The organism is Flavobacterium difficile, assembly GCF_011392115.1.
Lineage (GTDB): Bacteria > Bacteroidota > Bacteroidia > Flavobacteriales > Flavobacteriaceae > Flavobacterium > Flavobacterium difficile.
In genome coordinates this window covers 1-57,671 of sequence record NZ_JAAJBT010000004.1, presented here as the reverse complement: position 1 = coordinate 57,671, position 57,671 = coordinate 1, and the positions used below count along the sequence as shown (strand labels likewise).

At 29.4% G+C, this 57,671-nt stretch carries 56 protein-coding genes, 2 tRNA genes and 2 pseudogenes (1 of these 60 running past the window's edge); 25 read left to right on the top strand and 35 right to left on the bottom strand.

All coding sequences use genetic code 11. The features are described 5' to 3' along the window. The 8 genes from G4D72_RS07875 to pdxH form a co-directional block, all read left to right on the top strand. On the top strand, positions 1 to 390 hold the 3' portion of the coding sequence (locus G4D72_RS07875; RefSeq protein WP_166077121.1) for a KdsC family phosphatase. 138 nt of this gene lie to the left of the window's left edge; the window shows 390 of its 528 coding nt (coding positions 139-528); its start codon lies beyond the left edge, outside the window; it ends in the stop codon at positions 388 to 390. A gap of 19 nt (positions 391 to 409) precedes the next feature. After that, positions 410 to 1,324, top strand: a complete 915-nt coding sequence (locus tag G4D72_RS07870; protein ID WP_166077120.1) for a geranylgeranylglycerol-phosphate geranylgeranyltransferase — start codon at positions 410 to 412, stop codon at positions 1,322 to 1,324. Position 1,325: 1 nt separating this feature from the next. Beyond that, complete coding sequence (locus G4D72_RS07865; protein ID WP_166077119.1) at positions 1,326 to 1,907, top strand: Maf-like protein; 582 nt, start codon at positions 1,326 to 1,328, stop codon at positions 1,905 to 1,907. A gap of 228 nt (positions 1,908 to 2,135) precedes the next feature. After that, positions 2,136 to 2,678, top strand: a complete 543-nt coding sequence (gene pyrR, locus G4D72_RS07860) for a bifunctional pyr operon transcriptional regulator/uracil phosphoribosyltransferase PyrR (protein WP_166077118.1) — start codon at positions 2,136 to 2,138, stop codon at positions 2,676 to 2,678. A 90-nt stretch (positions 2,679 to 2,768) separates the two neighbouring features. Then, complete coding sequence (locus G4D72_RS07855; RefSeq protein ID WP_166077117.1) at positions 2,769 to 3,698, top strand: aspartate carbamoyltransferase catalytic subunit; 930 nt, start codon at positions 2,769 to 2,771, stop codon at positions 3,696 to 3,698. A 96-nt stretch (positions 3,699 to 3,794) separates the two neighbouring features. After that, on the top strand, positions 3,795 to 4,127 hold the full coding sequence (locus tag G4D72_RS07850) for a ribonuclease Z (RefSeq protein WP_166077116.1): 333 nt from the start codon (positions 3,795 to 3,797) through the stop codon (positions 4,125 to 4,127). A gap of 590 nt (positions 4,128 to 4,717) precedes the next feature. Then, a complete protein-coding gene (locus G4D72_RS07845) occupies positions 4,718 to 5,623 on the top strand; it encodes a ribonuclease Z (protein WP_166077114.1) in 906 nt (301 codons plus the stop codon). A 79-nt stretch (positions 5,624 to 5,702) separates the two neighbouring features. Beyond that, complete coding sequence (pdxH, locus tag G4D72_RS07840) at positions 5,703 to 6,344, top strand: pyridoxamine 5'-phosphate oxidase (RefSeq protein WP_166077113.1); 642 nt, start codon at positions 5,703 to 5,705, stop codon at positions 6,342 to 6,344. Between the two features lie 303 nt (positions 6,345 to 6,647). On the opposite strand, the gene rsmD is transcribed toward pdxH, so the two are convergent. Both rsmD and G4D72_RS07830 read right to left on the bottom strand, forming a co-directional pair. Beyond that, positions 6,648 to 7,247 carry a 16S rRNA (guanine(966)-N(2))-methyltransferase RsmD gene (gene rsmD, locus G4D72_RS07835; RefSeq protein ID WP_166077111.1) on the bottom strand — a complete coding sequence of 200 codons (600 nt, stop codon included), beginning with the start codon at positions 7,245 to 7,247 and terminating at the stop codon, positions 6,648 to 6,650. Then, positions 7,244 to 8,047 carry a DUF3822 family protein gene (locus G4D72_RS07830; protein ID WP_207784883.1) on the bottom strand — a complete coding sequence of 268 codons (804 nt, stop codon included), beginning with the start codon at positions 8,045 to 8,047 and terminating at the stop codon, positions 7,244 to 7,246. Before G4D72_RS07830 ends, rsmD begins: the two co-directional genes overlap by 4 nt. A gap of 107 nt (positions 8,048 to 8,154) precedes the next feature. Between G4D72_RS07830 and G4D72_RS07825 the strand changes: the two genes are divergently transcribed. Then, positions 8,155 to 9,573 carry an ATP-dependent DNA helicase gene (locus G4D72_RS07825; RefSeq protein WP_166077110.1) on the top strand — a complete coding sequence of 473 codons (1,419 nt, stop codon included), beginning with the start codon at positions 8,155 to 8,157 and terminating at the stop codon, positions 9,571 to 9,573. A 93-nt stretch (positions 9,574 to 9,666) separates the two neighbouring features. Continuing rightward, complete coding sequence (kdsB, locus tag G4D72_RS07820; RefSeq protein WP_166077109.1) at positions 9,667 to 10,392, top strand: 3-deoxy-manno-octulosonate cytidylyltransferase; 726 nt, start codon at positions 9,667 to 9,669, stop codon at positions 10,390 to 10,392. Positions 10,393 to 10,503: 111 nt separating this feature from the next. On the opposite strand, the gene G4D72_RS07815 is transcribed toward kdsB, so the two are convergent. The 7 genes and pseudogenes from G4D72_RS07815 to G4D72_RS07785 form a co-directional block, all read right to left on the bottom strand. Continuing rightward, positions 10,504 to 10,785: a YHS domain-containing protein gene (locus G4D72_RS07815; protein ID WP_166077108.1), complete on the bottom strand. Its 282-nt coding sequence runs from the start codon at positions 10,783 to 10,785 to the stop codon at positions 10,504 to 10,506. Between the two features lie 336 nt (positions 10,786 to 11,121). Then, a pseudogene (locus G4D72_RS13420) lies at positions 11,122 to 11,787 on the bottom strand (superoxide dismutase); the annotation flags it as partial. A 79-nt stretch (positions 11,788 to 11,866) separates the two neighbouring features. Next, positions 11,867 to 12,430, bottom strand: coding sequence for a DUF6642 family protein (locus G4D72_RS07805; RefSeq protein WP_166077106.1), 564 nt, complete (start codon positions 12,428 to 12,430; stop codon positions 11,867 to 11,869). A 3-nt stretch (positions 12,431 to 12,433) separates the two neighbouring features. Next, positions 12,434 to 13,399 (bottom strand): YitT family protein, encoded by a 966-nt coding sequence (locus tag G4D72_RS07800; protein WP_166077105.1) that lies wholly within the window; start codon positions 13,397 to 13,399, stop codon positions 12,434 to 12,436. Between the two features lie 21 nt (positions 13,400 to 13,420). Next, positions 13,421 to 13,873: a hypothetical protein gene (locus G4D72_RS07795; RefSeq protein ID WP_166077104.1), complete on the bottom strand. Its 453-nt coding sequence runs from the start codon at positions 13,871 to 13,873 to the stop codon at positions 13,421 to 13,423. 87 nt (positions 13,874 to 13,960) lie between these two features. After that, positions 13,961 to 14,329, bottom strand: a complete 369-nt coding sequence (locus G4D72_RS07790) for a hypothetical protein (protein WP_166077103.1) — start codon at positions 14,327 to 14,329, stop codon at positions 13,961 to 13,963. A gap of 82 nt (positions 14,330 to 14,411) precedes the next feature. Next, positions 14,412 to 15,074: a spermidine synthase gene (locus tag G4D72_RS07785; RefSeq protein WP_166077102.1), complete on the bottom strand. Its 663-nt coding sequence runs from the start codon at positions 15,072 to 15,074 to the stop codon at positions 14,412 to 14,414. Between the two features lie 53 nt (positions 15,075 to 15,127). Here G4D72_RS07785 and G4D72_RS07780 point away from each other — a divergent pair, with 53 nt between their 5' ends. Both G4D72_RS07780 and G4D72_RS07775 read left to right on the top strand, forming a co-directional pair. Next, positions 15,128 to 15,676 carry a 1-acyl-sn-glycerol-3-phosphate acyltransferase gene (locus G4D72_RS07780; RefSeq protein ID WP_166077101.1) on the top strand — a complete coding sequence of 183 codons (549 nt, stop codon included), beginning with the start codon at positions 15,128 to 15,130 and terminating at the stop codon, positions 15,674 to 15,676. A gap of 119 nt (positions 15,677 to 15,795) precedes the next feature. Beyond that, complete coding sequence (locus tag G4D72_RS07775) at positions 15,796 to 16,809, top strand: lactonase family protein (RefSeq protein WP_166077100.1); 1,014 nt, start codon at positions 15,796 to 15,798, stop codon at positions 16,807 to 16,809. A gap of 36 nt (positions 16,810 to 16,845) precedes the next feature. Here G4D72_RS07775 and G4D72_RS07770 read toward each other — a convergent pair whose 3' ends face one another. Next, positions 16,846 to 17,346 (bottom strand): helix-turn-helix domain-containing protein, encoded by a 501-nt coding sequence (locus G4D72_RS07770; RefSeq protein ID WP_166077099.1) that lies wholly within the window; start codon positions 17,344 to 17,346, stop codon positions 16,846 to 16,848. A gap of 276 nt (positions 17,347 to 17,622) precedes the next feature. Here G4D72_RS07770 and G4D72_RS07765 point away from each other — a divergent pair, with 276 nt between their 5' ends. From G4D72_RS07765 to G4D72_RS07755, 3 genes are read left to right on the top strand one after another with little or no spacing between them, the layout of a single operon-like run. Then, a complete protein-coding gene (locus G4D72_RS07765) occupies positions 17,623 to 18,741 on the top strand; it encodes a M14 family metallopeptidase (RefSeq protein WP_166077098.1) in 1,119 nt (372 codons plus the stop codon). 21 nt (positions 18,742 to 18,762) lie between these two features. Next, positions 18,763 to 19,242, top strand: a complete 480-nt coding sequence (locus tag G4D72_RS07760; RefSeq protein ID WP_166077097.1) for an Lrp/AsnC family transcriptional regulator — start codon at positions 18,763 to 18,765, stop codon at positions 19,240 to 19,242. Between the two features lie 49 nt (positions 19,243 to 19,291). Beyond that, complete coding sequence (locus tag G4D72_RS07755; protein ID WP_166077096.1) at positions 19,292 to 19,804, top strand: DinB family protein; 513 nt, start codon at positions 19,292 to 19,294, stop codon at positions 19,802 to 19,804. Positions 19,805 to 19,845: 41 nt separating this feature from the next. Here G4D72_RS07755 and G4D72_RS07750 read toward each other — a convergent pair whose 3' ends face one another. The 4 genes from G4D72_RS07750 to aroB form a co-directional block, all read right to left on the bottom strand. Beyond that, positions 19,846 to 20,235, bottom strand: coding sequence for a DNA primase (locus G4D72_RS07750; RefSeq protein WP_166077095.1), 390 nt, complete (start codon positions 20,233 to 20,235; stop codon positions 19,846 to 19,848). Between the two features lie 86 nt (positions 20,236 to 20,321). Beyond that, the gene (locus G4D72_RS07745) at positions 20,322 to 21,296 is read right to left on the bottom strand and encodes a deoxyhypusine synthase family protein (RefSeq protein WP_166077094.1); all 975 of its coding nucleotides are present in this window, start codon (positions 21,294 to 21,296) and stop codon (positions 20,322 to 20,324) included. A 5-nt stretch (positions 21,297 to 21,301) separates the two neighbouring features. Next, complete coding sequence (locus G4D72_RS07740; protein ID WP_166077092.1) at positions 21,302 to 22,714, bottom strand: type III PLP-dependent enzyme domain-containing protein; 1,413 nt, start codon at positions 22,712 to 22,714, stop codon at positions 21,302 to 21,304. 95 nt (positions 22,715 to 22,809) lie between these two features. Then, positions 22,810 to 23,880, bottom strand: coding sequence for a 3-dehydroquinate synthase (gene aroB, locus G4D72_RS07735; RefSeq protein WP_166077091.1), 1,071 nt, complete (start codon positions 23,878 to 23,880; stop codon positions 22,810 to 22,812). Between the two features lie 99 nt (positions 23,881 to 23,979). Between aroB and G4D72_RS07730 the strand changes: the two genes are divergently transcribed. Together G4D72_RS07730 and G4D72_RS07725 are read left to right on the top strand one after the other, a co-directional pair. Then, on the top strand, positions 23,980 to 25,149 hold the full coding sequence (locus G4D72_RS07730) for a proline dehydrogenase family protein (RefSeq protein ID WP_166077090.1): 1,170 nt from the start codon (positions 23,980 to 23,982) through the stop codon (positions 25,147 to 25,149). Between the two features lie 151 nt (positions 25,150 to 25,300). Continuing rightward, positions 25,301 to 26,893, top strand: coding sequence for a T9SS-dependent choice-of-anchor J family protein (locus G4D72_RS07725; protein ID WP_166077089.1), 1,593 nt, complete (start codon positions 25,301 to 25,303; stop codon positions 26,891 to 26,893). A gap of 49 nt (positions 26,894 to 26,942) precedes the next feature. Here the strand turns inward: G4D72_RS07725 and G4D72_RS07720 are convergent, their stop codons facing one another. Both G4D72_RS07720 and G4D72_RS07715 read right to left on the bottom strand, forming a co-directional pair. Further along, positions 26,943 to 27,362 (bottom strand): thiol-disulfide oxidoreductase DCC family protein, encoded by a 420-nt coding sequence (locus G4D72_RS07720; RefSeq protein WP_207784882.1) that lies wholly within the window; start codon positions 27,360 to 27,362, stop codon positions 26,943 to 26,945. Beyond that, complete coding sequence (locus tag G4D72_RS07715) at positions 27,363 to 27,758, bottom strand: glyoxalase (RefSeq protein WP_166077087.1); 396 nt, start codon at positions 27,756 to 27,758, stop codon at positions 27,363 to 27,365. It lies immediately after the preceding gene. Positions 27,759 to 27,789: 31 nt separating this feature from the next. Here G4D72_RS07715 and G4D72_RS07710 point away from each other — a divergent pair, with 31 nt between their 5' ends. Then, positions 27,790 to 28,194: an NUDIX domain-containing protein gene (locus G4D72_RS07710; RefSeq protein ID WP_166077085.1), complete on the top strand. Its 405-nt coding sequence runs from the start codon at positions 27,790 to 27,792 to the stop codon at positions 28,192 to 28,194. 11 nt (positions 28,195 to 28,205) lie between these two features. On the opposite strand, the gene G4D72_RS07705 is transcribed toward G4D72_RS07710, so the two are convergent. Together G4D72_RS07705 and G4D72_RS07700 are read right to left on the bottom strand one after the other, a co-directional pair. Further along, positions 28,206 to 29,465, bottom strand: coding sequence for a mechanosensitive ion channel family protein (locus G4D72_RS07705; RefSeq protein ID WP_166077084.1), 1,260 nt, complete (start codon positions 29,463 to 29,465; stop codon positions 28,206 to 28,208). Positions 29,466 to 29,512: 47 nt separating this feature from the next. Next, the gene (locus G4D72_RS07700; protein ID WP_166077083.1) at positions 29,513 to 29,791 is read right to left on the bottom strand and encodes a DUF3817 domain-containing protein; all 279 of its coding nucleotides are present in this window, start codon (positions 29,789 to 29,791) and stop codon (positions 29,513 to 29,515) included. A 183-nt stretch (positions 29,792 to 29,974) separates the two neighbouring features. On the opposite strand from G4D72_RS07700, the gene G4D72_RS07695 reads away from it, so the two are divergent. The 4 genes from G4D72_RS07695 (at position 29,975) to G4D72_RS07680 (ending at position 37,895) form a co-directional block, all read left to right on the top strand. Then, complete coding sequence (locus G4D72_RS07695) at positions 29,975 to 31,888, top strand: DUF294 nucleotidyltransferase-like domain-containing protein (protein WP_166077082.1); 1,914 nt, start codon at positions 29,975 to 29,977, stop codon at positions 31,886 to 31,888. Positions 31,889 to 31,896: 8 nt separating this feature from the next. Further along, positions 31,897 to 32,484, top strand: a complete 588-nt coding sequence (locus G4D72_RS07690) for an exonuclease domain-containing protein (protein ID WP_166077081.1) — start codon at positions 31,897 to 31,899, stop codon at positions 32,482 to 32,484. A 70-nt stretch (positions 32,485 to 32,554) separates the two neighbouring features. Further along, positions 32,555 to 34,897, top strand: coding sequence for a hybrid sensor histidine kinase/response regulator (locus G4D72_RS07685; RefSeq protein WP_166077080.1), 2,343 nt, complete (start codon positions 32,555 to 32,557; stop codon positions 34,895 to 34,897). Between the two features lie 700 nt (positions 34,898 to 35,597). Then, complete coding sequence (locus tag G4D72_RS07680; protein ID WP_166077079.1) at positions 35,598 to 37,895, top strand: hybrid sensor histidine kinase/response regulator; 2,298 nt, start codon at positions 35,598 to 35,600, stop codon at positions 37,893 to 37,895. A gap of 168 nt (positions 37,896 to 38,063) precedes the next feature. Here G4D72_RS07680 and G4D72_RS07675 read toward each other — a convergent pair whose 3' ends face one another. From G4D72_RS07675 to G4D72_RS07595, 17 genes and pseudogenes are all read right to left on the bottom strand, one after another. Beyond that, positions 38,064 to 38,441, bottom strand: a complete 378-nt coding sequence (locus tag G4D72_RS07675; protein ID WP_166077078.1) for a DoxX family membrane protein — start codon at positions 38,439 to 38,441, stop codon at positions 38,064 to 38,066. A gap of 7 nt (positions 38,442 to 38,448) precedes the next feature. Further along, positions 38,449 to 39,345 (bottom strand): hypothetical protein, encoded by an 897-nt coding sequence (locus G4D72_RS07670; protein ID WP_166077077.1) that lies wholly within the window; start codon positions 39,343 to 39,345, stop codon positions 38,449 to 38,451. Between the two features lie 5 nt (positions 39,346 to 39,350). Continuing rightward, on the bottom strand, positions 39,351 to 39,761 hold the full coding sequence (locus G4D72_RS07665; protein ID WP_166077076.1) for a DM13 domain-containing protein: 411 nt from the start codon (positions 39,759 to 39,761) through the stop codon (positions 39,351 to 39,353). Between the two features lie 73 nt (positions 39,762 to 39,834). Continuing rightward, positions 39,835 to 40,476, bottom strand: a complete 642-nt coding sequence (locus G4D72_RS07660; RefSeq protein ID WP_166077075.1) for a hypothetical protein — start codon at positions 40,474 to 40,476, stop codon at positions 39,835 to 39,837. 2 nt (positions 40,477 to 40,478) lie between these two features. Further along, positions 40,479 to 41,513 (bottom strand): ATP-grasp domain-containing protein, encoded by a 1,035-nt coding sequence (locus G4D72_RS07655; RefSeq protein ID WP_166077074.1) that lies wholly within the window; start codon positions 41,511 to 41,513, stop codon positions 40,479 to 40,481. Continuing rightward, positions 41,514 to 42,215 (bottom strand): NRDE family protein, encoded by a 702-nt coding sequence (locus G4D72_RS07650; RefSeq protein WP_166077073.1) that lies wholly within the window; start codon positions 42,213 to 42,215, stop codon positions 41,514 to 41,516. Further along, on the bottom strand, positions 42,203 to 42,691 hold the full coding sequence (locus tag G4D72_RS07645) for a DinB family protein (RefSeq protein WP_166077072.1): 489 nt from the start codon (positions 42,689 to 42,691) through the stop codon (positions 42,203 to 42,205). The genes G4D72_RS07650 and G4D72_RS07645 overlap by 13 nt, the downstream gene beginning before the upstream one ends. 78 nt (positions 42,692 to 42,769) lie before the next feature. Further along, positions 42,770 to 43,411: a matrixin family metalloprotease gene (locus tag G4D72_RS07640; protein WP_166077071.1), complete on the bottom strand. Its 642-nt coding sequence runs from the start codon at positions 43,409 to 43,411 to the stop codon at positions 42,770 to 42,772. A gap of 82 nt (positions 43,412 to 43,493) precedes the next feature. After that, positions 43,494 to 45,401: an acetate--CoA ligase gene (gene acs, locus G4D72_RS07635; protein WP_166077070.1), complete on the bottom strand. Its 1,908-nt coding sequence runs from the start codon at positions 45,399 to 45,401 to the stop codon at positions 43,494 to 43,496. Positions 45,402 to 45,491: 90 nt separating this feature from the next. Then, a pseudogene (locus G4D72_RS07630) lies at positions 45,492 to 47,396 on the bottom strand (acetate--CoA ligase); the annotation flags it as partial. 123 nt (positions 47,397 to 47,519) lie between these two features. After that, the gene (locus G4D72_RS07625; RefSeq protein WP_166077068.1) at positions 47,520 to 47,882 is read right to left on the bottom strand and encodes a response regulator transcription factor; all 363 of its coding nucleotides are present in this window, start codon (positions 47,880 to 47,882) and stop codon (positions 47,520 to 47,522) included. 2 nt (positions 47,883 to 47,884) lie between these two features. Next, positions 47,885 to 50,581 (bottom strand): ATP-binding protein, encoded by a 2,697-nt coding sequence (locus G4D72_RS07620; RefSeq protein ID WP_166077067.1) that lies wholly within the window; start codon positions 50,579 to 50,581, stop codon positions 47,885 to 47,887. A 347-nt stretch (positions 50,582 to 50,928) separates the two neighbouring features. Next, positions 50,929 to 51,144, bottom strand: coding sequence for a DUF6814 family protein (locus G4D72_RS07615; protein WP_166077066.1), 216 nt, complete (start codon positions 51,142 to 51,144; stop codon positions 50,929 to 50,931). Between the two features lie 11 nt (positions 51,145 to 51,155). Further along, entirely contained in the window at positions 51,156 to 52,694 is a 1,539-nt protein-coding gene (locus G4D72_RS07610; protein WP_166077065.1) for an MFS transporter, read from the bottom strand. 17 nt (positions 52,695 to 52,711) lie between these two features. After that, entirely contained in the window at positions 52,712 to 54,088 is a 1,377-nt protein-coding gene (locus tag G4D72_RS07605) for a porin (RefSeq protein ID WP_166077064.1), read from the bottom strand. Positions 54,089 to 54,183: 95 nt separating this feature from the next. Next, positions 54,184 to 54,603, bottom strand: a complete 420-nt coding sequence (locus G4D72_RS07600) for an IS1 family transposase (protein ID WP_166077063.1) — start codon at positions 54,601 to 54,603, stop codon at positions 54,184 to 54,186. Positions 54,604 to 54,771: 168 nt separating this feature from the next. Next, positions 54,772 to 56,748: an alpha-ketoacid dehydrogenase subunit alpha/beta gene (locus G4D72_RS07595; RefSeq protein ID WP_166077061.1), complete on the bottom strand. Its 1,977-nt coding sequence runs from the start codon at positions 56,746 to 56,748 to the stop codon at positions 54,772 to 54,774. 195 nt (positions 56,749 to 56,943) lie between these two features. Between G4D72_RS07595 and G4D72_RS07590 the strand changes: the two genes are divergently transcribed. From G4D72_RS07590 to G4D72_RS07580, 3 genes are all read left to right on the top strand, one after another. Continuing rightward, positions 56,944 to 57,330, top strand: a complete 387-nt coding sequence (locus G4D72_RS07590) for a DUF4258 domain-containing protein (RefSeq protein ID WP_166077060.1) — start codon at positions 56,944 to 56,946, stop codon at positions 57,328 to 57,330. A 78-nt stretch (positions 57,331 to 57,408) separates the two neighbouring features. After that, a tRNA-Val gene (locus tag G4D72_RS07585) sits at positions 57,409 to 57,486 on the top strand. Positions 57,487 to 57,537: 51 nt separating this feature from the next. Continuing rightward, positions 57,538 to 57,606, top strand: a tRNA-Cys gene (locus G4D72_RS07580). Positions 57,607 to 57,671: the final 65 nt, after the last annotated feature.

Below are 57,671 nucleotides of genomic sequence, written 5' to 3'. Positions count from 1 at the left end.
GCTATGAAAGCGGCTATAGATAAAGGTTATCCGGTTTGTATTATTTCTGGCGGAAGCAATGAAGGTGTTCGTGTACGCTTACAAAATTTAGGAATTAAAGATATTTATTTAGCTGTTCCAGATAAAATGGAACGATTTTATGAATTTTGTGATGGATACCAACTCAAACCTGAAGAAATCTTATATATGGGTGACGATATCCCAGATTATTTAGTGATGCAAAAAGTAGGTTTACCAACCTGTCCGCAAGACGCCGTTCAAGAAATAAAGGGAATTAGCAAATACATTTCTCATGTAAATGGTGGAAAAGGTGCAGTTCGAGATGTAATTGAACAAGTATTAAAAGTTCAAGGAAAATGGATGGATGATTTTGATGGACAACTTGATTAAAAATAAATAATTAACAAAAATGAAATACTACTTAAAACTGATACGTATAGAAAACTTATTAATGATTGCTCTATCGCAAATCGTAATAAAATATACTTTTTTAAATCAGGCAGAAATTTTACAAGCCTTAAACAATTGGAAATACTTTTTATTAATTATTGCTACGCTTTCAATTGCTGCCGCTGGTTACATTATCAATGATATTTATGATGTTGATGTAGATGCTATTAACAAACCAAATAAAGTGTATGTTGGTTCGCATATTTCGGAAAAAAATGCTTATAACTTGTATTTTGCATTAAATGTAATTGGAGTTGGTTTAGGATTTTATTTGAGTCGAACCGTAGGAAAACCAGCAATTGCAGCTGTTTTTGTAATATGTTCAGCCTTGTTGTATGTCTATTCAAATGGTTTAAAACAACTACCAATAGTAGGAAATGTCGTTATTGCTTTTCTAGCTGCTTCGAGTATTTTAGTTGTCGGATTATTTAATATTTTCCCTTTTATTTTCGAATTCAATAGCAATGAAATGTTTAACATTTTGTCTGTAATTATTGATTATGCAGTTTTAGCTTTCTTGTTACATTTTGCCAGAGAAGTTGTCAAAACAATCGAAGATATTGAAGGCGATAAAGCTTTTGAAATCACAACTGTGGCTTCGTATTTCGGAATCCCAGTAAGCAAAATCTTAACCAGTTTCACTTTATTAGGCTTTATAGGATATGCTTGTTATTTCATTTACAATAACATTATGCACATGCCGTATGTAATTGGTTATTTCGTGATTTTAATGATGCTTCCAACTTTGTTTGTGATTTTTAAAACGATTACTGCCAAATCAAAAGCTGACTTCAGTTTTATAAGTAAACTGTTAAAAATTATCATGTTAACTACCATTTTTTCATTAACCGCTATAGTTTTAATTGGAAATTAATATGCTTCACGAAAAATTCAAAAATCATCGAATCATTTTAGCATCTGGTTCACCTAGAAGACAACAATTTTTAAAAGAATTGGATGTCGCTTTCGAAATTCAATTGAAAGATATTGAAGAGCTTTATCCGGAGCATTTACAAGCAGAAGAGATAACCAATTTCTTGGCTAAATTAAAAGCTTCTGCTTTTGTTTCTGAATTAAATGAAAATGATATTTTAATTACTTCAGATACTATTGTTTGGCTGAATAACAAAGCGCTAGGCAAACCAAAAGATTACGAAGACGCTTTTGAAATGCTTACCGAAATGTCAGGAACTACTCATAAAGTAATCACCTCAGTTTGCATTAAAACTACTAATAAAGAAGTTGTTTTTCACGAAGAAACATTAGTAACCTTTACGAAGTTATCGGCAGATGAAATTAATTATTATCTGAAAAATTACAAACCTTTCGATAAAGCGGGTTCTTATGGAATTCAGGAATGGATTGGTTTAGTTGCTATAGAGAAAATTGAAGGAAGTTATGCGAATGTGGTAGGCTTGCCAACGCACAGATTGTATGAAGAAATGATGAAATTATAAAACATGAAATTAATTTTTTGAACACAGTTTGGAGAAATTATATTAATCTGTGAAATTTTTCAAACTTTGCTTTAATCATGAAATTATTTTTTAATATGAATTAGGGAAATTATTTTAATCCGTCAAATTTCTATTATCTGTGTTTAAAAAAAATGATTTTTGAACATATTTTTGAATTTTAAGATTTGGATTTTTTTACTTACTTTTGTAAACACAACACACAGTAACATGAGTCAAAAACTATTGCTCAACACCAAAGAAGTCAACATCATCTTACATCGATTGGCCTGTCAATTAATCGAAAAACATCTCGATTTTACAAATACCATTCTTATCGGAATTCAACCAAGAGGAACTTTTTTAGCTAAAAGATTGGCGGAAATTTTAAAAGAGGAGTATCAAATCTCTGATTTAAAATTAGGTTTATTAGATATTACTTTTTTTAGAGATGATTTTAGAAGAAGTGAAAAACCTTTCGAAGCCAACCAAACACAAATAGATTTTTTAGTGGAAGATAAACATGTCGTATTTATTGATGATGTTTTATACACTGGAAGAAGTATTCGCGCCGCGTTAACAGCTATTCAATCCTTTGGTCGACCAAAATCTATAGAGCTTTTAACCTTAATTGATAGACGTTTTAGTAGAGATTTACCTATTCAACCTGATTATCGTGGTCGACAAGTAGATGCCATAAACAACGAAAAAGTTTTGGTAAAATGGATGGAAAAAGATGGCGAAGATGCCGTTTACATAGAGGTAAAAGATTAAGAGCCAAGTAAAAAGTAAAAAGTTTAAAGAAATCTTTGCGGTTAGCCTTGCGTTTCTTTAAGGTTTAAAAAACAACATAACTACAAAAAAATGAAAGAATTAAGCGTCAATCATTTACTCGGAATAAAATATATTAACAAGAATGATATTAATTTAATTCTTGAAACAGCAGATCAGTTTAAAGAAGTAATTAATCGTCCGATAAAAAAAGTACCATCACTAAGAGACATCACCATTGCGAATATCTTCTTTGAAAACAGTACCAGAACAAAATTGTCTTTCGAATTGGCTCAAAAACGACTTTCAGCAGATGTAATGAGTTTTTCCTCTGCACAATCTTCTGTAAAAAAAGGAGAAACATTAATTGATACGGTAAATAATATTTTAGCCATGAAAGTGGATATGGTGGTAATGAGACATAGTTCGCCAGGTGCCGCACATTTTTTATCACAACATGTAAAAGCAAGTATTGTAAATGCTGGTGATGGTGCACATGAACATCCCACTCAAGCTCTATTAGACAGTTACACAATCAGAGAAAAATTAGGTGAAGTTGCTGGTAAAAAAATAGTTATAGTTGGAGATATTTTACACAGTAGAGTAGCGCTTTCTAATATTTTTGCCTTACAAATGCAAGGAGCAGAAGTAAAGGTTTGTGGACCAAAAACACTAATTCCACAATATATTAATTCCTTAGGAGTTACTTACGAACCCAATTTAATAAAAGCTTTAGAATGGTGCGATGTAGCGAATATGTTACGCGTTCAAAATGAAAGATTAGATGTAAGTTATTTTCCGAATACACGTGAATACACACAACAATTCGGACTAACAAATGAAATACTAAACAATCTGAATAAAGAAATTGTAGTGATGCATCCCGGACCAATTAACCGTGGTGTAGAAATTACTTCAGATGTAGCAGATGGAAAGCATTCAGTTATTTTAGATCAAGTAGAAAATGGGGTAGCCGTGAGAATGGCGGTTATATATTTATTGGCGAGCAAGATTCAGAATTAATTTAAAGTTAGAAGTCGGAAGATTGAAGTTGGAAAAATTCAATTATCATAAAACCTTTTAAACTTTTAACCTTTTAAACTCATAAACTTTTCAAAAATGAAAGTAGAACAAAAAGGACATACCACAACAATTAAAGATACAGAAAGTAGTTTTGAAGCGTTTTTGGAAAAACTAACGTCGCAATACAATTCGTTCAAATCAGTTAATTTAATTATTGATGTAACTCATGATAAATCATTTAATATGAGTTGTTTGAAACAATTTTCTGATTTAGCTAAAACACATAAAAAAAACAAAAAGTCTTTTGTAGTGGTTGCCGAAGATATTGATTTTAATAAAGTCCCAGCTTCAATCAATACGGTTCCTTCTTTATTAGAAGCGCATGATATTATTGAAATGGAAGAAATTGAACGCGATTTAGGATTTTAATTTTTATAACAATGATAAAAAATAGATTTTTTAAATTGTTTTTGAGTGTTTTAGGTCTATTCATTTTCTCCTTTGCCTTATATCATGGAATCAATGAATATTTCAGTGCTAAAAAAATCAATATTTTTAGATTATCTATTTCATTTGTTATGATTTTAGTATTACTTGTAACCACTTACAACCTTATTTTAAATAAAAAAAGATAAGATGAAATTTAGCAATCGAACCATACTGTATTTGAATATAATTTTATTGTGTTTATTTTGTGGTAATTTATTTCTCAAAATTAAAGAAGGGTATTATTCATCAGAACCGAATTATTTTGGGATTTTAATTTCTGTATTGGCTATTATTTTTACTTTGAATCAAATTTATAAAGTTTCTAAACTAAATAAAACCAATGATGACACAAATTAAAATACATCTATTTTTTTAGTAATATTCCTGATTTTATTAATAGTAAACATTTTACTATCTATCAAAAATAATCAATTTGAAGGATGGCGAATTTTATCAAATATCTTTTTAATTTTAGTTTTCTATTTGATCATTTATAAGGAATTAAAAAAACAAAAACCATAATAAAAACATTGAAAATCAAGATTTTAGGCTGTTATGCCGCTACACCAAGAACAATAACAAATCCAACCTCACAAGTTTTAGAGATTAAAAGTCACATGTTCTTAATTGATTGTGGAGAAGGAACTCAAGTACAACTTCGCAAACATAAAATTAAATTTTCTCAAATTGAACATATTTTTATTTCTCATTTACATGGTGATCATTTCTTCGGATTAATAGGTTTAATTTCTACTTTTATGTTACTTGGAAGAGAAAAAGACTTACACATTTATGGTCCGAAAGGCATTAAAGAAGCTATTTTATTGCTCTTAAAACTTGGAAATGCATATACTTCGTATCAATTATTTTTTCACGAATTAACTGGTAAAGAAAGCGAAGTGATTTTCGAAGATGAAAAAGTGAAAGTAACCACAATTCCTTTAAAACACAGAGTTTATACTAATGGGTATTTGTTTGAAGAAAAAAATAAAGAACGAAAGTTAAATATTGATGCCATTTTAAATTACGAAATTGAAAAAGTATATTATAATAAAATTAAATACGGTGGCGACATTACTTTAGATGATGGAAAAGTTATTCCGAATTCAGAATTAACTTTCGATCCTGAACCTGCAAAAAGTTATGCCTTTTGTTCGGATACGATTTATAATGAAGAAATAATTCCTATAATTAAGAATGTTACGGTTTTGTATCACGAAAGTACCTTTTTAGAAAGCGAAAGTCATTTAGCAGAAAAAACAATGCATACTACTGCCAAAGAAGCCGCAAATATTGCTAAATTAGCAGAAGTAAAAACATTATTATTAGGACATTATTCTACACGTTATGGAAATATAGAATTGTTCCGAAACGAAGCTAATGAAATTTTTGAAAATGTTTTATTAGCTGATGATGGTTTAGAATTTGAGTTTTAATTTATTGAAACACAGATTAAAGAAATTAAAGATATCTAAAAAAAAGCCTTCGCGACTTTGTGACTTCGCGGTATATATTATGAAAGATTTATCCGATTACAGAAAATCATACGAAAAAAGTGAATTGTTAGAAAACACAATTCCAGATGATGCTATACAATTGTTTCATAAATGGTTTTATGAAGCAGAAGAACAAGAAGATGGTGAAGTAAATGCCATGACAGTTTCTTCAATTGGTTTAGATGGATTTCCGAAAAGTAGAGTAGTGCTTCTTAAAAAATTCAATGAAGAAGGCTTTATCTTTTACACCAATTACAATTCTGAAAAAGGAAAAGCCATTTTGCAAAACCCAAATATTTGTATTTCTTTTTTTTGGCCTACACTAGAACGACAAGTTATTATTAAAGGTACAGCTGAAAAAACGGCTGCTGTAATTTCTGATACTTATTTTGATTCTCGTCCTGAAGGAAGTAAATTAGGAGCAATTGTATCCAACCAAAGTGAAGTGATTCCTTCAAGAGCCTTTTTAGATGAAAAACTAAAAGTATTAGAAAATGAGTTATCAGGTTCTGAAATTAAACGTCCAGAAAATTGGGGCGGATTTTTAGTAAAACCTATCGAAGTAGAATTCTGGCAAGGAAGAGCAAACAGACTTCATGATAGAATTAGATACCAATTGAACCAAGATTTTAGTTGGAAAATTGATAGATTATCTCCTTAATTTTATTTGATAAAAACTAAGTAAGCCTAAGTTTTTGATTTAGACTTTTTTTATGTTTTTACCTACAAAAAATATAACCAATTGATTATTAATCGTTTGAAATGTTAAAATTTATTGCATTTCATCGATTTAATTTGTCGTTGAGTAAGATAAAATATACTTTTGCCTTGTTAATCAACAACTTAATGATTTACACTTTATAATGCATCAGAAAATATTGATTTTATTTAAGTTTTAATTGTTTGGTTTTAGTTATAATGCATTAAAAATCCCATTTAGATAGTTCAGAATGGGATTTTTTTATTATGATTCAGAGTCGTCATCTTCTTCAATTTCTGAAACACTGTCTTCTTCGTCTTCGTCGCTGAACAATTCGAAAAAAGTGAAAGTCGTTCCACCATAAGTTCGTGCGAATGAAAAATTATCTAAATGTTCTAATTTCGTATCTTTTGAATGTTCTATAATTAGCATGCCTTCTTCATCTAATATTTCATTTTCAAAAATTAGAGTTGGAATTTTTTCAAAATCTTTTTGTTCAATATGATAAGGTGGATCAGCAAATATGATATCGTAACTTCCTTTGTGCTTTTGTAAAAATGTAAATACATCACTTTTAATTGGCGTGATGTCAAAATCAAATTCTGTTGAAATTTTTCTTATATAATTCACACATCCCATATCCGCATCAACAGCTACCAAAGGTGTAGCTCCACGAGATGCAAATTCATAAGCGATATTTCCTGTTCCAGAAAATAAATCTAAAATTTTAAGTTCACCAAAATTAAAATGGTTGTTCAAAATATTAAACAAGGCTTCTTTCGCCATATCGGTGGTTGGTCGAACGGGTAAATTTTTAGGCGCTTGTAATCTTCTTCCTTTATATTTTCCTGATATTATTCTCATGAGTGAAATAAAATAAAATGCTTTAATAGGTCTTTTTCTCCTACATTAAAAGCTGTTTTTAAGTGTGAAACCTCTAAAATATTACAATTTCTTATGTATTTGTAGGCGATTTTAAAAGCATCACTCTCTTCCGAAATGTCGCCAATAAAATGAACTGGAACAATTTCTGGATTCAATTGTAATTGCTCATAAGTAAACAACAAGTAATAAATGAAGTCTTCTAATGTTTTGTAAATAAAGGTGTTGAATAATAACAACTGTTTGTTTTTGGTCACCACAATTTCAAATCTATCGTTTTGAAAATGAACAAAAACTTGTTTGGAGTCATTATTTTTCGAAAAATCTAATGCTTTTTTAACGAATATCGAATTGCAATTCTTATAATCAAACGTATCGTAATGGTCTAACAAATAGTTGTTTATATTCGTATAAGGAATAAAAACATTATTTAAATCGTACGTATCCAAATAATCGTAAGCAAAATAATCTGTTTCAAAAACCTTAGAATTATATTGCAAATAACTTCCTAAATAATTCGGATCAAATAGGGAAGAAGGCACAAAAGTGTTTAAGTTAGAATTATGTAAAACCACTACATCATCGTACTTTTCTTCTAAAATTGGGTTTTCCACAAAAATCTTCCACAATTCTTCTTCTAAAACATTATTTTGATTAAAAACATACGATTTGTGCGTAATTATTTTGTTCGAAATCAAATCAATAACACAAAAAGAAAGGCTACTAATTGCAACCTCAAAGCATAACTTTTTATAAGTTTTTTGAGTAATATCCTGATTCATGTTTTCTATTTGATGGACAAATTTACATTTTTTGAGAGAATTAAAAACCTTCAAATGAAATTATATTTAAAATCCTTGCTATATTTGGTGTTCTTAAATAAAAATGAATGTCGCCAACGCAATTTTACAGAGTTTTAATAGACAATTTTCCTTTTGAGCCAACCGCTAATCAGGATATTTTCTTCCAAAAAATCGCAGGCTACATTTTACATTCCAAAGACGATTTATTTGTATTAAAAGGATACGCTGGAACAGGAAAAACAACTGTAATTTCTACTTTAGTAAATCAATTAAATTCGGCTAATAAAAAAGCAGTAATGTTAGCACCCACGGGACGAGCTGCCAAAGTGATGTCGGCTTATTCAGAAAAACCTGCATTTACTATTCACAAACGTATTTATTTTCCAAAAAAGAATAAAAATGGCGGAGTCGGATTTGTGATGCAAGCCAATAAATTTAAAGATACGATTTTCATTGTCGATGAATCTTCTATGATTTCAGATCAATCTAACGAAACAAGTTTGTATGAAAACGGTTCTTTATTAGACGATTTGTTGTTTTATGTAGATGCAGGACAAAATTGTAAAATAATTTTAGTCGGAGATACCGCGCAGTTGCCACCAGTGAATTCTGATATTAGTCCGGCTTTGGATATTCATTCTTTACATGTAAATTACGATAAAGAAATTGTTCATATTGAGTTAGATGAAGTCATGCGACAAGCAGAAAACTCAGGAATTTTGTACAATGCTACCGAATTGAGAGAATTACTAAAATCGCATTTTATAGATGATTTTAAGTTCCTTTTAAAACGCTTTAAAGATATCGTTCGACTAGAAGATGGTTTTGATATTGAAGACGCGATTCATCAATCGTATAGAAATTATTCTACGGAAGATACTTCTTTTATTGTGCGTTCTAACAAAAGAGCCAATCAATACAATCAACAAATTAGGCAACGAATTTTAGGAAAAGAAAGCGATTTATCGGCTGGCGATTTATTAATGGTTGTAAAAAATAATTATTTTTGGTTAAATGAAACTTCACAAGCAGGTTTTATAGCCAATGGAGATATTATTGAAGTACTAAAAATTAGAAATATTCAAGAATTATACGGCTTCAAATTTGCGAATGTTACGATTCGAATGATAGATTATCCCAATGAAGCTTCCTTTGAAACGGTTTTACTTTTAAATACCATTGAAAGTGAATCGGCTTCGTTAACTTATGAAGAATCGAACCTTTTATACCAGGAAGTTTCTAAAGATTATGAAGACGAAATTCATAAATATAAAAAATTACTTAAAGTAAAAAACAATCCGTATTTCAATGCGTTGCAAGTTAAGTTTTCTTATGCAATTACATGTCATAAATCGCAAGGTGGACAATGGAGTAGTGTATTCGTAGAAAAACCTTATTTACCCAATGGAGTAGATAGAGATTACATTCGTTGGTTGTACACGGCTATAACTCGTGCCAAAGAGAAGTTATATTTAATTGGGTTTAAAGAAGAAGATTTTGTATAAACTATAAAACTCGTAAAAATTCAATTTCATTACATTTAAAATGAAATTATATCTTAAAAAAATAATATTAATAAAATTCTATAAATTAATAAAATGAAAATAATTGCTGTCATTCCTGCTCGTTATGCTTCTACACGATTTCCTGCTAAATTAATGCAAGATTTAGGTGGAAAAACAGTCATTTTAAGAACGTATGAAGCTGCACTGTCTACCAATTTATTTGATGATGTATTTGTGGTAACCGATTCCGATTTAATTTATAACGAAATTATTTCGAACAACGGAAAAGCAATTAGGAGCATCAAAGAGCACGAAAGTGGAAGCGACAGAATTGCTGAAGCTGTTGATAGTATTGATGCTGATATTATAATCAACGTTCAAGGTGATGAACCTTTTATCAATAAACCACCATTAGAACAAATTATTGAAGCCTTCAAACAAGATACAGATTTGAAAATAGATTTGGCTTCGTTAATGTTTGAAATTAAAGAGAAATCGGAAATTGAAAATCCGAATAATGTGAAAGTAATTACGGATCAACAAGGATTTGCATTGTATTTTTCACGTTCGGTAATTCCGTTTCCACGTGAAGAAAATGTAGGAGTTCGTTATATGAAACATATTGGAATTTACGCTTTTAGAAAGCAAGCTTTATTAGATTTTGCTAAATTACCAATGCTTTCTTTAGAAGCTTCAGAAAAACTAGAACAACTTCGCTATTTAGAATACGGAAAACGCATCAAAATGATAGAAACAAGTCATGCTAGTATCGGAATTGATACACCAGAAGATTTAGAAAAAGCTAGACAATTGATTTAACTTGTTTTTAGTTTATCCAAGTATTTTATTCCATAAACTTATTTTCATCCTACAAAAAAAGCAGGAAGTTATAAAACATCCTGCTTTTTCAATATATTTAAAATTGGAAAATTACTTTTCTTGTAGGTATTTTTCAGGTTCTTTTAAAAATTTATCTTTACATGTTTTAGCACAAAATCCGTAGAGCTTTCCTTTGTAATGTGCCGTGTCGGATACACCATGTTTTTTAATATCCATTTTACAATAAAAATCTACTTCATTATCGTATTTTAATTTGTTTAAAGGATTTTCTGGTTCTACAAGTTTTGAAGCTTCAGTTCCAGCCATTTCTTCTTCTTTTTTGTGGCAACTGATTGCTAAAACTGCTAACAAAATAACTATTGATTTTCTCATTTTTATAATTTAATGGTGTTCTTCATTGGTACATAATCCGATAATTTCATGAAAAACATCATGCAATTTTGCTAAGGCTTCTGTAATTTCTTTATCCGATTTTTTACTTTTTACTAATTTGTCTAATTTCTTGCTGTCAGCTTTTAATTGCTGAACTGCAGCTACAACTTCTTTTTTATTAAATTCGGTTGGAATGATTGATTTTGCTAATGCATCTGCTTTAGCAACCATTTCTGCGCTTCTAGCTTTTATGGGTTTTAAATCGCCTTCTTCACTTGGATGAAAGGTTTGTGACATCACTTTGTGAAAATCTTTTAATGCTGGCCAATCGTCAAATTTTCCTTTAGTGGCTGCTTTATAATTCGCGCTTACTTCATTCCAATTGATTACATTCCAAATCGAAGTTAAATAATCGGCACGTTTGTTTTGATATTTTAAATAATACGCATGCTCCCAAACATCAATACCTAAGATAGGTGTTCCTTTTGATTCAGCAACATCCATTAAAGGATTATCTTGATTAGCAGTAGATGAAATTACAAGTTTTTTATTTGAATCTACAGACAACCAGGCCCAACCCGAACCAAATCGAGAAGTAGCTGCAGCATTAATTTTTTCTTTTAAAGCCTCTAAACTTCCGAAAGTTTCAATAATTGCTTTTTCTAATTCTGCAGATGGTTTAGTGTTTTTTTCAGGAGTTAAAATGGACCAAAATAATTCGTGGTTAAAATGTCCACCCGCATTATTTCTGACAGCAGGACTAAATTTAGACATCGAAGCAAAAATTTCTTTAAGCGACATTTTTTCAGCTTCTGTACCAACAATTGCTGCATTTAAATTTTTCACATACGCAGCATGGTGTTTACTGTAGTGAATTTCCATGGTTTGCGCATCTATTACAGGCTCTAAAGCTGCATACGAATAGGGAAGAGGTTTTTGAGTAAATTGTGCAGAAACACTCAAAGTTACAATTGATAACAAGAATAAAATTTTATTTTTCATGTTGATTTATGATTTATTTATAAGTGTAAAGTTACGACGTTTTCAGCTTGAAAAGTCATTTTTGACAGAACTTTAAGATTTAATAATACAATCTGAAATCTAATAATTTACAAAGTGCATAATTTTTTTCAAAAAGCGTTTCTACGACTTCATCAATATTTTCATTATCTTGAAATAGTTTAAAAAATACTTGATCTAATTGGTAACTTTTTAAATTATTAAATTTCTCTCCGTAACCAGAAATGGCTTTTGCACCTGTAACATCGAGGAAAAATTGAGCTTGGTCGTTAGTTAATTCTAGCGTTTTTGTATTAGCAAAATGAATGATTTTTCTTTTCATTTTCCCTTCAAAAAGTTCTGCAATTTCATCTAAGCTATAATAGTAATTGTAAATACAAATGTTGTTGTTTTCGCCTTCCATTACCAAATAAATAATTTCATAATTCTTAAAATTATGATCGTCATAGAGTAGTGCTGATAAACTTTCTTCTAAGCCTTCAATGGTGTCACAAGCTTTATAAATATTAGGAATTCCGTGATGTAAAGCTAAGCTTTCTAACTGCTTTTCAATTTCAGTAACTTCATCAGTATCAATATCTTTTACTGCTTCTAAACAGAATACAAATTGTTCTAATTCTTCCATATTTTAATGTAAAGGGCGTTTTTTAATCATTCCGCCACGTGTATCTTTTACGCTATTCATCACCACAAATGCAGATGGGGAAATTTTGTCTAATTCGGTCATTAGTTTGTTCAATTCTAATCTGGTAATTACCGTGTACACAATATCTGTTTCTTTAGTTTCACCTCGTTTACCAAATCCTTTTTTTCCGCTATAAACAGTAACGCCACGTCCCATTTTATTTATAATCATTTCTCTAATTTCCTCATTATGAGAAGAAACAATTGTTACGCCAATATATTCTTCAATACCTTCAACAATAAAATCGAGTGTTTTTGAAGCTGCTAAATACGTAATCATGGAATATAAAGCAATCTCGATCCCTAAAAAATAAGCAGCTGTTCCGAAAATTAGAACGTTTATAATGATAATAACATCTCCAATTGTGGTTCCAAATTTCCGACTTAAATAAATAGCCAAAACTTCTGTTCCATCAATAACTGCACCACCACGAATGGCAAAACCAATTCCAGCTCCAAGGAAAAAACCTCCGAAAACAGCAACCAATAAATTATCATTTGTGATATTTGGAAAAGTTAATGTCGCAAGAGCTAATGAAAGTCCACCAATTGCAAAAGCTGTTTTTATAGCAAATTGCTTTCCAATTACATTAAAACCTAAAAATACAAAAGGCAAATTGACTAAAATAATTAGCACATAAAGAGGAATATTAGTTAGTGAAGCTACAAGTAATGAAATACCTGTAGCGCCACCATCAATAAAATGATTCGTTAATAAAAACGCTTTAAAACCAAAGGACGCAGACAAAATTCCTAAGACAATTAAAAACACATCTTTTATATTATGTTTGACTGTAATTTTAAGTTTTTTGTATGCTTTAGCGAAAATATAATCGGAAATTTTACCTTTTTCTAAAGAAGAATCCAGAAGTATTATTTTGAGAATGATGTTTTTAAAAAAAGAATTCATTTTATATGTTTTAAATTTATTTTATATGATTTTATGCAACACGTTTTGCCATTTTTGAATTATTTCGATTTCATTGACTATAAGTCTTGTTTCATTTTTATCGAAAAATTCTAAAACTATTGTTGGTTTTGACGCGAAAGTTAGTTCTAACTCTAACTTTTCCAGAATCTTATCTTTATTTTCAGTTCTTTCGATTCGACAATTTGATAAATCTGAAATATTAATGGTTATAAATTTATCAAATTCATCTGATTTTTTGGAAAAAAAAAGTAATTTATTTCTTTTATCTATTCCGATAATTGAAGCATTCCAACTGTCTTTTTCATGAATCATCGAATCATTTTCTTTTGCCTTCAGAATTAAATTTTTGTTTCTTTTTTTCTGTTTTACACTTGAATTAAAATAGAACAGTAAGAAAGGTAATAAGCACATAACCAATACTATACTACCAATTAGTAGGGATGTTGTATCCATGATTTATTTTTTAAAATTAATTTTACATTGATTTTTTGCACAATTAAAAATTGTTACAAAGCTATTTAAGTGAAATGTAGAATTAATTTACCAGAAAGTATGAAAAGGAAATATGATATCAATCGGTTTAAAACGAATGGGAAGTAAAGTGTAGAAAAAATAACTTTTGGCTAAAACCGATTTGTTTTGTTTTTTCTTAATAACAGTTTTTACAAAATTATTGCAATAAAAAGCCTTTGTAACTTTCGATTTTGCAACATAATGAAATTGAATATTTCGATTGAATTGACAACTTAAAACAGATGTTGGTTTAGTTGTATGAACTTCTTTTTTACCGTTTTGACTGTATTGTGGAGAAGATAAAACACTTACATTCATTTGTTGTAAAGTACTAATTACAAAGTATCCTACAACAGAAAAAAGAAATATAAATCCTATTTTTAATAAGTTTTTCATCGCTCCAAAAGTAGTCGTAATAACCTTAAAGTACTAATCTAACACAGAAATTTAGGATAATTTTAATATAAAGTAATTAAGTTTATAATTTTTTAATGATGAGCAAATCGTTAAAACGTTCCACATTTTTAAGAACCGTTACATCAAATTTTTCAGATTCAAAATTTTTCAAATACTGATTTAATTGGTCTCTTTTATTACTATCTAAAAGCATGGTATTAAATAAAATAAATCCATTTGCTTGAAGTAATTTTTTAATGTTATCTATAAAACTTTTCTCAAAAAGAAAGCTTGGCATTTCTGTATCTTTAAATATATCAATAATAATTAAATTGTAGGTTATAATACTTGTTTTCACAAACTCTTCCGCATCGGCAATAACACATTTAAAGTTTCCAATTTTATCTAAACCAAAATATGAATTAGCAATATCAATTATTTCGGCATCTAATTCAACGCCCGTTATCTTTTTAGAAAATTTAAAATCAGAAATCAAGGTTTGAACTACACTACCACCAGCAACGCCAAGTAACAAAATAGCATTCATGTTATCAATTTCATCTTGACCAATAGTAATAAGTCCTTTTTTTAAAACCGTTTGTAAACTACCATAAGAATAATTGGTGTTTTTAGTATTTAACATTGTTTTTCCATTGTACAAAGTCACTTCTAAGGACTTACTAATAGAAGACGATGTATTATAAATAGTTATAGGATAGAAATAACTTAATATTTTTTTAAACATTGCGCTTTGATTTGAGTAAATATAGTATATTTTTGCTAACCAAATTTTGCGACATGAAACAATTTATTTACCGATTTATATTTTTTAAAGTAATGGGATGGAAAGTGAAAGGCACTTTTGATACCCATATAAAAAAATGTGTAATAATAGTTGTTCCACATACAAGTTGGTTTGATTTTTTTATTGGAGTTTTTTTCAGAGGAACTTATCCTGTAGAAATTAATTTTTTAGCCAAAAAAGAATTATTTAAATTTCCGTTAGGACCATATTTAAAATGGATGGGTGGCATTCCTTTGAATAGAAGTAAAACTGAAAATAAAGTTGATACTATTGCAAAAATTTTTGAGAAAAATGAAGTTTTAAGACTTTCATTATCGCCAGAAGGAACAAGAAAAAAAGTAGACACATGGAAATCTGGTTATTATTACATTGCTCAAAAAGCTAACGTACCTATTATTCCAATTGGTTTTGATTATGAAAACAAACAAGTTATAGTTTTCGAACTTTTCATGACCACTAATAACTACGAACAAGATGCTAAGTTTTTAGAAAATTTGTTTAAAAATGTAAAAGGAAAAGTTGCTGAGCAAAGTTTTTATTAATTTTTTTTACCTCAAAAGTCTCTATTTTATTGATGTTTTAAAAAAAAAATAAAAAAAAAACATTTTTTTAAAACCAAAACCTTATAGTTTAACGTACATAGATATGTAAAACTATAAATATGAAATCTACTTTATTTTCAATAACAGCTTTAGCATTATTTGCAACGTCCTGTTCAGACGAAGTAGGTATGTTAAGTAAGCCGATTTCAAATCCAGAATTAAAATTAGTTACTACAAGTAACACTTCTGGAAAAGTTTCTTACACCAATTTATTAGCTGCTTCAGCAACAGTAAAATCACTAACAATTAATGGTTTGGATGCAGATGGTGCCTACTTTAACAGCGAAACTGATGAACTTATGTTGGCATCAAGAACCAACAATACTTTACAATTATACAAAGGACTAAACAATTCTGTAATTAACAACACAGATAATTTATTATTACAATCTTCTACTGGAAATACTGATTTTAACAATCCAAGAGAAATTGCTGTATCAGGGGATAAGATAATAGTAACTCAAGACCAAAATACTGCTAATGGAAATACAAACAAACTTGTAGTTTATCAAAAAACAAGTACAGGTTTTACGCTTTTAAATTCATACACTGTAAATTTTAAAACTTGGGGAATTCATATTGAAGGAAATACTTTATATGCGGTTGCTGACTTAGCGAGTGATTTATTAATTTTCGAAAACTTTTTTTCAAATTCAAACGGGAATATTCTACCTACTAAAAGAGTTACTATTGAAGGCTTAGTTAGGACGCATGGAATTACTTTTTCTGCAGCTGATAATAGAATGGTTTTAACAGATGTAGGAAATGCGACTTCTGCAACAGATGGTGGAATTATTGTTATTAATGATTTCTCAACAAAAATTGCTGCAACTCCTAACATGGGAACAATTACTATGGCAAACCAAGTAAGAGTTTATGGACCAAATTCAACTTTAGGAAATCCAGTGGATGTAGCTTACGACAGTGTAACAAACAATATATATATCGCTGAACGCTTGAATGCAGGCGGAACAGTTCTAACCTTTTCATTGCCAACTACAAGTAGTGACGCAACACCTTTAAATACCAGATCAGAAGCAGGAGTTTCATCTGTATATTTAATTAGAAAATAATAGTTTTAGTTTTTTTTTTAAAATCCCAACTCTGATTTATTTCAGGTTGGGGTTTTTTTGTACATAATTTTTAAAGGTTCCGTCTTTAAAAAAAACAACAATACTTTCAATGTCAGAATTCTGATTCAATTCATTCAACGAAGTTTTAAATATTGGTGTATTTGAAATATTTTTAAGATCATCCTCAATTACAGCAGTTTTTTCATCATTATTTGTTGTAGAAAATAAATCTGGCGTATTTTTTTCTTCGTTATTAAAACTTAAAATAGAAGTAGTGGTTACGTTTGTTTCATCTTGCTTATAATTTTCATCATTAGGGAAATTTCCTTTTCCATTTAACAACCATAATAATTCTACTTCGGGAAAGCACTCTAAAACCTTTAAAATAAAATCTAAACTGGGTTTATTTCTTCCAGATAATAAGTGTGAAATACTAGAACGCTGAACTGAAATTTTATCTGCAAAGGAAGAAGCAGTTAAACCATAATAATCAAAAATAATTTCCAACCGTTTCACAAAATCGTCTGTATTAATCATAGTATTTCAATTTGAATTGTTTGTTTACAAATGTAATAAATAAATTGGAATTATTGGTATTTACAAATGTAAATAAATATGAATTAAGCAAATATAACTTAAAGTAAATACATAATAAAACATATTTAACTTATTGATTTTAAATCTATTTATATTTTTAAAATATATAAATTTACAATTGTTAATTATTGCCTACTAATACTGTTTACAAATGTTTATTCAGAATACAAGTTGTTAGTTTACAAATGTAAAATTTAATATATTTACATTTGTAACATGAAAAACAATTTACAATTAGCAACAACGTATTTATATGATTCCATTGTAGGACGATACGTCACTATGGAAGATATCGACTTATTTGTTGAAACTTTACATGAAGGATTTAAAATTGAAACAGTAGGATTTTCAGTAAATAAAAATCCAATAGTATCTATACAATTTGGCAAAGGAAAAACTAAAATTTTAGTTTGGTCTCAAATGCATGGAAATGAATCAACCACAACAAAAGGATTAGTTGATTATTTAAATTATTTAAATTTAAACCAAAAAGAATTCGAAACCCTATCAGAAAACTACACATTCTATATACTTCCTATTTTAAATCCAGATGGCGCCATTTTGTATACAAGAGAAAACGCAAACAAAGTTGATTTAAATAGAGATGCTTTGGAGTGCACTCAGCCAGAAAGTAAAATTTTAAGAAAAGTTGTAGCAGATTTTAATCCAGATTTTTGTTTTAATTTACACGATCAACGTACAATTTTTGGATTAGTTGAAACGAAATTACCCGCAACTATGTCTTTTTTAACTGCTTCATACAATATAGAACGTGAATTTAACGTTGTAAGAAAGAGAGCGGCATCTGTTATTGCAGAAATTCATACAGAATTAGAAAAATTCATACCCAATCAGGTTGGACGATTTGATGATTCCTTCAACATAAATTGCACAGGAGACTATTTTACTAACAAGGGTTATCCTACAATTTTATTTGAAGCAGGACATTATTCGAATGATTATCAAAGAGATATTGTAAGAAAATATGTTTTTATTGCCTTAAAAAAGGCAATTTTATCTTGTAACGAAAACGTTGTAGTACTGTCAAATTTTAACAAATATTTGCATATTTATCAAAATAACAAATGTTTTTATGATTTTATTTTTAAAAATGTCAAAATTATTAACAATAATGTAGAAAAAATCATTAAATTTGCAGTCCAATACAAGGAAGTTCTGATGGGTAATAAAATAATGTTTATTCCCGAAATTGTTCAAATTGAAAATTTAGATGATTTTTATGCACATCAAACCATTGATTATAAAAATGAATTATTTGAAATTGAGAATAGAAACTATCCAAAAATTGGAGACACTGTAAAAATTAGAATATAAAAAAGAGTAAAAAAATTGATTATGAGTAAGTTTAGATTAGATGAAGTAGATCACCAAATTTTAGATATGTTAATTGACAATACTAGAATTCCTTTTACTGATATTGCAAAAAAATTATTAATATCTGCTGGAACGGTTCATGTTAGAGTTAAAAAAATGGAAGATGCAGGAATTATTCAAGGATCTTCATTAACTTTAGATTATGAAAAATTAGGTTATTCTTTTATTGCATATGTGGGTATATTTTTAAATAGTACCTCTCAGACAAAATTTGTTTTAGAAAGAATTAATGAAATTCCATTCGTAACAGTAGCTTCAGTAACTACAGGAAAATTTAATATCTTTTGTAAAATTAGAGCAAAAGACACTGCAAATGCAAAAGATATTATCTTTCAAATAGATGATATCGATGGTGTGTACAGAACAGAAACAATGATTTCGTTAGAAGAAAGCATTAACGATAAAAAACGATTAATGCATACGATTTTCAAAGAATTGTAATATATTTAGGCTTTCATTTTTGAAAGCCTTTTTTTTAATATAAATTCTTATGATCAAATTAAATCAAAACGAATATTTAGACTATTACGGTTATTATATTTCATTAAATAGTACTGATGATTTCATTCTAAATTTAGAAAATCAATTGGAGAGCACATCGCTTTTTTTCAAATCTTTACCAATTGATAAATTAGAATATCAATATGAAGTAGGGAAGTGGACACCAAAAGACATTTTGCAGCATATTATAGATACTGAGAGAATTTTTGCCTATAGAGCTTTACGTTTCGCTCGTTTTGATTTAACAAACCTTCCTGGTTATGAAGAAAATGATTATGCTAATTCTGCAAACGCAACAAATCGAACAATTGGAGATTTAATTGAAGAATACAAAGTTGTAAGATTAGCTTCGATACATTTATTTAAAAGTTTTTCAGAAAAAATGCTTTTAAATATTGGTTTGGCTAATAATGCTCCTGCTTCGGTTAGAGCCTTAGGATTTATCATTGCTGGACATGAAATCCATCACGTTACCATAATTAAAGAAAGATATTTAAAATAAAAAATCCCGTTCTAATTTAGGAACGGGATTTTTTTTAAGATTTAATCTTCATCGTCGTAATCATCAGCATCATCGCTGATTTTATTTCCATCAGCATCTTCTTCATCATCTAATTCGATTTTTTCTTCTTTTTCATCATCATCATCAGAATCATCATCAATTTCTAGCTCTTTCAACGCATCTAAGTTTTCCTCTGGTGCGAATAAATCGTCATCTTCATCGAAGTTTTCAATTCTATCGGCTAACTTCATACTCACTTTTACTAAATAAATAGTGTCTTCGGTTCTAACTTCAACGGCTTCAATGGTCTCATTCTTAGCGTTTTTGAAGCGAATAATATCCGAATCATCATATCCGTCAGGAAACTTTTCAACTAATAAGTTTAAAATCTCGTTTGTTAATTTTGCGTACTCTACGATTATTCTTTTCATTTGTTGCGTGCCTTAATCAATTTAAATGTCAAATTTAGTATTGAAATATTAAAATTTAAATTTTTTTTAAACTTTTTTTTTTCTTATTACCAACCTAAAATATAAGCAAATATTAGTGGTGTCACAATTGTAGCATCAGATTCTACAATAAATTTAGGTGTATCGACATCTAATTTTCCCCATGTAATTTTTTCATTTGGTACAGCACCAGAATAAGAACCATAACTAGTAGTTGAATCTGAAATTTGACAGAAATAACTCCAAAATGGCACATCATGCATTTCCATATCTTGGTACAACATTGGAACTACACAAATTGGGAAATCTCCAGCAATACCGCCACCAACTTGGAAGAAACCAATTCCTTTACCTGCACAGTTTTTCGGATACCAATCTGCCAACCACATCATGTATTCGATGCCACTTTTTGTTGTAGACGCTTTAAATTCTCCTTTAATGCAGTATGATGCAAAAATATTACCCATTGTACTATCTTCCCAACCTGGGACTACAATTGGCAAGTTTTTTTCAGCTGCTGCAACCATCCAAGAATCTTTAGGATCAATTTCGTAGTATTGTTCTAAAACACCAGAATTGATCATTTGGTACATAAATTCATGTGGAAAATATCTTTCACCAGCTTTATCAGCATTATTCCAAATGTCGTATAAATGTTGTTGTAAACGACGGAAAGCTTCTTCTTCAGGAATACAAGTATCTGTAACTCTATTAAAGTGATTGTCTAATAATTCTCTTTCTTCTTCTGGCGATAAATCTCTGTAATTTGGTACTCTTTTGTAGGAATTATGCGCTACCAAATTCATGATATCTTCTTCTAAATTTGCACCTGTACAAGAAATAATATGAATTTTATCTTGACGAATCATTTCTGCTAATGATTTTCCTAACTCAGCTGTACTCATGGCACCAGCTAAAGTTACCATCATTTTTCCATTATCTAATAAATGTTCTTCATATCCTTTAGCTGCGTCAACTAAAGCAGCAGCGTTAAAATGCAAATAATGCTTTTCTACAAACTGACTAATTGGTCCTTTACTCATTCTATTTATTTTTCGTTCTTGTTTTTATTATATCCTAAAATTTCTAAAACCTGGTCGGCATTTTGCTGCTCAGAAAATACTTCTGTAGCAAAAATTCCGTTTTTATCTTTATCGATTAAAATATGTTTCGGTTGCGGTAAAATACAGTGACTTAATCCGCCATAACCTCCAATTGTTTCTTGATACGCACCGGTGTTGAAAAAGCCGATATATAGTGGTTTTTCTTTGTTGTATTTTGGTAAATAAACCGCATTCATGTGTTGTTCAGAATTGTAATAATCATCGCCATCACAGGTTAATCCGCCTAAAAGTACACGTTCATACACGTCGTTCCAACGATTGACAGCTAACATTACAAAACGCTTATTAATTGCCCAAGTATCTGGTAAAGTTGTGATAAATGAAGAGTCAATCATGTTCCAATTTTCTCTATCATTTTGTTTCTTTTGATATAAAACTTGGTACAATGCGCCACCAGCTTCACCAACTGTAAACGAGCCAAATTCTGTAAAAATATGTGGCACGTCAACTTCTGCTTCATCACAAGCAATTTTGATTTGATTTAGAATTTCATCTACCATATATTGGTAATCATATTCAAAAGCTAGAGAGTTTTTGATTGGAAAACCACCACCAATATTTAAACTGTCTAAAGAAGGACATTCCTTTTTTAAAGCAATGTATACTTTTAAACATTTTACTAACTCGTTCCAGTAATAAGCTGTATCACGAATACCCGCATTAATAAAAAAGTGAAGCATCTTAAGTTCAACCTTCTTATTATCAGCGATTTGTTTTCTGTAAAACGGTAAAATATCTTTATATCCGATTCCTAAACGTGAAGTATAAAACTCAAATTTAGGCTCTTCCTCTGCTGCAATTCTTATTCCGATTTTAAATTTACCATCAATTTGTTCTTGAAGTAAGTCTAATTCTTCGTAATTATCAATAACAGGAATAGTGTTTTTATGTCCATTATTAATTAAACGCGCAATGTTAGTTACATATTGATCTCTTTTGAAACCGTTACAAACCACAAATGAATTTTTGTTGATTTTACCTTGCTCCATTAAATTCTCTACAATATTGATATCGAAAGCAGATGAAGTTTCAATGTGAATATTGTTTTTAAGTGCTTCATTTAAAATGAATTCAAAATGCGAACTCTTAGTACAATAACAATAAAAATATTTGGCCTCATACCCATGTTTTTCCATTGAATTTCTAAACCACATCTTCGCTTTGTTGATGTTTTCAGAAATTTTAGGTAAATACGTAAACTTTAAAGGCGTTCCATATTGTTCCACTAATTTCATTAAGTCTATACCGTGAAACTGTAAATGGTCTTTATTTAAAGTAAATTCTTCCTGTGGAAAATAGAAAGTTTGATTTATAAGGTCGGAATATTTTGTATTCATTGAATAAATAAAAGTTTAATTGAAAAAATTAGTTCCAAAACGATTAGCAAAAGTAAAAATAATATTGCTAAAAATAGTTGTAATTTAAAAAAATATTAAATCTGTAAATAATCTTGAAAAGCTAATAAAATCAGAGAGTTATCAACGGTTTGATTGATTTTAATTTCTCCTATTTTGTTTAATAAAGCAAATTGTACTTTTCCAAACTCATTTTTCTTGTCAAAAATTAATAAATCTATAATTTTTTGAATGTCAGCTTCATCAAAAACAACCTTTTCATAAACATCGGTAATAATGTATTTGATTTCTGCATATTCATCATTTGAAATCAGATTTAGTTGTAATGATAAATGACTTTCTAAAATCATTCCAACGGCAACTGCTTCACCATGCAACAAAGTTTTTTTATGTTCAGATTCTAAAAAATAACTCTCAATAGCATGTCCTAATGTATGTCCAAAATTTAAGGCTTTTCTAATTCCGTTTTCTGTTAAATCTTCAGAAACAATTTTGTTTTTTATTTCAATTGATTCTTTAATTAAAACATCTAAATCATCTGTATTTAAATTATTTAAATTTTTTAATTTATCCCAATATTTTTTGTCGTAAATTAAACCATGTTTTAACATTTCTGCCAAACCGGAACGCATTTCATTGGATGGCAAAGTTTCTAAAAATTTAGTAATAACCACAACCGATTTTGGTTCTTTAATTACGCCAATTTGATTTTTTAAATTCCCTAAATCCACGCCGTTTTTACCACCAATAGAAGCGTCAACCATAGCTAAAAGTGTAGTGGGTATATTTATAAAATCAATTCCTCTTTTAAAAGTACAAGCAACAAAACCACCAATATCAGTAATTACACCACCACCAAGATTCAGTAAAATACTTTTTCTATCTGCACCTAACTCAATTAAAGTATGCCATAAATCTAAACAAGTATAGATGTTTTTATTTTCTTCTCCGACTTCAATTTCAATAATTTCTATTTCTATTTCTGTTGGTAAATTGGAAAGAAAATAAGGCAAACAATTCTCATTCGTGTTTTCATCAACTAAAACAAAAATTTTAGAATAGTTTTCTTTTTTGAGAAGGTTTTCTAAATAAACAAAACTAGTATCATTAAAATAAATAGAATAATTATTGGCTTGAATAGGGTTCATCGATTTTTTTTATAAAATTCTTTGCAAAATAAATTAAAAAAAAGGAGAAATCATTACATCAATAAGTATATTTGCATTCCTTAAATTTTCATAATAAAAATGGAGAAAATATTTAACAATACTGAGAACGCATTTTCGTTAAAATCTAATTCAGAATTAAACAGAGCTCATTTTCTATTTCAAATGATTGGAAAACCATCATTAGTAAAAATTGGAACCTCATTAACAAATTTCGCTTTAAAATTTCATTTGCCAGTTGAAGGAATCATTAGAAAAACAGTTTTTGATCATTTTTGTGGCGGCGTAAGCGAGCAAGATTGCTTGAAAGTTGTTGCAAAAATGTATACCAAAGGTGTTTCTTCTGTTTTAGATTACTCTGTGGAAGGAAAAGAAGAAGAAGAGCAGTTTGATGCTTGTTTGAAAATGACATTAAAAACTATCGATTTTGCAAAAGAAAATAAAGCCATTCCTTTTGCTGTTTTTAAGCCAACTGGATTAGGAAGAATTGATTTGTATGAAAAAGTTGGAACAAATTTACCATTAACTTCAAGTGAACAAAATGAATGGAATAGGGTAGTGGCACGATTTGAAAAAATTTGTCAATATGCTTATGAAAATGATGTTCAAATTTTAATTGATGGGGAAGAAACTTGGATGCAAGATGCTGCTGATGATTTAGTGGAAAAAATGATGGAGAAATTTAATACAAAAAAAGCATTAATTTTCAACACTTTGCAATTATACCGTTGGGATAGAGTAGATTATTTGAAGCAATTACACTTGCGTGCTAAAGAAAAAGGGTTTCACATTGGAATGAAATTAGTACGTGGTGCATATATGGAAAAAGAAGCCAAGCGTGCTGAAGAGAAAGGATACAAAAACCCAATTTGTGAAAGTAAACAAGCTACAGATGCTAATTTTAATGCTGGCTTAACTTATATGCTAGAAAACATTAATGAAATGGCTATTTTTGCTGGAACTCATAATGAAGAAAGTTCGTATTTATTGATGAATTTGATGGAGCAAAAAGGAATTGCTACAAATGATTCACGAATTTGGTTTGGACAATTATATGGTATGAGTGATAATATTAGTTATAACCTAGCAGCAAATAACTATAATGTTGCAAAATATTTGCCTTTTGGACCAGTAAAAGATGTGATGCCTTATTTAATAAGACGTGCACAAGAAAATACATCAGTAGCAGGACAAACGGGTAGAGAATTAACTTTGATTATTTCTGAAAGAAATAGGAGAAAATTGAAATAACATAATTTATGATTTTTAATTTACTAAAATTCTCGATATTGTTACTAAGTTGAAAGTATTATTTTGGTTGAAATTATATTTATGTTAAAAAAAATTAATGTAATCTTTTTTTAATTAACTTTGGATTTTAAATAACTATTAATTAAAAAATATGAAGAAAAAACTACTTACTTTTGGCGTGTTGTTTTCTACGTTAATTGGTACTTCTCAAACTTTATTAAGAGAAGATTTCGAAGGTTCAACTTTTCCTCCTACAGGATGGACTGTTGAAAACACACATCCTAACACTTTATACAATTGGTCTAGAAGTGTTGGTAACCCTGCCGCTACAGGAAATGGTTCTGCGATAGTAAATTGGGTTGCAGCAACCCAGGATGAAAAATTAATTTCTCCTTCATTTAGTTCTGTTGGTTTAACCAATTGTTATGTGAATTTCACAGCAATAGTTGGTTTTGAATATATGGTTACAATACCTGCTGGTGATTTAAGATGTCAAGTATCTACTGATAATGGTGTAACTTGGACAACTATTTGGGTTGAAGAAAATGAACCTACATTTACAGATTATCAACCATTATACAAAAATATTCAGTTAGGAGCCCCTTTTCTTGGTCAGTCTAATGTAAAAATTAGATTTCAATACGAAGCAAATGATGCTGATTTAATTAGAATTGATGATATTAGCGTGACAGCGTGTCCTGGTGTTGTAGGAGCTAAATCTAGCTTAATTACGGAAAATACAGCAACTTTATCTTGGAATAGTACTGCATCACAATTTGATTTACAATATGGACCATTAGGATTTGCTTTAGGTTCAGGTACAATTGTTAGTGGTTTAACATCTCCATCTGCAAACATTACAGGCCTTACTGCTGGTACTGCTTATTCTTTTTATGTAAAATCTAAATGTGGCACTACTACAGAAAATGCCTGGGATGGTCCTTATGTATTTACAACAGTTACAACACAACCTACAGCTCCAAATTACAGTTATGGTTTTGAGAGTTTAAACTTACCACAAGCTGGTTGGTCTACGTTTACTGCTGCTACTGCAGCAAATACTACAAGTGGATTTTGGGGTATTGCTGCAAATGTACCTGCTGGTTTTGCAGTAGATGGTGTTAACATTGCTTTAGCTTCTTCAAGTACAAATACAGCATCAAACTCATGGTTATTTTCACGTGGAATAACTTTAGCAGCTGGACAACAAATCACAATTAACTACAGTCATAGATTGAATAGAGCAGCAGGTACTACTTCTGTCAATAATTTAGCTTTGAGTATTGGAACCGCAGCCAATGTAGCTTCACAAACGACTACTCTTACACCATCTTTTTCAGTAACAAGTACAGCTGCTTATGTACAAAATACAGCAACTTTTACAGCTACAACTGCAGGTGTTTACTACTTAGGATTTAATCATACATGTCCTCAACATACCACTGCACAAAGATCAAGTGTTTTACTTGACAATGTAACTGTTACTTCTGCTTTATCTGTTGATTCATTTTTAACATCAAATTTCAATATTTATCCTAATCCAGTTTTTGATATTTTAAAAATTGAAAATACTAATAATTTAAAAATAAACAAAATTGTAATTTCAGATATTAATGGAAGAGTTATTCAGGAAAATGTTTCTAATTTTGAAGCAATTGATTTAACTAAAATAAATTCTGGAATATATTTATTATCTCTTGAAACTGAAAATGGTAATTTTACTAAGAAAATAGTTAAAGAATAATCCATAAATAAATTTTAAATTAAAAATCCTGAAGCAATTCAGGATTTTTTTATTCTAAAAATTTACTTTTTAATTCTAGAGTGGGTATCATGCAACTCTCTTTCTTTCCGAACCAGTTGTATCTGTTCCTAGCAATTATATCGTAAAAAATATTTTTAATACTTGTAGGAATAAAAGTAAATAAAAGCAAAACTTTTACTGATGATGATAAGTCTTTGATAATTCTAAAAACTGCTTCCGACTTAATAAAATAGGCATAACCAGGTTCGTATAATATAATACTATCAATTGAAGGGTTTATGCCTAAATATTGAATTATTTTTTGACCAGTTTCACTTTGCAATGGTACAAAACGGAAAACATCGTTTTTATCTTTTCTTATAACGAAATTAATTTTATCATTACAATAATTACAAATGCCATCAAAAAGAATTATTTTTTTATCTTTTGGTAAATTTTCAATATCCATTTATTCAATTGTTAGTATTTGAATCTGACTTTTTAACCTTTCGATTAACATTGTCATCATACGTTTGTTTAAATTTGAGGAGTTTTTGGTGTAATCTGAATATTCTTCAAGGCTAAATAATCCAATAATCATACCTTTTAATGCGTTTCTAAATTTTAAATCTTTTTGAATTGCATTTTCAATATACTTTTCTTTTTTATCTGGAGACAAAGCGAAAAATGTATTTTTTTGTTTTATAGCATAATTCTTAAAAACAGCAAGTAATAAATCGTTTTGTAATTTAAGAATAGGGCGTAAAGTGTTATTTTGAAAATATTCTTCACTTAAAGATGCTACATTTTCATTTCCAAACTTAACTGTTTTTAAAGGCAAAAGAAACTGGCTACGTTCTATCATTTTTTACTTTAAATTTACAAAAAAAATAAATATGTCTAAGTATATATCAAAAATATTTGTAACAGTTGATGTGTTAGTTATTAACACCGATACAAATGAGATTTTATTAATTAAAAGATTAAATGAACCGTATAAAAATTGTTGGGCATTACCTGGAGGATTTGTCGATGAGAATGAAGATTTAGAACAAGCGGCTAGGAGAGAACTATTTGAAGAAACAAATATTGAAACTGATAAAATGATACAAATAGGTGCCTTTGGAAAACCTTATCGTGATCCTCGTGGCCATATGATATCAATAGCTTATCAAACTTATTATATAAAAAATCAAACTATTCAAGCGAAAGATGATGCAAAAGAAGTTAAATGGTTTTCGTTAAACAATTTACCAGAATTAGCGTTCGATCATTTAGAAATAATCAACTCAATTATTTAATATTTTGTTGATTATTCTTCATCTAATAAATTCAATTTATCGCCTTTAACATGCTGAGCTTCGTACAATTCTAAATCAAAATATGGAATAGATGCTATGATATGGTCGAAAATATCTGCCATAATATACTCATAGTTTTCCCATTTTTTATCTTTACTAAAACAATAAATCTCTAATGGAATCCCTTTTTCAGTTGGCTGCAAATGTCTAACCATCATTTGCATATCTTTGTTTATTCCAGGATGTGATTCGATATAATTTTGAATGTATTTTCTAAAAAGTCCTAAGTTTGTTAAATTTCTACCATTAACATTTAAAGATTTATCTATGTTGTTGATAGAATTGTATTTATCTATATCAGCTTTTCGTCTGTCAATATATTGAGTTACAGATTGTATACGTTTAAAAGCATTTAATTCATCATTATTAATAAAACGAACCGTTGCACCTTTAATTAATATATGTCTTTTAATTCTTCTGCCGTCAGAATTTATCATTCCACGCCAATTTCTAAAACTATCTGAAATTAAACTATACGTAGGAATAGTGGAAGTTGTATTATCAAAATTTCTAACTTTTACTGTGGCTAAATTAATTTCCTCCACTTCACCATCTGCTCCAAATTTATCCACTGTAATCCAATCGCCAATTCGAACCATATCGTTAACCGTGACTTGAATACTGGCCACAAATCCTAAAATTGTATCTCTGAATACTAAAATAATTAAAGCAGAAATTGATCCGAAAGCAGTTAATAAAACTCCTTTTTTAGTATCAAAAAGTAATAAAACAATTGAAATTAAGGCGTAAATCCATAGTACAATCATAATGACCTGAATGTAACTATCAATGGGTTTGTCGTTGTATTTTGGTAAACTTTTTAAATAATCTTTTAGCGAATTTAATATACTTCGTACAATAAAAAGAGATAAAACTATGATGAAAATTTTTACACTTTTTCCAAATATATTTTCCCAATAAACGAAATCATCTAAAACAATTGGAATTTTTATACTTATATAATATAATGGAACTAAATGAGCCATATATTTAGCCGTTTTATTGGCTACTAAAAAATCGTCAAAAGTAGATTTCGTGTAAGTCGCAACAACAGCCAAACCTATAATTAGTATTTTCTTTGCTAAATAATCAATTACATACGCAAAAAATAATAACACTAATAAATTAAGAAACAAATTACCATACAAGGTAAAATTTGTACCAAAATCGAGTTTTTTTAATAAAGGTTCTGCTAAGTCGAAAACTTTCATATTTAGAAAATTTTATTTTTTAATTGGAAATATGCGATTTATAAAAATTAATTCAAATATTTTTTATCCACATAAAAGGTTCCAAAAGGAATTAATGAGGCTAATAAAATAATTGCGAAATTTTTAAGATTCCAATTTTTTTCTTCTTTAAGCAAAAATGCTAATATTATGTATAAGATGAATAAAATTCCATGAGCCATTCCAAAAGGCTTCAAAATCATTTTGTACGTTTCAAAATAGTTTGGTTTTAAAACCAACATATTAAAAATTAAAATTAAATACGATATTCCTTCAAATAGTGCGATTTTTTTAAACCAGTTTAACATTTTTATGAAAATTTAAATTTCCACAAAATTAAATAATGTTTAGCAATTAACAGCGATTTTATGATATATTTAAAATAGTTATTTTGAATTATAATATACATTATGTAAAATAGAATTTTTCAAACAATGCCTTTTACAATCGATTAATTTGATTAAATTTGAAGTGTATTTACTACTCCAATTATGAAGAACACTTTTGCAGAAAATATTGTAGACTTTTTACAACAACATGATCCATTTAAAACTGTAGCATTTACAGATTTATTGGATATTGCTACACAAAGTGAAATTATATATTTAGAGAAATCTAAACGCTTATTTAAAATTAACGACGAATTACATAAAAATTTTTACATCGTTCATTCAGGGATTATTCATTTAACTAAGATTATTGATGCTCAAGAAACATTAATTTCGAAATGTTATGTAGGATCGATATTTGGTTTACGTCCCTTTTTTGCTAAAAATAACTATGCCTTAAATTCAATTGCTAATGAAGATGCGGTTGTTTATGCCATACCAATTGTTTTATTTAAACCATTATTAGCAAAATATGCAGCTGTAATGGATTACTTTTTGGAAAGTTTTTCTGAACAATCAAAATCTACCGGTGAAAATTATCAGAATTTAAAGGCTATTTCGGAAGCTGGTTCAGAATCAGAACTAACAGATTTTTCTTATTTTCAGGAACTTGAATATGATAAAAATCCGCTTTTACTTCCAGTTCATACTTCTATAGCTTCTGCAGCGAAAAAAATGGTTGAACGCAATTCATCAGTTGCAATTATCACACAAAATGCTAGAATTTCAGGCTTACTAACTGATGCCGATTTTAGAAAAAAAATTGCCTTTGGAACACTTAATTTGGAAGCAGATTGTAGTTCTATAATGCAACAAAATGTAACTATTGTTGAAGAATCAATTTCGGTAGCAGAAGCTCAGTTGTTGTTGTTGAAAAATGATACCAATTATTTATGTGTTACCGAAGATGGAACAGAAAATACTCGTATAAAAGGGATGATTTCTGAAAGAGATATTATAAAATCGCAATCCAATAATCCAGGAGTGTTAATTGATGAAATAAGAAAAGCCAAAAATTTTGAAGAATTAAAATATATTCACTCTAAATATTTGTTTGTCATTCAAAATTCATTCACCAAAAACATTCCAATTTTCCATATTAACAATACAGCTGGTGGTATTTTGCATACCATAATTGAGCAAAATATTAAATTTTGTATCGAAAAATTAGGTACTCCTCCTGCTCGATTTGTTTGGTTAGCGTTAGGTAGTCAAGCAAGAAAAGAACAATTGGTATTAAGTGATCAAGACAACATGATTGTTTATGAAGATATTGCAGCTGATAAACATCGAGATGTTAAATTTTACTTTGTTCAATTGGCGAAATTAGTCATTTCAAACATGGAATTGTTAGGCTATAAACCTTGTCCAAATGAGCATTTAGCAAGCAATATAAAATGGTGTAAATCCTTATCTGATTTTACGGCAATTTATAGTAATTGTATTAAGTCACCAGGTGAAAACATGTCTGATTTCAGTGGTATTTTCTTTGATTTTGAATACATTTATGGTGAAATTAAAATTAAAGATTCATTAGAAATTGCTATTCATCAAAACTTAGCCAACAATAAAATATTTTTTGATTACATAGGGAATCAATTACTGAAGCTACCGCAACCACTCACCTTCTTCAAAAAATTTGCCGTAGAAGAAACTGGTATAAATAAAGACCAATTCAATTTAAAGGAAAAAGGATTGCAATTTTACATTGATGCCGCTCGTGTTTTTGCTTTGAGTTATAATTTAAAAGGGATTAACAGTACCTTTTTGCGATTTAAACAAATGGCTATTTCTGATGCCAAAAATGCTGAAAAATACTTAGATTTTGCTGAAAACTACATAAAATTACAAGGATTTAGAGCTAAAGAAGGTATTCTAAATGATAATGATGGAGCTTTTATCGATACCAATAAATTATCTAAGATTGATAAAGAAGAATTAAAAAAATCTCTTATGGCCATAGATGATATAATTGATTTGATAAAAGACAAATATAAACTAACTCGATTTTCATAAATAATCATATGCTTTCAAAAATATTTAATAAAGAATATCCTGAATTTTGGAAAAAATATACCGATTCTTTTAAAAATCCTGCGACTAAATATGTGGTAATTAGCATGGAAACATCAGGTTTAGACACCGATAAAGATGTAATTATGGCTATAGCTGCCACTTCTGTAATTAATAACAGAATCATTTTAAAAGATTCCTTTGAAATTTTTATTCAACATAAAGCCTTTAATGAAACCAGTTTAGATAATGAATTTATTACTGTAAGTAAAGTTGATAAAATTACTGAAAGTCAATCTGTTGAAATTATTTTAAATTACATTAGTAATTCTATTTTAATTGGACATAGAATCGATTTTGATATTGAGATGCTTAATAAATTACTAAGCAAATTAAAATTAGGAAAAATTAGAAATGAAGCTTTTGACATTGAAGCAATGTTAAATAAAATTTTAGAAACGAATGACAAAATGTATGCTTTAGATGAAATGAGCAACATTCTAAAAATGCCCGTTAGCAATAGAAATTCAGTTGCAGATGATGCGTATTCAATAGCATTATTATTTTTAAAAATGAAAGATAAATTGGGTATTCGTTAATTTTTTATTCAAAAATGTTAATAATTGGATTAAATTTTAATTTTTAAATTTCTTTCTTTATTTTTATGAAATGAAAAGAAAATTCTTATTGTTTTTTATACTATTCGGAGTTCAGTTTTTGTTAGGTCAAGTAAACCTTGATGTGCCTTTCGAGAAAAAATCTATTCATACTTCAACCTATATTTATAATGCCAAACAAAAAAAACTTACTATTAATGAAATAGTAAAAATACCCATAGCACAATTCCAGAAATTAAAAAATGAAAACCAAGATTTAGGATTTACCAACGATCATTATTGGTTGCATTTTAAACTAAAAAACACAAGTACAAAACCCACAAATTATTATTTAGAAACAGCACGACCAATTATCGATTATGCTGAATTGTATTCCATTGAATCCGGTAAAGTTATAGATTTTCAGAAAAGTGGTGATGCGATTCCGTTTTCTGAAAGAAGTTTTCATCACAGAAAAATTATTTTTAAAATTCAACTAAAACCTTACCAACAACTCTCCTACTACATCCATATGAAAAGTGATGGAGAAGTGATTAATGTTCCTGTACTTTTAAGATCTGACACCAACTTAATAGAAAATACTTCTTTTGAACAAATTGTATTTGGTTTTTTTTACGGAATATTATTAATTACAGCCATACTCTATTTGTTCTTTTATTTCACCATGAAGGAAAAAGTATTCTTATATTACAGCTTATATGTTGTTTTTATAGGACTTTTACAATTTTCATTAGATGGTTATTTTTATGAGTACATACAACCTAACGCAAGCTGGTTTTCTAAAAAGTCTGTTTTAATTTTTGCAATAATTTCTGGTATTTTCTTAGGTAGCTATTCTCAAAATTATTTAAAAATTCAGAAAGTCAAACCGCCAATTAACTTATTTTTTTATGTGCTATATGGTTTATTAATACTTTTACTTTTAACCATACTTTTTTTACCAGACTTTTTTAACCATTGTTATCCAATTATGAATCTTTTAGGATTAATATTGTTGGTCTTAATAATCTATTCTTTGGTAAATGTTTATATAAAAACTAAAAAGTCCTTTTTTCTTTTTTCAATAGGATTGTCCTTTTTAATTATAGGTTTTGTCGTTTTTATTCTTAAAAATTTCAGCATTCTACCTATCAATTTTATTACTGAAAATGGTTCAAAATTTGGAACAGGTTTAGAGGTTGTGTTTTATTCATTAACCATGGCTAATTTGATTGGCGATTTAAAAGAAGATAAAATTAAATCGCAAGAAATTGCATTAAAAAAATCAAGGGAAATGAATGAATTAAAATCGCATTTCCTATCCAATATTAGTCACGAATTACGTACACCTTTAAATACCATTTTAAATGTTTCTGCATTACTAACCCAAGAGAAAGAGATAACAACTGTTCAGGAAAAAAGTGAATTAATTAAATATTCGTCGCAAAATTTATTAAGTGCCGTTAATGACATTCTAGATTTTTCTAAAATTGAGAATAACGAGTTCCATTTAGAAAATCAACCCACGAATGTATTAAATTTAGCTACTGAAATTGCTAAACTTTATTCCGTAAAAGCTCAAGAAAAAGGATTAACTTTTGAATTTAATTCAGATGTTTCGCTTCCTAAAGAGATTGTTGTAGATACAAATAGATTGCAACAAGTTTTAAACAATCTTTTACAAAATGCATTGAAATTTACAGAATCGGGTGGTATCAAATTCACAATTGAAGGGAAACTATTATCAAACAAAAAAGTAAAAATTCGTTTTAAAATATCTGATACAGGAGTCGGGATTCATGCGGAAAAATTAGAGTCCATTTTCGATTCGTTTTCGCAAGAAACTATCAATGATAAAAGGAAATTCGGAGGATTAGGTTTAGGTTTATTTATTGTAAAAAATGTAGTAGATAAGTACAATGGAAAAATAAATTTTGAGAGTGAAGTTGGAAAAGGTAGCTCATGTACAATTCAATTAAAATTAGATTACTTAGAGAGTAAAAAAGCCATAGAAAATGTAACACCAATAGATTCAAACAAACAAAAAATTTTGATTGTTGAAGATAATAAGATGAATCAAATGGTTTTAAAAATGATATTCAAAAACTGGCAAAATGCAACTTTCGAAATTGCTAATAACGGACAAGAAGCTCTAGATTTATTAAAAAACAATCATTTTGACATTGTATTGATGGATTTACAAATGCCAGTAATGGATGGCTATGAAGCTACAATTGCAATTAGAAGTGGTCTTTGTGGACAAGAAAAAAGTAACACTCCAATTATAGCTATTACTGCAGATGTAACTGAACCAACAAAAGAAAAAGTAAAGTCGATTGGAATGAATTATTACATGACCAAGCCAGTAGATAAGAAGTCTTTGTATGATAAAATCAATGAACTGACCAAAAAATAAAATCTTTCTTTTATCAGATTTGAGCTAATCATTCAAAACAAAATTATTTTAAGTTTTTTTTAGTTTTAACCAATTTCAAATAAATAAACACTTGCAAAGTTTAAGGTGTTTTTGTCGATGTTTCATTAGATTTCTTTATGAAAATCATAAAACAATAATTTAAAATCTTTTCATGTCAAATTCTATTTTGTTTTAATTTCACTATAATTTTTTCTTTCAAATCCATAAATTAATAGCTAAGATTAAATTCCAAATCTTTGATGATTAAAGTGCTATATCGTTTGCACCTACTATTCCATTGATTTAAACAGAAAAAGAATAACTGGTAACCTATTGCCGCTAGGAAGTTATACGTATGATTTTATTTTACAAAAGTATAACTGATGAAATGTTTCAATGTAAAATTAAATATTGATTTTATTAAAAATTACTTCTATTTCAATACCATACCAAATTCAAATTGTCTTTTTTAAGTGATTAAGAATCCTTTTGAAATCAATTCATACAACTTAAAGAGTTTTATTTCAAATTAATTTTACTGAAATTATTATAAAATACATTGCGCATCAATTATATTATTTGTAATTTTATAATGTTTTTACAATAATATTACCCTAATATTACAAAAATTTATATATTTATGTGGTTTAAAGCGTTAAAATTTTGTTTATTTTCTATTGTGTGTCATAGTAATACTATATTGAAAATTAATGAACCGCTACAAAAAAAATCACTTCATACAATTGCGAAAATTCACAACGCTTCCGACTCAAATTTAAGTGTATTTCAAGTAAGTCGACTACCCAACTCAAGCTTTAAAGAACTTACAAATGAAAGTCAAGATTTAGGTTTTACCACTAATCATTTTTGGGTTAAGTTTACCTTAGAAAATCCTACAAATCACGTTCAAAATTATTTTTTAGAAACTGCCCGACCAATACTCGATTTTGCAGAATTTTATACCTTAAATAAAGATAAAATTTATTATTACCAAAAAAGTGGTGACGCCATACCTTTTTCTGAACGTAGTATTCAGAATAGAAAGATTCTTTTCGATATACATTTACCACCCCATGCTAAATTTGATTATTACCTACACTTTAAAAGTGACGGTGAAGTAATAAACATTCCACTTCAACTAAGATCTAATATAAACTTCATACAAAACTATTCTATTGAACAAATTATTTTCGGGTTATTTTATGGAATTTTAGCCATAACTAGTGTTCTTTATTTCTTTTTTTATTACACTACAAAAGAAAGTGTGTTTTTTTATTACAGTTTGTATGTTATAGCTGTTGGTTTATTACAATTTTCATTAGATGGCTATTTTTATGAATTCATTTTTCCTAATGCCAATTGGATTTCTAAAAATTCGGTGTTAGTTTTCGCTGTGTTGACTCTTTTTTTTCTAGGAAAATATTTTGAAAAATATATCAGTATTAAAAAAGTTAAAAGTAAAATTGCCAGTTATTTTGGGATAATGTATTTCATTTTAATTATTGCTTTTTTTTCATTTTTATTACATAATCCTTCAGTAAATAGTTTTGGATATCCATTAATTAATTCTTTAGGACTATTATTTTTCTTTTTAATCTTATGTGCTTTAATTGAAATTTATTTAACCACAAAAGTTGTATTCCCTTTTTTTACAATTGGAATTTTATTTTTAATAGCTGGTTTTGTCATTTTTATTTTAAAAAACTTTGGTATTTTACCTTGTAATTTTATTACTGAAAATGGGTCTAAATTTGGAACTTGTTTAGAAACAATTTTCTATTCTTTAACTATGGCTAAATTAATTGGAGATTTGAAAGACGAAACAATTAAATCCCAAAAAATTGCTTTGCTAAAATCTGAAGAAATTAGTCGATTAAAGTCGCACTTTTTGTCTAATATTAGTCATGAATTACGCACGCCTCTAAATACGATTATGAATGTTACAGAGATGATTCCACATGAAAACAATCCACAGGAAATACAAGAAAAATGTGATGTAATCAAGCTATCTTCACAAAACTTACTCTGTTCTATTAACGACATCTTAGATTTTTCAAAAATTGATAATAATGAATTCGATTTTGACACTACCAGTATAAACATAAAAAATATTTCTGATACAATTGCCAAATATTATACTTTAAAATCTTCCGAAAAAGGGTTAAAATTTTTATATCATTTTGATCAGAAAATTCCAGAATTAGTTCTAGCAGATGCTAATAGAATTGAGCAAGTATTTAATAATTTACTTTTAAACGCTTTAAAATTTACTAACTATGGCGAAATAAATTTTCAGTTAAAACTCGTAGAACAAATTAAAAATAAAGCTACTATAAAAATAATTGTATCTGATACTGGCATCGGAATGGACAAAAAAAATTATGACACAATTTTTGAATCGTTTAGTCAAGAACATGCCACTGATAAAAGACGATATGGAGGTTTGGGATTAGGGTTATATATTGTTCAAAAAATTGTTCAAAAATATAACGGTTCCATTTCTATACAAACTGAAGTTAAAAAAGGAAGTAAATTTAGTATCACAATACAATTACCCATTTCGAAAAAGAAGAACATCTCTCCATTTTCTTTATCAAATTTTAGTTTTTTAAAAAAATCCATTTTAATTGTTGAAGACAATGTTATGAATCAAATGGTTTTAAAAATGTTTTTTAAAAGCTATGAAAATATAAAATTAAAAATTGCCAATAATGGACATGAAGCGCTAGAAATTCTCAAAGAAATGAAATTTGATATTATATTGATGGATTTACAAATGCCAGTTATGGATGGATACGAAGCAACAAAAGCCATCAGAAATGGGACTTGTGGAGTTGATAAAAAAGCAACACCAATTATTGCAATAACAGCTGACACAACTGATACAGCAAGAAAAAAAACTATAGAATTGGGTATGAATTTCTACATGACAAAACCTGTAAAGAAGGATGATTTATTAATTAAAATAATGGAACTAACCAAAACAAGCACAGTTTAGTCTTAAAAAGCTTGTTTGTGATAACTAAATTATTTAAAAATATAATTTTAATCCATATTAAAACAAAAAACTAGTTGAATTTGCATCGTATTTAAGCCTATTTATGATAATTTTCAATTAACAAGTAAAAAATAATAATTTAAAATGTATGCTATAATATTATTTTAGTTAATCCTCAATGTGTTTTTCTATCAACCCATAGGTATAAATTAAAAATAAACTTAAGATAAAAGTTATAAGTGCAAGAATGAATAAAGTACCATTATCGTTCATGACTTCTATTCCAATAATAAAAATATGAGTACAAATAGCACCTAACATAGTTGAAGCGCTAATAATAGCTCCAAAAAATTTTGTTTTATTTATAAAAAGTAAAATAGAAGCTGCTAATTCTATAATACCAGAACCAATTCTACCATATGGTTCAACGCCTAATTTTTTAAAAATATAAACTGATTCTGGACTTCCAGAAAATTTAAAATACAAAGTTTGAAGTAAAATAATTGCTATAATCCACTTTACAACTAAGAGAAAATAGTTTTTCATCAAAAAATTAAAAATTATATCTATAATTAATTCCTAAAGTTAAAGAACGAGTTAAACCATCAGGACGAATTGCTCTGTAAAGAATTGGAAATGCTAATGAAACTTCAATACTGTTCTTGTCGTTGAATTTATAATTCGTGATATAATTGGCATTAATAGTTAATCCTTCAGAATTTGGAATTTCTTTTCTAACTCCAAATGTATCTTCAAAAGTATCATTGCCTAGATGGTAAATGAACAATAAATTGGGTTTATACGTAAACTTTTTGCTTTTTGATTGAAATGTATACATACTTCTGAATAAGGCATCCGATTTTCTTTCAAATAAATTGGTGGTTGGAAAATCGTTGGAAGCAGAAAATTCATCAAAATATGAATTTCCATTGGCATTGATAACCGGAATTTGAATTGCCGAATTGAAATTCCATTTTTTATATTTAAAATCGGCTCCCAAAAACAAATCATAAGTTCCTAAACTTGACTGATAATCTAACGGAATTGAGAAATTATTAATTTTATCATTACTTCCTGTAAACGGAATTTTAATACCTAAAAGCGCACTCCATTGTTTGTTGTTTTTCTCGGTAAATTTATAATTTCCTATTAGAAAAGCATCACCAATATTGCCTCTTGTACCAAAACTTCCAGAAGCTTGAGAAAAAGTAACTTTAGTAGTTAAAGAAAAATGATTAGTAAAAACTCGTGTATAAGAAATATATGGCGAAATGTAAACGACATCCTCTACTCCTTTTCCAAAAACATTACCTATTTCAAGTTGATTTTTTAAACTGTCTATTGGGTTAGAAAATCCATTTCCAACCGAACAAATTCCGGCATCACTACAACCTTGACTAAAACTGTAAGATGTGATTAGTAACGTAAAACTTAAAACTATTTTTTTCATATACTTTAGTTTGGAAGTGCAATAGCAAATAAATGGTTGTATTGTTGACAATGAATTAAAACGTATTTATACACATTCAAATCTACTGAACTTGGAATGTTATAAATGGTTGATGGATTAAGATTTCCTAAATTCACAAAAGTTGTTGGTGCATCCGTTGTAGATAAGTATACTTTTAAATCTGGACCATTTTCGATAGTATAATTTTCTAAAACCAATTTTCGTTGTGTATTGTCATCATAAATTTTAACACTTCCAGAACCTGAAATTCCAGATGTAGTGGTAAATACACCCGTTTTTAATAAAACGGCCGAACTTAAATCAATGGTTTGAGTGGTTGTTTTGGTAAATTCACCTTCCTTTTCACAAGAAAGAAAACTAAACAAGAGTAGCGAAAAATAAACTAACTTTTTCATAATTTCAATTTTAAGATTAACCAAAATTAGAAAATAACTTTTTCAAAGAATGTCAGTTAGCTTACAAAAGAAGTTATTTTGATTTTTGATTACTTCTTATTATTTGAAACAATTGAAAAATTGCTAAAGCAAAGAAAATCAACCAAATATATTTTGAGAAAAATGTAGGAGAAATATAATTTTTATCTTTTGCTGCTTCAATCGAAAAAATAATTGCCACCATTCCGAAATAGGTTCCAATAATTGTTCCTAAAACATAAATTAAACCTTTGATACCAATAGAAATTATATATTTTTCATTGGTCAAATATAAATTCCAACTCATCCAAAACGGAACTTGAGCAATGTTAATTAAACTTAAAAGTAAACCAGAAATAAAAGCAGAGTGACTTAAATACGTGTTGTATTTATCTAAGGAATTGGTTTCGCTTGATGATGAATTATAAGTTAAAATGGCGATTCCGAGCAAAAATAGAAAAGAAAAAAAAGAAATATAATTTTTCCATTTTAGATTTAGAGCCAATTTTGAAGAAAGTTTTAAAGTAGTATAAATTACAACGGCTTCAACAATTAATACGCCACATAAATATAAATTTAATTGGTTAAAATTAGTAGTCGAATAAATCTGATAACCAATCAGGTTTAAGTAACCCAAAGGAATAGAACCAATAAAACTTACAGCAAAGCCAACTAATATGTTTTTTAAAATATCCAAAATTAAATAGAAACGATTTTGTTTAAACACTCGTTATGTGCTTTATATTCTTTCATTCCTTCTTTATAACTTAAGAATTTGAAACCTCTATCGTTATTGTATTTTCCAATTTTGTACATATAAGTAATATGTCGTGCTAACTCTTTCCAGGCAAAAAAGATAGAATGTTTGGGATCATAAATATGTGTAGGTTCACTGGCACTTCCGTTTAATTCTACTATAGAAAAATTTTGACCATTTTCCAATTCTTCAAAAGTATTGAACATAATATCAAAACGTCCAAAGTAAAATTCTGAAATATCTTTGCTAATAGTTTCAATGACATCCGTTAATTTTGGACTAATTAAATGACTAGAATCTATGAATTTTGCGCCTCGAGCATGGTTTCCATAAGGAACTAAATTGATTTTTTCTCCTTTAAGTAAAACTTTAAGTAACTTGTCTTTATATTCTTTTTGTAAGGATTTTAACTGTAATTCAAATCGAGGTGTTTTTTTAATTAATTCTTCAATCGTACTGCTTCCATCGCCTTCTACAATTAAATATTCTTTAGAAACAATTCCTGTAATTTTCCCTTTGGCTTCATTCGGTAATTTTACATAAAAAATACCCACTTCATTTTCAAAAGGAATCACATCTTGAATTAAAAAATCGAAATCGGCTTTCGCGTGATAGTCTTTTAATTCCTCTAAATTCGCAACTTTTTTTACACCATTGCCTCTTAAACCCATGTCAGGTTTTAAAATTAAAGGAAAATTTTGTTGAGCAATTTCTAATTGTTTTAAAACTTCTGTAACACTTGTATTTGCCTTTACAAATAATGTTTTTGGATAATATTGTTGTGGAATTAAGTCGTAAATTTCAATTTTACTTTCATTCATAAATCCACCATTCTTAATTTTTGGATTGGCAGAATTGAAGAAAAAAATCGTTTTAGCCTGTATTGAATAATAGATCCAAAGAAAAAAAATCGGAAAATAAACTAATCCGAAAGGCCAATATTCCCAGTTAAGAACTTTGTGTATAAATAATTTCATTTAAAAAGAAATAGTATGTTCTTCATTCTGAATTAAATCTGAATGATTGACCAAAATGGCATTTTCTGAAATAACAGTTTGCGTAACACTTAAGGTTTTGTAAAGATTATCTCTATTAATAATTAAACCATTTTTTTCATCTTTTGGTTCGGTATTTTTATGAAAAAATTTCATTTTATCTGCAGTAATCTCTTGGTTTTCATTCATGTATTTTTGAAACCAATCGGCACGTTGTTGCTGAATTTCAGGCGTATATAAAGTTGAAGATGACCAAATATAAGTTTGATTGATTTCTAATTCTTCTGTAGATTTTTCTTCACCACTCCATTGCAATTGAAAAGGGTGTTTGTTTTCTAAAACCAATAAAGTAAAAGGCTCAATATCTGTTAAATCTATGTCTTTCCATCTAGATACTATGGCATTGGAAGCCATTAATTCTAAAACAATTACACCACGACTTAAACGGTATTTATCTTTAGGAATGTGTTTGGTTTTTCCGCCATTAAGCAAAATGATTGCATTACCAAATTCATCCACAACAAACCAAGTACCACCAGCTTTAGCATCTTTTGGATAGATTATTTTTTTGTTTGCCGTTTGATAAATTTTAGGAGCTATTGCTGACGGCCGAGTAATTTTTTCATCTCTATTTGAAGTCAATAAAAATGAATCGTTAGCATAAACAAAACTTACTGTGCACATTGATTTCTGAAAACAATTGTTGAAGGAGCTACACCAAAATTCTCATTTATCACTAAATATTCAAATTGAAAAACAGCAACTTTTATTAATGCTTGATGATGAATACAATGTTCTAAATTATATATTACTTCTCTAAAATAATTCGTTTGAATTCTTGAAACTTCATCGTAGAAAACACTTTCTAATACTAAATCTTTATTTTCTTTTTCAATAGTAGCACAAATCTCATCTATTTTTTCAATAGCAAAAGATGGACTAGTTTGTATTAAAAGATTTCTGTTTCTTTTGTCGTAGTTTACTTCTCCTATTTCATAAGAATTGATTGCACATTGGAACAACTCTATAATATGTCGAGTATGTTCGCCAATAGAAGCATTACTTAAATATTCAATAGGTTTTGAATAATCATCTTCAGAAATCTGATTTAATAAATGTTGTAATTCGAAAAGAGTCTGTTTTACCGATGTAAAATTCATATTAAATAGTTTGTTAGGCTTTAGCTATTTGCAAAAATAATTATTTAAGTGTAACTAAAATGTAAAAATTACGCTTTTTTACATTTTATAGTTAATTATTTTTTGGCAACTTTTACATAAAGCTAGTTTTTCGTTATCAATTGTTGTTAATTTTTCTGCTGCACTTGTCATTACGCAACTTTTATCAGGACAATGAGGCAATCCTAAATTATGACCAAATTCATGTACAGCTACTTTTCGTAACCTTGTCATTTCTGTATTATGACTTTTACTTTTGATTCTAAAATTAGAAACTATTGCACTTTTTCCAGGTCTATAGGCTAATCCCATTATGCCAAAATCGCAATATTTCCATTTTGGTTCTAAAATTTGACCATTTTTATCGTTTTTTGTTACTGATATGTCTTCATTTGTTAATCCTAAAACATAATATACGTCTTTTGGGATATTTTGGTTTTGAATTTTTATAATACTATCTGCACGATATCTAGGAGATTTGAGAGTTGTATAAGCAGTTTTCGGTAAGGGTTTATTAGGTAAAATTTTAGTCTTTAAACCGTAAAAACTATCGATTACAAAGGAAATTATTTTTGCATCTTCATTAGAAAATTTTTCATAAGGTTGAATTCCAACAATCCTTTCATCTGATTTTATGGTTTGTTTATTTTCTTTTGTACAAGAAATTGCTAACAAAATCAAACCTACAATATATTTTTTCATTTTGATAATTTTAATAAAAAAAGAGGTACAAAAACTATACCTCTTTTAATAATTAAATTATATATTTGAACAAATTAATTCTTTATAATTTACCGTTTTTAATTTCTTCTACAATTTCTGGATTTAATAAAGTTGAAATATCTCCGAAATTAGAGAAATCACCTTCAGCAATTTTTCTTAAGATGCGGCGCATAATTTTTCCAGAACGGGTTTTAGGTAAGCCAGATACGAATTGAATTTTATCTAATTTCGCAATTGGTCCAACTTGATCTGAAATCAATTGATTAATTTCTTTTGATAAGTTATCTTTATCTCTTCCTTCGCCTCTTTCTTTTAAAATTACGAAACCATATAAAGCATTTCCTTTGATATCGTGGGGAAAACCAACAATAGCACTTTCCGCTACAGCTTGATGTTCATTGATAGCATCTTCAATAGGTGCTGTTCCTAAATTGTGTCCGGAAACTATAATTACATCATCGACACGACCAGTAATTCTGTAATAACCTACTTCATCTCGTAAAGCACCATCACCTGTGAAGTATTTTCCTGGAAAAGCTGTAAAATAAGTTTCCTTATATCTTTGATGATCGCCCCAAATGGTTCTAGCCATTGACGGCCATGGGAACTTAATACATAACGAACCCGTTACTTGATTGCCTTCAATTTCATTTCGTAATTCATCCATTAAAACCGGTTGAATTCCTGGTAAAGGTAAAGACGCGTAAGTCGGTTTGGTTGGAGTTACAAAAGGAATTGGAGAAATCATAATTCCACCAGTTTCTGTTTGCCACCACGTATCTACAAGTGGACAACGCTTTCCTCCTACGTGATCGTTATACCAATGCCAAGCCTCTTCATTAATTGGTTCACCAACTGATCCGATTACTTTTAAAGAACTTAATGGAAAACGTTGTACGTAGTCTAAACTTTCTTTCGCCAAAGCACGAATTGCCGTTGGAGCTGTATAAAACTGATTCACTTTATGTTTTTCGATAACTTCCCAAAAACGACTAAAATCTGGGTACGATGGCACACCTTCAAATATAACGGTTGTAGCACCATTTAAAAGTGGTCCGTATAAAATATAAGAATGACCGGTTATCCAGCCAATATCTGCGGTACACCAATACACATCATTTTCCTCATAATTGAAAACATTTTTGAACGTGTAAGCTGTGTACACCATGTATCCTGCAGTGGTATGCAACATTCCTTTCGGTTTTCCTGTTGAACCGGAAGTATACAATATAAATAAAGGATCTTCAGCATCCATAATTTCAGCTACATTATTTCCAATAGCTTCATCTAAAAGCGGTTGCAACCAAATGTCGCGTCCTTCTTTCATCCTGACTTCAGTATTAGTTCTTTTAGCCACTAAAACTTTTTCCACACATGGACATTTTTCTAAAGCTTCATCAACAATTCCTTTTAAATCAACAGATTTGTTTCCTCTGAAACCACCATCTGAAGTAATGACCATTTTACATTCTGAATCGTTAATTCTTGCTGCTACAGCGGAAGCAGAAAATCCAGCAAAAACTACAGAATGAATGGCACCAATTCTCGCACAAGCTAAAACTGCAACAGCTAATTCTGGAATCATTGGTAAATAAATACAAACTCTATCTCCTTTCTTTATGCCTTGTTCGCGAAGTACATTAGCCATTTTGGCAATTCTTACATATAATTCGTTATATGAAATATGTACTGCGTCTTCATTTGGATCATTCGGTTCAAAAATGATTGCCGTTTTATCCCCACGTTTTGCTAAATGCCTGTCAATACAATTTTTCGTGATGTTTACTTTTGCGTTTAAAAACCATTTAAAATTGGCTTCTTGCATATCTACTTCAAAAACTTTATCCCATTTTTGGTACCAAGTAAAATTTTCATCAGCAATGCGATCCCAAAATTTTCGGGGTTCACGAACTGATTTTTTATACATTTTGAAGTAATTTTCTAAATCTTTGATTTTATAATAACTCATTATAGTACTGTTTCTGTTTAATAGTGTAAATATAAGTATTCTATTTATTCGTTGTTGATTTTTCTTGCTAAATAAGTATAGTTAAATTTTTTATTTAAAAGAACCAATTTTTGTTGTAGAAAAATTAGTAATTAATTCATTTACAATCTCTTCATCATCAATGGTTGAGGGTATTTGGAAGTTTTCACCATCAACAATACTTCGCATTAATTTTCTTAAAATTTTTCCAGAACGTGTTTTGGGTAATCTTTGAACTGTAATTACATCACGTAAGGAAGCAACTGCTCCAATCTGTTGACGCACTAATTGCACAACTTCCTGTTGCAATTGAAAATGCTCCATGTTTTCTCCAGATTTGGTAACTACTAAAGCTAACGGAATTTGACCTTTTAATTCATCATTGATACCAATTACTGCACATTCAGCCACAGCATGATGAGAAGAAACAATTTCTTCCATTTCTGCAGTTGATAGTCGATGTCCGGCTACATTTATTACATCATCTACTCTACCTGTTATAAAAATATAATCGTCTTGGTCTTTAAAACCGCCATCGCCAGAAAAATAATACCCTGGAAATTTATTCAAATAACCAGACTTAAAACGTGCATTATCTTTCCATAAATCTAACATCGTTCCGGGTGGTAATGGTAATTTAATTACTACATATCCTTCTTCATTCGGACCGAGTTCTTCACCCTTTTCATTGAAAATTTGAATGTTATATCCAGTCACAGCTTTTCCAGCTGAACCTGGTTTTATAGGTAAAAACTCGACTCCCATCATATTTGCAATCATAGGCCATCCGGATTCTGTTTGCCACCAGTGATCAATTGCAGGAATTGGAATATGTTGTTGGTACCATTCTAAAGTAGCGATATCACAACGTTCTCCAGCTAGAAATTGTGTTCTTAAACTCGATAAATCGTATTGTTTGATGAATTCTCCATTTGGATCTTCTTTTTTAATAGCTCGAATGGCTGTTGGAGCTGTAAACATGACATTTACTTTATGTTCTGCAATTACACGCCAAAACGTACTTGCATCTGGCGTTTTTATCGGTTTACCTTCAAAAAGAATGGTTGTATTTCTGTTTATTAAAGGTCCGTAAACGATAAAACTATGTCCAACCACCCAACCTACATCGGATGCAGCCCAGAAAATTTCATCAGGTTTCACACCGTAAATATATTGCATTGAATAGTTAAGTGCTGTGGCATAACCACCTGTATCTCTGACAATTCCTTTTGGTTTTCCTGTTGTGCCTGAAGTATATAAAACGTATAAAGGATGAGAAGCTTCAACTGGCACACAAGGTGTTTCTTCTGAACCATAAACTAACGCATCATAATCTACATCATACTTTTTAAATGGAATTCTTGCACCTAATTTTCGATTTAAAACCACCACTTTTTTTGGTTTGTGTTCGGCCAATTCGATGGCTTCGTCTACTAAAGGTTTGTACGCAATTAATCGGTCTACTTCTATTCCAGAAGAAGCTGTAAGTATCACTTTGGGTTTACAATCGTCAATTCTTATGGCTAATTCATGAGGTGCAAAACCACCAAAAACAACTGAATGCGTTACACCTATTCTAGCGCAAGCTAACATAGCGAATGCAGCTTGTGGAATCATTGGCATGTATATAACTGCAGTATTTCCTTTTTTCAAACCTAATGACAATAACCCTCCAGCAAGTTTAGCAACTTCAGTTTTGACTTCGTTATAAGTAAACTTTTTTACAGTTTGTGTAACTGGTGAGTCATAAATTATAGCAATATTTTCTCCAAAACCGTCTTGAATATGTTTGTCAAGTGCTAAATAACAAGCATTTATTTCTCCATCTGCAAACCAAAGTGGATACTCCTTTTCATCTTTTGATAAGATTATTGAAGGATTTTTGTACCATTCCAGTTGATTCGCTTGTTCTTTCCAAAAATCTTCTGGATTTTCTATACTTTTATTATATATTTCTTTATAATTCATTATTTCTTTTGCTTTATTTTTAAATTTACAACGTAAATGTAACGAATATTATCAAGCCGAAAGAAATAATCTTGCTAAATAAGTATATATAGAAATGAGACAAAAAAATCCTAAACTAGTTCGGATTGCATATTAATTTAGTAACTCTAAAACTTGATCTACTACTTTTTTAATGGAAAAAGGTTTTGTCAAATAAGCATCTGCACCTAAGGTCATACCTTTTTCTATATCGCTTGCTTTGTTTTTTGCTGAAAGGAAAATCACTTTAGTATGAGCCAAATTGGTATCCTTTCGGATTTGTTCTAAAGTAGCATAACCATCTACCATTGGCATCATGACATCCAAAATGATTACATCTGGAAAATTTGATTTGACTATGTCTAAAGCTTCCTGACCATCGCGAGCGATAAATACTTCAAAATTATTTTTTTTGAACGTATATTCTAAAGACATAACAATATTAGGTTCATCGTCTACTATTAAAATTTTCTTCATAATTAACTGCTTTCTGTATTCTTATTTTTTGGTAAAGTAAAAACAATACAAGCACCTTTTACAGAAGGTTCAGCCCATATTTTACCTTTATGGTATTCCATGATTTGCTTACAAATCGCTAATCCTAAACCACTTCCAACTGGTTTTTTTATGTTTTGATTAGTGGATTGATAAAATTTATCAAAAATAACTTCAAAATCTTCTGAATGTATTCCTTTACCATTGTCTTGTACGAAAGTATGAATAAAATTATTCTTTTCCTTAATTTGTATCGTAATTAATCCATCTGTTTCCGGACAAAACTTAATTGCGTTAGATAATAAATTGGTCACAACTTGCACAATTCTGTCTTCATCGTAGAAGGCATTTACCTTTGACTTACTTTCAATATGAATGGTAATGTTCTTGTTTTTAATCAATTGCTGTAAAGGCTCAATAGATTTCTCAATTGTTTCAACCAAATTATGTGGTGTAGGATGAATGGTTTGTTTACCGGTTTCAAATTTTTCTAAATCGAGAATTTTATCAATTAAACGATTCAATCGATCTGATTCTGAAATGATATTTTGCAAAAATTGTTTTTTTAATTCTTCTGGAATTTCGTCATCATCGTGTAAAATTTCACTAGCTGCTCGAATAGCTGTAATTGGAGTTCGAAGTTCATGTGTTACAGTATCTAAGAATTCATCTTTTTGTTGATCTTTAACCATTAATGAGGTATTCGCTTCTTGTAATTTGGCTGTGATGACTTTTAGTTCGTTGGAAGTTTCCGTTAATTTTTTATTAATGATGATATTTTCTTTTGATTCTTCTAATATTTTTAAAACTTCTGGCAAGGTAATTTTCTCTTCTTTTACTACACTAGAAATTAAAATTCTAGCCGATGCCGTACCGATATGTCCGGTTAATAAATTTTCAGAAAACTTAATCAAACGCGCATCTGCTAATTCTATATCTTTATCTACGTTATATTTCACATTGAAAATATTCATGGCACGTTTGGTTCTTTCTTCTCCCAAAAATCGAGTTAACACTTTTTCAATATCATTTCTATAAGCGGTTCCTTTCCAGATGAATGCATTTTCATGATTCGTGATGTATTTGTTAATATCTACAAACATTTCAGCATAATTTCTTTCTCGATAATTTCCTTTAAAACTTACAGAAACCGAAAAATAAATCACCGAATTGAATAATAAACTCCAAAATAAAGCATGTGGAATCGGATCTAAATAATCTAAACCAAATAATTGAAACGGTTTAAGTAATTCAATATTAAAATAACCGTTAGACACAAAAGTGCTTTCACTGTTCGTAATTCCGACACTGTAAGGAATTAGTAATGTGAATAAACATACTATGAATCCCATTAATATACTATAAATAGCTCCTAATCGAGAACCACGTCTCCAAAATAAAGCTCCAAAAAATGCGGGTGCTAATTGCGAAATTACAACAAAAGCAATCATACCAATGGAAACTAAATTATAATCTAATCCGAAATATCTGTATATAAAATAGGAAAGGATAATAAGCAAGAAAATCCCTATTTTTCTACTATTTAAGATACTTTTACTGCTAATGGTATCGGCACTTTTTAGTTTTCCAAGTAAGTTATAGGGAATTAAAATATTGTTGGTTACCATGGTGGATAATCCGATAGATGAAACCACAATCATTGAAATAGCTGCTGAAAATCCACCCAAAAAAACCAAAACCGTCAAAATTTTGTTATTGAATAATTGTGGAATTAACAATGAGTACGCATCGGAATTGATTTCCTGACCGTCGAACAAAATATTTCCGCCCCAAGCAATTGGATACACGAAAATATTAAATAACAATAGATAAAGTGGAAACAACCAAACAGCAGTATTAATGTGTTTTTCGCGATTATTCTCAATTACAGAAACTTGAAATTGACGTGGTAATAAAAAAATAGCAAACATGGAAAGTATGCAAAGAAGAAACCAATTAATAGCTTGAGGCAATCCACCAATCGTATTTTTTTCTTTAAAATTTTCTAATACACTAGCTTTTTGATAAATATCATCGAAACCATCAAAAACAAAAAAAGTAACGTAAACTCCAATAAGTACAAAGAAGACCAATTTTAAAACACTTTCCATAGCCACTGCAGTAACAATTCCTTTTCTTTTTTCGGAGGCATCTACGTAGCGAGTTCCGTAATAAGAAGCGAATAAAGCAAGTGCAATTGCGACATAAGTTGTAGTATCATCGAAAATTAAGGAAGTCATTGAAGTTTTTGTTACGATGTGAAACGTTTCTGCAATGGCTTTCAGCTGTAAGGAAATGTACGGAATAATTCCAGTTAAACAAATAACGGTTACAATAGCGCCTAAAAAACGGCTGTTTCCATAACGAAGTGAAATAAAATCGGCAATACTTGAAATTTTATTTACGCGAGAAATTCGTATGATTTTCTTTAAGATTAAAATCCATGATGGTGCAATAATAATTGGACCTAAATACACGGGTAGATAAGTTAATCCACTGTCGGCAGCTACACCAATACTTCCATAATACGTCCATGCTGTACAATAAACCGCTAAAGATAAAGTATAAACGTAAGGATTATTCGTCCATTTGCTATTTCCATTTTTTTCTGCCCAATGTGCGATGTAGAATAGAATAGCTAAATAAATAGTCAAGATGATTAATAGGATAATGCTATTCATGGTATCGAATCATGATATATAAAGAAACTAAAATAGAAGCCAGCCAAGTGGAAAAAATAAAAACATAACTACTAGGAAAGCCAAAAATATTTTTAGAAGAATCAAAAAGCAATACAATCGGCATATTTAAGCAGATAAGAACTACTATTGAAATAATTACTAATTTTTGTTGGTGTCTTTTTTTCATAGGTTTAGCCAGAAAACCGCTCGGGCAAGAAGTTATTGTTTTTTTAGATTAAAAATTATTTTACTAATTTACAGAAAGTTTTTAAAATGCAACCATTTTAAATTGATAAAAGCCCTTATCATAAATAAGAGCTTTTTTCTAACAAAATAAATTAACTTAACTAATCGTCATATTCATTTTTAAAAGAATACCATCCGAAAATAGCTAATCCGGAAACAATTAAGGGTAATAAAACAAAGAAGATAATAATTGCAAAAACCAAATCATCTTGTTTTCCTGTTGCGAATTTTCCACCGAAAATTTCATAACTATAATAGGCAACTGCTGCGGCTAAAGCCATCCAAACGATACCTAAATATTTTTTTATTGCGTTCATACTTTTAAATTTTAGTCGTGAAGTGTATTAATTTTTCTATCAATGTAAATCATTCCAATAACGAAACAAACTGCTGCAATTCCAATTGGATACCATAACCCTTCTAAATAAAATTCAGGATTACCACCATCTTTTGCGGAAGTTACGAAATACGTAGAAATAGCTGGTAGCAAGCCACCGAAAATTCCATTTCCAACATGATAAGGTAACGACATCGAAGTATAACGAATTTTCACTGGGAACATTTCAACAAGGAAAGCAGCAATTGGTCCGTATACCATCGTAACAAATATTACTTGAATAAATACTAAGAAAACCAGCATCCATTTATCGCTACTATTGATTGTTTTGGTAATTTTAGTTTCAATTTTCTCTTTACCTTTTTCATCCACCATTAATTTTCCTGCTTCGAAATGTTTCGTTTGAATTTCTTCTACCGCAGTTCCATCTGTATACATTTTAGTTGTAGTATAAATTGAATCCATTTTAGTAGCATCAACTTCTTTCATCGATGGAACTACTTTTGTATTGGCTACAATTTCAGATTTTAGAGTTAAATCTGTGGTTTCATACATTTGCTTATAAATTGGTCTGTATAACAAAATCGCAATTAACATTCCACCCATCATGATGTATTTTCGACCTACTTTATCACTCAACCAACCGAAAAACACGAAAAATGGCGTTCCTAAAATTAATGCGATTCCTAATAACATATCTACTTGAGACGAGTCGATACACTGAACTGTTTTTAAGAAATTCATTGCATAAAATTGACCCGTATACCAAACCACACCTTGCCCCATTGTAGCTCCGAATAAAGCCAGAAGTACAAATTTTAAGTTGTATTTGTTTCCGAAACTTTCTTTTAAAGGATTAGTTGATGTTTTTCCTTCCGCTTTAGTTTTAGCAAAAGCTGGCGATTCGTGCATGTTTTTACGAATTAAATACGATACGAATACCATTAAAATGGAAACCCAAAACGGTACTCTCCAACCCCAATCGTCAAATGCTTCTTTAGAAAGTGCACTTTTTGTAATTAGAATTACCATTAATGAAATGAATAGACCAACAGTAGCTGTTGTTTGAATCCAAGATGTCCAATACCCTTTTTCACCGGCTGGTGCATGTTCTGCTACATAAGTCGCTGCTCCACCATATTCTCCTCCCAAGGCCAAACCTTGTAATAATCTTAAAATTAAGACTAATATTGGTGCTGCATAACCAATAGTTTCAAAACTTGGAATACACCCAATTACAAATGTAGCACCACCCATTAACATTAACGTAACCATGAATGTATACTTTCTTCCGATTAAATCGCCTAATCTTCCGAAGAATAAAGCTCCGAACGGACGTACTACGAAACCAGCAGCAAAAGTGGCTAAAGTAGATAAGAATGCAGCCGTTGGATTATCAGACGGAAAGAATTTTGTAGATAATACTACCGCTAAACTTCCAAAAATATAGAAATCATACCATTCAATCATCGTTCCCATTGAGGAAGCGGAAATTACTTTCCAAATTCCAGTTGTTTTTTTATCGCTCATAATTATTAATTTGTTGATTATAAATAGATTTGTAATTGTAAAATAAATTCTCCTTTGCTATTTTCAATTCTATCTACAGCACTGTAATTAGGACGTGTAGAATATTGCGTTGTAATTTTTGCATGATGACCATCTAAGAAGAAATTCGCACCGATATCAAATTGATTACTAGCTTTTTTAAGTGCTTCAAAATTTTTGTAAGTATAAGCTGTGAAAGGTTGAATTCTTAATTTAGGCTTTTCGTTTTTGTTTGGTAAAAGTACGCCAGCTTGTGTATACCAAATAGATCCTGTACCGATCATAGGTTGTAAATTTCCAGCACCAGCCAAAGCTGTTGTACCTGTAAAAGTAGGATCTGGAATTCCTTCATTCATAATTCCTAAATTTCTTAAATAATTCGGACCAAAATCATAATTATAGTAAACACTATATGCGGTTACCGCCATTTTCTTTTCTTTAGCGCCGATTGGCATGTCTAAAAATGCATCTGCAGCAAATAAATTAATTCCATGTTCTTCTTTCACACCATTAACTGAGGTTAAAGTTGATTTTGGAGCATTATAAAAACCAGCACCTAAATTGAACATTTTTTTCGTGCCTAAGTAACTTCCTACTTTATAGGGAAGAAAATTTGATTCTTTATCTAAAAACTGATATTCAACATACCCTGCTTTAGACCATTGCGAAACATTATTATTATCTACAGCTCTTGCCAAATCAGGGTTTGTGACATCCACTGGAACTTGATTGGTTGAAAAAGGCTTGTTTAAACTAAAACGGTATTCGATTTTATCATATTTACCTTTGGCAAAAATTCCGATTTGTCTGGCGAATTGATCAGAATTTTCAATTAGTGGCCAATTGAAAATAGGTGCATCAACTGTCATGTAATTTAAAGTAGAAGACATTGTCATTCTTGATAAACCCATGTAATAATGCAATCCACCTCCTACAGATAAACTAAAAGATTTTGAATCTTTAGGTAAAACTAAAGCATATTCATTCCAAGCATCATGAAAAAATAGACCTGGTTTTTTCCCTGCACCATAACCGCCAGTTCCTGCAGCTCCTGAAGCACCACCATTAATAAAAGTTTGGTTATTAATACCAATGTGTGTAACAATCATGTAACGTGGTGTAATTTGTGCATACGCTAAAACACGCAAACGTCGTAAACCAGCATCTTCAAATCTTGATAAGGATTCTTCTCCAATAACTGTCCCAGGATTTAATTCTGTTGAACGAAGCCAGACTTGGTTCCAAGTGATAAATCTCATGTACTTTGTACCTTCTGGATTTAAATTAAATTTCATTCCGCCTCCATAATCTAAAGAGCCTTGTGAAAAGGACAAAACTGAAAAGAAGAAAGCAGTAATACTTACTATTTTTCTCATAATAAATTTGTTTTTAGTATTTGATTAGTGCAGCCAAATTCTAAAAAAAAATAAGTGAAAAAAATTTTGATATATATATTTGTAAAGTAGTATAGTTAATCTTTAAAACGTTCCCATTTTATTAACATAAATTTATCTCCTAATTCAGTGATGATCATTCCTGCTCCTGATAAAATATCTTTATTTTTAAGAAATTCTACCAATTCGAGATGATTAAAAATTTTATATGTCGGATGATAATTAGAATTTTCAGGTTTTTTTATTTTAAATTCTTTTACCCAATTGCTAATGGAAACGTGAGACACCCCAATTATTCGTTCAATCTCTCTAAAACTAAGTCCTTCCAAGTATAATTGAAGTGCTTTTGTTACATAATAATCGTCTATTTTTTTTCCTAGTTTATTGACACTGAAGAAATAATTACAAGATTTACATAAATATCTTTGTCTGTTTTTGACAATTCCACTCTTTACAATCTGATTATTTTGACATTTTGGACAGGCTAAAATTTCCATATATATAAATTTTGCATAAATATACTAATTTAGCAAAATAATAAAAATAGAATTCATAAAAATTTAAATATTTTTTTTAATAACTCGTAAAAATACTGAAGTTTATTTATATAAAGCATAAAAAAAGCGCAACCAGTGCGCTTTTAGAAATTTATCATTCGTTGTAGACTAATATTCCATTAGCTCTTTTAATGCAGTTTCAAAACGAGCTTTTGGTAAATATTGATCTTCAATAGCTTTTACAAACGGAATTGGTGATTCTAAACTACCTACTCTTTTTACAGGAGCGTCTAAGTATTGAAAACAATTTTCCATAATTAATGCTGAAATATCACTCGCCACACCACCAAATAAAGTATCTTCTTGTAGAATGATACATTTCCCAGTTTTTTGAACTGAGGCAAAAATTGATTCAGTATCTAATGGTTGTAAGGTTCTTAAATCTAATAAATCAGCTGAGATTTCAGAATTCTTGGCTAATGTTTCCAGAGCCCAATGTACTCCAGCTCCGAAAGAAATAATAGTTACATCATTTCCTTCTTTTATCAAAGAGGCTTTTCCAAAAGGAATAGTGTAATAATCCGTTGGTACATCTTGATACACGCTTCTATACAATTGTTTATGTTCGAAAAACATAACTGGATTAGGATCATTAATCGCGGTATTTAACAAACCTTTTACATCATAAGGAAAAGCAGGATAAACCACTTTTAAACCTGGTGTTTTGGTAAACCAAGCTTCATTTGTTTGAGAGTGAAAAGGTCCTGCTTGCGTTCCACCACCACATGGCATACGTACTACGACATCAGCTTTTTCATTCCAACGGTAATGTTGTTTGGCTAATAAATTCACAATTGGATTGAAACCCGTTGAAACGAAATCAGCAAATTGCATTTCAACAATAGCTTTATGTCCGTTTATTGACAATCCCATGCCTGTTGAAACTACTGCACTTTCGCAAATTGGCGTATTTCTTACTCTTTCTTTTCCAAAAGCATCTACGAAACCTTCTGTAATTTTAAATGCTCCTCCATATTCTGCGATATCTTGCCCCATAATAACCAAGTTATCATGACGTTCCATAGATTGTTTTAAAGCTTGAGAAATGGCATCAACCACTCTGATATTTTCTTTAGTATCAGAAGGTTTAAATTCTTCATATTGATAAGGCATGTAAACATCATTCAATTCCTCAGCTAAATCTGCAACTACTTCTGGAGCAGCTTGAGTTATTGCCCAATGTTCGTCGATTTCTGCTTTAATTTCTGTACGAATTTGTTCGTCTACTTCTTCAGATAATACATCTGTAAGTTTTAAATATTTTCTGAAATTTTCAATAGGGTCTTTTTCAGCCCACATGTCCATTAATTCTTGAGGAACATACTTTGTACCACTCGCCTCTTCATGTCCACGCATTCTGAATGTTTTAAATTCTAATAATACAGGACGTGGATTTGCTACCATCGAAGCTTTTAATGCCGTAATTTTGGTATAAACTTCCAAAATATTATTTCCATCGATAATATGACTTTCCATTCCGTAACCTACACCTTTATCTGCTAAATTTTCACAACGATATTGTTCGTTTGTTGGAGTTGAGAGTCCGTAACCATTGTTTTCAATTACAAATAAAACCGGTAAATCCCATACAGAAGCAATATTTAACGCTTCGTGAAAATCTCCTTCGGAAGTTGCGCCTTCACCCGTAAAAACAGCAGTTATTTTTCCGTTTTGTTTTAATTTATTAGCTAATGCGATTCCATCAGCGACACCTAATTGGGGTCCCAAGTGCGAAATCATACCAATAATTTTATATTCTTGTGTGCCAAAGTGAAAACTTCTATCGCGACCTTTTGTAAAACCAGTTGCTTTACCTTGCCATTGAGAAAATAATCGATTTAAGGGAATTTCACGAGAAGTAAATACACCCAAATTACGGTGCATAGGTAAAATGTATTCGTCTTTATCCAAAGCACATGTTATTCCAACAGAAATTGCTTCTTGACCTATACCTGAAAACCATTTTGAAACTTTTCCTTGACGCAAAAGGATAAGCATTTTTTCTTCAATAAGTCTTGGTTTTACTAATTTTTTATATAAATAAATTAATTCCTCGTTGGTTAAATTCTGTCTTTCAAAAATCATAATTGCTGGTGTAAAATTTTGCTCAAAAGTAGTAAAAATAACATTTTAAAAGAATTATGTTAAGATTTTATTTTTCAAAAAAAATGAATTTATTTTAGCATTAATGTTTATACATTAAAAAAGAGAAAAAAAAGCAAAGTTCTAACTTCCAACCTATAACTTTTTTTATCTTTGCCAAAATTAATTTATTACAATATGTCATTACGATACAGGTTAGCTTTTTATTTATTTGGATTATTGATAGGATTTTATTTTGTTGGTGAATTTTTATCTGCAAAAGCAACCTCTAAAGGCGTAACCTTTTGTTATTTTCCAAATTGCAGAGTAATTAAGGATATTAGAAGTAAACCTTTCAAAACTTCAGCTAATGTGGATAGTATTTTTGCCAAAAAAACGACAACAATGAAAGAAATTGACATTGCACTTTCTAATGGAGATGTAGATTTTGAAAAAAGTAACATTCCTTATAAAAACGGCAAAAAATACGTTATTGAATCTCAATTATCTGATAACAAAAAAGTTACAATGACAATAATTAACGAAACCAACCAAGTAATTTTAGAGGAAATAAAATTTAATTAATTATTTTTTATTTTTACTTGGAAATATAAAAATTGAGTGTATATTTGCACTCGCAATACGGAAGTAGCGCATTTATTGGGGCGATTAGCTCAGCTGGTTCAGAGCACCTCGTTTACACCGAGGGGGTCGGGGGTTCGAACCCCTCATCGCCCACCAATATGAAACTCCTTAAGAAATTAAGGAGTTTTTTTTTGCCTAATTTTAAAAGATTTGCTTAGCTGGTTCAAAGCATCCCGATGCAATCGGGAGGGTCGGGGGTTCGAACCCCTTTCCGAGGAATCGGGACTAGCTATCGCCCACCAATATCAAACTCCTTAAGAAATTAAGGAGTTTTTTTTATG

Coding starts and splice junctions, on each gene's coding strand:
- G4D72_RS07855 (WP_166077117.1), top strand. CDS start 2,769: ATGAAAGAATTAAGCGTCAATCATTTACTCGGAATAAAATATATTAAC.
- G4D72_RS07665 (WP_166077076.1), bottom strand. CDS start 39,761: ATGAAAAAGTTAGTTTATTTTTCGCTACTCTTGTTTAGTTTTCTTTCT.
- G4D72_RS07760 (WP_166077097.1), top strand. CDS start 18,763: ATGAGTAAGTTTAGATTAGATGAAGTAGATCACCAAATTTTAGATATG.
- G4D72_RS07655 (WP_166077074.1), bottom strand. CDS start 41,513: ATGAAATTATTTATACACAAAGTTCTTAACTGGGAATATTGGCCTTTC.
- G4D72_RS07695 (WP_166077082.1), top strand. CDS start 29,975: ATGAAGAACACTTTTGCAGAAAATATTGTAGACTTTTTACAACAACAT.
- G4D72_RS07755 (WP_166077096.1), top strand. CDS start 19,292: ATGATCAAATTAAATCAAAACGAATATTTAGACTATTACGGTTATTAT.
- G4D72_RS07725 (WP_166077089.1), top strand. CDS start 25,301: ATGAAGAAAAAACTACTTACTTTTGGCGTGTTGTTTTCTACGTTAATT.
- G4D72_RS07765 (WP_166077098.1), top strand. CDS start 17,623: ATGAAAAACAATTTACAATTAGCAACAACGTATTTATATGATTCCATT.
- pyrR (WP_166077118.1), top strand. CDS start 2,136: ATGAGTCAAAAACTATTGCTCAACACCAAAGAAGTCAACATCATCTTA.
- acs (WP_166077070.1), bottom strand. CDS start 45,401: ATGAGTTATTATAAAATCAAAGATTTAGAAAATTACTTCAAAATGTAT.
- G4D72_RS07740 (WP_166077092.1), bottom strand. CDS start 22,714: ATGAATACAAAATATTCCGACCTTATAAATCAAACTTTCTATTTTCCA.
- G4D72_RS07710 (WP_166077085.1), top strand. CDS start 27,790: ATGTCTAAGTATATATCAAAAATATTTGTAACAGTTGATGTGTTAGTT.
- aroB (WP_166077091.1), bottom strand. CDS start 23,880: ATGAACCCTATTCAAGCCAATAATTATTCTATTTATTTTAATGATACT.
- G4D72_RS07825 (WP_166077110.1), top strand. CDS start 8,155: ATGTCGCCAACGCAATTTTACAGAGTTTTAATAGACAATTTTCCTTTT.
- G4D72_RS07805 (WP_166077106.1), bottom strand. CDS start 12,430: ATGGAAGAATTAGAACAATTTGTATTCTGTTTAGAAGCAGTAAAAGAT.
- G4D72_RS07675 (WP_166077078.1), bottom strand. CDS start 38,441: ATGAAAAACTATTTTCTCTTAGTTGTAAAGTGGATTATAGCAATTATT.
- G4D72_RS07730 (WP_166077090.1), top strand. CDS start 23,980: ATGGAGAAAATATTTAACAATACTGAGAACGCATTTTCGTTAAAATCT.
- G4D72_RS07590 (WP_166077060.1), top strand. CDS start 56,944: ATGTCATTACGATACAGGTTAGCTTTTTATTTATTTGGATTATTGATA.
- G4D72_RS07690 (WP_166077081.1), top strand. CDS start 31,897: ATGCTTTCAAAAATATTTAATAAAGAATATCCTGAATTTTGGAAAAAA.
- G4D72_RS07685 (WP_166077080.1), top strand. CDS start 32,555: ATGAAAAGAAAATTCTTATTGTTTTTTATACTATTCGGAGTTCAGTTT.
- G4D72_RS07620 (WP_166077067.1), bottom strand. CDS start 50,581: ATGAATAGCATTATCCTATTAATCATCTTGACTATTTATTTAGCTATT.
- G4D72_RS07605 (WP_166077064.1), bottom strand. CDS start 54,088: ATGAGAAAAATAGTAAGTATTACTGCTTTCTTCTTTTCAGTTTTGTCC.
- G4D72_RS07780 (WP_166077101.1), top strand. CDS start 15,128: ATGAAACAATTTATTTACCGATTTATATTTTTTAAAGTAATGGGATGG.
- kdsB (WP_166077109.1), top strand. CDS start 9,667: ATGAAAATAATTGCTGTCATTCCTGCTCGTTATGCTTCTACACGATTT.
- G4D72_RS07615 (WP_166077066.1), bottom strand. CDS start 51,144: ATGAACGCAATAAAAAAATATTTAGGTATCGTTTGGATGGCTTTAGCC.
- G4D72_RS07865 (WP_166077119.1), top strand. CDS start 1,326: ATGCTTCACGAAAAATTCAAAAATCATCGAATCATTTTAGCATCTGGT.
- G4D72_RS07785 (WP_166077102.1), bottom strand. CDS start 15,074: ATGTTTAAAAAAATATTAAGTTATTTCTATCCTATAACTATTTATAAT.
- G4D72_RS07670 (WP_166077077.1), bottom strand. CDS start 39,345: ATGAAAAAAATAGTTTTAAGTTTTACGTTACTAATCACATCTTACAGT.
- G4D72_RS07700 (WP_166077083.1), bottom strand. CDS start 29,791: ATGTTAAACTGGTTTAAAAAAATCGCACTATTTGAAGGAATATCGTAT.
- G4D72_RS07815 (WP_166077108.1), bottom strand. CDS start 10,785: ATGAGAAAATCAATAGTTATTTTGTTAGCAGTTTTAGCAATCAGTTGC.
- G4D72_RS07750 (WP_166077095.1), bottom strand. CDS start 20,235: ATGAAAAGAATAATCGTAGAGTACGCAAAATTAACAAACGAGATTTTA.
- G4D72_RS07775 (WP_166077100.1), top strand. CDS start 15,796: ATGAAATCTACTTTATTTTCAATAACAGCTTTAGCATTATTTGCAACG.
- G4D72_RS07745 (WP_166077094.1), bottom strand. CDS start 21,296: ATGAGTAAAGGACCAATTAGTCAGTTTGTAGAAAAGCATTATTTGCAT.
- G4D72_RS07640 (WP_166077071.1), bottom strand. CDS start 43,411: ATGAAAAAATATATTGTAGGTTTGATTTTGTTAGCAATTTCTTGTACA.
- G4D72_RS07625 (WP_166077068.1), bottom strand. CDS start 47,882: ATGAAGAAAATTTTAATAGTAGACGATGAACCTAATATTGTTATGTCT.
- G4D72_RS07715 (WP_166077087.1), bottom strand. CDS start 27,758: ATGATAGAACGTAGCCAGTTTCTTTTGCCTTTAAAAACAGTTAAGTTT.
- G4D72_RS07770 (WP_166077099.1), bottom strand. CDS start 17,346: ATGATTAATACAGACGATTTTGTGAAACGGTTGGAAATTATTTTTGAT.
- G4D72_RS07850 (WP_166077116.1), top strand. CDS start 3,795: ATGAAAGTAGAACAAAAAGGACATACCACAACAATTAAAGATACAGAA.
- G4D72_RS07650 (WP_166077073.1), bottom strand. CDS start 42,215: ATGTGCACAGTAAGTTTTGTTTATGCTAACGATTCATTTTTATTGACT.
- rsmD (WP_166077111.1), bottom strand. CDS start 7,247: ATGAGAATAATATCAGGAAAATATAAAGGAAGAAGATTACAAGCGCCT.
- G4D72_RS07870 (WP_166077120.1), top strand. CDS start 410: ATGAAATACTACTTAAAACTGATACGTATAGAAAACTTATTAATGATT.
- G4D72_RS07720 (WP_207784882.1), bottom strand. CDS start 27,362: ATGGATATTGAAAATTTACCAAAAGATAAAAAAATAATTCTTTTTGAT.
- G4D72_RS07705 (WP_166077084.1), bottom strand. CDS start 29,465: ATGAAAGTTTTCGACTTAGCAGAACCTTTATTAAAAAAACTCGATTTT.
- G4D72_RS07595 (WP_166077061.1), bottom strand. CDS start 56,748: ATGATTTTTGAAAGACAGAATTTAACCAACGAGGAATTAATTTATTTA.
- G4D72_RS07830 (WP_207784883.1), bottom strand. CDS start 8,047: ATGAATCAGGATATTACTCAAAAAACTTATAAAAAGTTATGCTTTGAG.
- G4D72_RS07795 (WP_166077104.1), bottom strand. CDS start 13,873: ATGGATACAACATCCCTACTAATTGGTAGTATAGTATTGGTTATGTGC.
- pdxH (WP_166077113.1), top strand. CDS start 5,703: ATGAAAGATTTATCCGATTACAGAAAATCATACGAAAAAAGTGAATTG.
- G4D72_RS07800 (WP_166077105.1), bottom strand. CDS start 13,399: ATGAATTCTTTTTTTAAAAACATCATTCTCAAAATAATACTTCTGGAT.
- G4D72_RS07610 (WP_166077065.1), bottom strand. CDS start 52,694: ATGAGCGATAAAAAAACAACTGGAATTTGGAAAGTAATTTCCGCTTCC.
- G4D72_RS07600 (WP_166077063.1), bottom strand. CDS start 54,603: ATGGAAATTTTAGCCTGTCCAAAATGTCAAAATAATCAGATTGTAAAG.
- G4D72_RS07790 (WP_166077103.1), bottom strand. CDS start 14,329: ATGAAAAACTTATTAAAAATAGGATTTATATTTCTTTTTTCTGTTGTA.
- G4D72_RS07645 (WP_166077072.1), bottom strand. CDS start 42,691: ATGAATTTTACATCGGTAAAACAGACTCTTTTCGAATTACAACATTTA.